The organism is Nonomuraea sp. NPDC049758, from assembly GCF_040674635.1.
In the GTDB taxonomy this organism is placed as follows: domain Bacteria; phylum Actinomycetota; class Actinomycetes; order Streptosporangiales; family Streptosporangiaceae; genus Nonomuraea.
In genome coordinates, this window is the sequence record NZ_JBFAMZ010000027.1 from 1 (window position 1) to 57,671 (window position 57,671).

43 protein-coding genes and 1 pseudogene (1 of these 44 running past the window's edge) are annotated in these 57,671 nt (G+C 72.8%); 15 read left to right on the plus strand and 29 right to left on the minus strand.

The features are described 5' to 3' along the window. A partial coding sequence (locus AB0J46_RS44640) for a M28 family peptidase (RefSeq protein WP_364341451.1) occupies positions 1–2,064 on the plus strand: 2,064 nt, incomplete at its 5' end. Here AB0J46_RS44640 and AB0J46_RS44645 read toward each other — a convergent pair. Together AB0J46_RS44645 and AB0J46_RS44650 are read right to left on the minus strand one after the other, a co-directional pair. Continuing rightward, positions 2,061–4,964, minus strand: a complete 2,904-nt coding sequence (locus AB0J46_RS44645; protein WP_364341453.1) for an AAA family ATPase — start codon at positions 4,962–4,964, stop codon at positions 2,061–2,063. The genes AB0J46_RS44640 and AB0J46_RS44645 overlap by 4 nt on opposite strands. A gap of 162 nt (positions 4,965–5,126) precedes the next feature. Then, a complete protein-coding gene (locus tag AB0J46_RS44650) occupies positions 5,127–6,656 on the minus strand; it encodes an MDR family MFS transporter (protein ID WP_364341625.1) in 1,530 nt (509 codons plus the stop codon). 143 nt (positions 6,657–6,799) lie between these two features. Here AB0J46_RS44650 and AB0J46_RS44655 point away from each other — a divergent pair, with 143 nt between their 5' ends. After that, positions 6,800–7,378: a helix-turn-helix domain-containing protein gene (locus tag AB0J46_RS44655; protein ID WP_364341455.1), complete on the plus strand. Its 579-nt coding sequence runs from the start codon at positions 6,800–6,802 to the stop codon at positions 7,376–7,378. 44 nt (positions 7,379–7,422) lie between these two features. On the opposite strand, the gene AB0J46_RS44660 is transcribed toward AB0J46_RS44655, so the two are convergent. Then, positions 7,423–8,982: a cellulase family glycosylhydrolase gene (locus AB0J46_RS44660; RefSeq protein WP_364341457.1), complete on the minus strand. Its 1,560-nt coding sequence runs from the start codon at positions 8,980–8,982 to the stop codon at positions 7,423–7,425. A 198-nt stretch (positions 8,983–9,180) separates the two neighbouring features. Between AB0J46_RS44660 and AB0J46_RS44665 the strand changes: the two genes are divergently transcribed. From AB0J46_RS44665 to AB0J46_RS44675, 3 genes are all read left to right on the plus strand, one after another. Continuing rightward, entirely contained in the window at positions 9,181–9,900 is a 720-nt protein-coding gene (locus tag AB0J46_RS44665) for a hypothetical protein (RefSeq protein ID WP_364341459.1), read from the plus strand. Between the two features lie 64 nt (positions 9,901–9,964). Next, complete coding sequence (locus tag AB0J46_RS44670; protein ID WP_364341461.1) at positions 9,965–10,561, plus strand: PadR family transcriptional regulator; 597 nt, start codon at positions 9,965–9,967, stop codon at positions 10,559–10,561. Then, positions 10,558–11,754, plus strand: a complete 1,197-nt coding sequence (locus AB0J46_RS44675; protein ID WP_364341463.1) for an FAD-dependent monooxygenase — start codon at positions 10,558–10,560, stop codon at positions 11,752–11,754. Before AB0J46_RS44670 ends, AB0J46_RS44675 begins: the two co-directional genes overlap by 4 nt. Here the strand turns inward: AB0J46_RS44675 and AB0J46_RS44680 are convergent. The 3 genes from AB0J46_RS44680 to AB0J46_RS44690 form a co-directional block, all read right to left on the minus strand. Next, positions 11,751–12,500 carry a sulfite exporter TauE/SafE family protein gene (locus AB0J46_RS44680; RefSeq protein ID WP_364341464.1) on the minus strand — a complete coding sequence of 250 codons (750 nt, stop codon included), beginning with the start codon at positions 12,498–12,500 and terminating at the stop codon, positions 11,751–11,753. The two genes, AB0J46_RS44675 and AB0J46_RS44680, sit on opposite strands and share 4 nt — an antisense overlap. A gap of 51 nt (positions 12,501–12,551) precedes the next feature. Continuing rightward, a complete protein-coding gene (locus AB0J46_RS44685; RefSeq protein WP_364341466.1) occupies positions 12,552–13,505 on the minus strand; it encodes an NAD-dependent epimerase/dehydratase family protein in 954 nt (317 codons plus the stop codon). A 91-nt stretch (positions 13,506–13,596) separates the two neighbouring features. Continuing rightward, positions 13,597–15,114, minus strand: a complete 1,518-nt coding sequence (locus AB0J46_RS44690; protein ID WP_364341468.1) for an FAD-dependent monooxygenase — start codon at positions 15,112–15,114, stop codon at positions 13,597–13,599. Positions 15,115–15,255: 141 nt separating this feature from the next. On the opposite strand from AB0J46_RS44690, the gene AB0J46_RS44695 reads away from it, so the two are divergent. Together AB0J46_RS44695 and AB0J46_RS44700 are read left to right on the plus strand one after the other, a co-directional pair. Next, positions 15,256–16,452 carry a cytochrome P450 gene (locus AB0J46_RS44695; protein ID WP_364341470.1) on the plus strand — a complete coding sequence of 399 codons (1,197 nt, stop codon included), beginning with the start codon at positions 15,256–15,258 and terminating at the stop codon, positions 16,450–16,452. A gap of 49 nt (positions 16,453–16,501) precedes the next feature. Further along, positions 16,502–19,672 carry an AAA family ATPase gene (locus AB0J46_RS44700; RefSeq protein WP_364341472.1) on the plus strand — a complete coding sequence of 1,057 codons (3,171 nt, stop codon included), beginning with the start codon at positions 16,502–16,504 and terminating at the stop codon, positions 19,670–19,672. Positions 19,673–19,869: 197 nt separating this feature from the next. Here the strand turns inward: AB0J46_RS44700 and AB0J46_RS44705 are convergent, their stop codons facing one another. From AB0J46_RS44705 to AB0J46_RS44720, 4 genes are all read right to left on the minus strand, one after another. Beyond that, on the minus strand, positions 19,870–20,712 hold the full coding sequence (locus AB0J46_RS44705; protein WP_364341474.1) for an ABC transporter permease: 843 nt from the start codon (positions 20,710–20,712) through the stop codon (positions 19,870–19,872). Then, positions 20,709–21,722: an ATP-binding cassette domain-containing protein gene (locus AB0J46_RS44710; protein ID WP_358296344.1), complete on the minus strand. Its 1,014-nt coding sequence runs from the start codon at positions 21,720–21,722 to the stop codon at positions 20,709–20,711. Before AB0J46_RS44710 ends, AB0J46_RS44705 begins: the two co-directional genes overlap by 4 nt. Before the next feature lie 11 nt (positions 21,723–21,733). Further along, positions 21,734–22,333: an NAD(P)H-dependent oxidoreductase gene (locus tag AB0J46_RS44715; protein WP_364341476.1), complete on the minus strand. Its 600-nt coding sequence runs from the start codon at positions 22,331–22,333 to the stop codon at positions 21,734–21,736. A gap of 88 nt (positions 22,334–22,421) precedes the next feature. Next, on the minus strand, positions 22,422–23,105 hold the full coding sequence (locus AB0J46_RS44720; RefSeq protein WP_364341478.1) for a response regulator transcription factor: 684 nt from the start codon (positions 23,103–23,105) through the stop codon (positions 22,422–22,424). A gap of 267 nt (positions 23,106–23,372) precedes the next feature. Here AB0J46_RS44720 and AB0J46_RS44725 point away from each other — a divergent pair, with 267 nt between their 5' ends. Then, positions 23,373–24,212 carry an NmrA family NAD(P)-binding protein gene (locus AB0J46_RS44725; RefSeq protein WP_364341480.1) on the plus strand — a complete coding sequence of 280 codons (840 nt, stop codon included), beginning with the start codon at positions 23,373–23,375 and terminating at the stop codon, positions 24,210–24,212. A 96-nt stretch (positions 24,213–24,308) separates the two neighbouring features. Here AB0J46_RS44725 and AB0J46_RS44730 read toward each other — a convergent pair whose 3' ends face one another. Further along, complete coding sequence (locus AB0J46_RS44730) at positions 24,309–24,875, minus strand: hypothetical protein (RefSeq protein ID WP_364341482.1); 567 nt, start codon at positions 24,873–24,875, stop codon at positions 24,309–24,311. Positions 24,876–24,946: 71 nt separating this feature from the next. On the opposite strand from AB0J46_RS44730, the gene AB0J46_RS44735 reads away from it, so the two are divergent. Further along, the gene (locus tag AB0J46_RS44735) at positions 24,947–25,819 is read left to right on the plus strand and encodes a patatin-like phospholipase family protein (protein ID WP_364341484.1); all 873 of its coding nucleotides are present in this window, start codon (positions 24,947–24,949) and stop codon (positions 25,817–25,819) included. On the opposite strand, the gene AB0J46_RS44740 is transcribed toward AB0J46_RS44735, so the two are convergent. After that, positions 25,816–26,874, minus strand: a complete 1,059-nt coding sequence (locus tag AB0J46_RS44740) for an aldo/keto reductase (protein ID WP_364341486.1) — start codon at positions 26,872–26,874, stop codon at positions 25,816–25,818. The genes AB0J46_RS44735 and AB0J46_RS44740 overlap by 4 nt on opposite strands. Positions 26,875–26,961: 87 nt before the next feature. On the opposite strand from AB0J46_RS44740, the gene AB0J46_RS44745 reads away from it, so the two are divergent. Beyond that, positions 26,962–27,816 carry an FRG domain-containing protein gene (locus AB0J46_RS44745; protein ID WP_364341488.1) on the plus strand — a complete coding sequence of 285 codons (855 nt, stop codon included), beginning with the start codon at positions 26,962–26,964 and terminating at the stop codon, positions 27,814–27,816. A gap of 4 nt (positions 27,817–27,820) precedes the next feature. Here the strand turns inward: AB0J46_RS44745 and AB0J46_RS44750 are convergent, their stop codons facing one another. Continuing rightward, positions 27,821–28,180, minus strand: coding sequence for an arsenate reductase family protein (locus AB0J46_RS44750; protein ID WP_364341490.1), 360 nt, complete (start codon positions 28,178–28,180; stop codon positions 27,821–27,823). Positions 28,181–28,217: 37 nt separating this feature from the next. Next, positions 28,218–28,955: a TetR/AcrR family transcriptional regulator gene (locus AB0J46_RS44755; protein WP_364341492.1), complete on the minus strand. Its 738-nt coding sequence runs from the start codon at positions 28,953–28,955 to the stop codon at positions 28,218–28,220. 119 nt (positions 28,956–29,074) lie between these two features. Here AB0J46_RS44755 and AB0J46_RS44760 point away from each other — a divergent pair, with 119 nt between their 5' ends. The 4 genes and pseudogenes from AB0J46_RS44760 (at position 29,075) to AB0J46_RS44775 (ending at position 33,833) form a co-directional block, all read left to right on the plus strand. After that, the gene (locus AB0J46_RS44760; protein ID WP_364341494.1) at positions 29,075–30,532 is read left to right on the plus strand and encodes an MFS transporter; all 1,458 of its coding nucleotides are present in this window, start codon (positions 29,075–29,077) and stop codon (positions 30,530–30,532) included. A 13-nt stretch (positions 30,533–30,545) separates the two neighbouring features. Further along, positions 30,546–31,727, plus strand: coding sequence for a cytochrome P450 (locus AB0J46_RS44765; RefSeq protein WP_364341496.1), 1,182 nt, complete (start codon positions 30,546–30,548; stop codon positions 31,725–31,727). Positions 31,728–31,769: 42 nt separating this feature from the next. After that, positions 31,770–32,987 (plus strand): annotated as a pseudogene (locus AB0J46_RS44770) (4-hydroxybenzoate 3-monooxygenase); the annotation flags it as partial. Positions 32,988–33,029: 42 nt separating this feature from the next. Beyond that, on the plus strand, positions 33,030–33,833 hold the full coding sequence (locus AB0J46_RS44775) for an MBL fold metallo-hydrolase (RefSeq protein ID WP_364341498.1): 804 nt from the start codon (positions 33,030–33,032) through the stop codon (positions 33,831–33,833). On the opposite strand, the gene AB0J46_RS44780 is transcribed toward AB0J46_RS44775, so the two are convergent. The 15 genes from AB0J46_RS44780 to AB0J46_RS44850 form a co-directional block, all read right to left on the minus strand. Beyond that, positions 33,834–34,688, minus strand: a complete 855-nt coding sequence (locus AB0J46_RS44780) for a geranyl diphosphate 2-C-methyltransferase (RefSeq protein ID WP_364341500.1) — start codon at positions 34,686–34,688, stop codon at positions 33,834–33,836. Between the two features lie 38 nt (positions 34,689–34,726). Continuing rightward, positions 34,727–35,842 carry a family 2 encapsulin nanocompartment cargo protein terpene cyclase gene (locus AB0J46_RS44785; protein WP_364341502.1) on the minus strand — a complete coding sequence of 372 codons (1,116 nt, stop codon included), beginning with the start codon at positions 35,840–35,842 and terminating at the stop codon, positions 34,727–34,729. Between the two features lie 118 nt (positions 35,843–35,960). Beyond that, on the minus strand, positions 35,961–36,512 hold the full coding sequence (locus tag AB0J46_RS44790; RefSeq protein ID WP_364341504.1) for a hypothetical protein: 552 nt from the start codon (positions 36,510–36,512) through the stop codon (positions 35,961–35,963). After that, on the minus strand, positions 36,505–37,029 hold the full coding sequence (locus AB0J46_RS44795; RefSeq protein ID WP_364341506.1) for a hypothetical protein: 525 nt from the start codon (positions 37,027–37,029) through the stop codon (positions 36,505–36,507). The genes AB0J46_RS44790 and AB0J46_RS44795 overlap by 8 nt, the downstream gene beginning before the upstream one ends. Positions 37,030–37,075: 46 nt before the next feature. Beyond that, positions 37,076–47,326, minus strand: coding sequence for a hypothetical protein (locus tag AB0J46_RS44800; RefSeq protein ID WP_364341508.1), 10,251 nt, complete (start codon positions 47,324–47,326; stop codon positions 37,076–37,078). Between the two features lie 57 nt (positions 47,327–47,383). Continuing rightward, positions 47,384–47,719, minus strand: coding sequence for a hypothetical protein (locus AB0J46_RS44805; protein ID WP_364341510.1), 336 nt, complete (start codon positions 47,717–47,719; stop codon positions 47,384–47,386). Further along, a complete protein-coding gene (locus AB0J46_RS44810; RefSeq protein ID WP_352360836.1) occupies positions 47,716–48,111 on the minus strand; it encodes a YbaB/EbfC family nucleoid-associated protein in 396 nt (131 codons plus the stop codon). The genes AB0J46_RS44805 and AB0J46_RS44810 overlap by 4 nt, the downstream gene beginning before the upstream one ends. Positions 48,112–48,205: 94 nt before the next feature. After that, the gene (locus AB0J46_RS44815) at positions 48,206–48,610 is read right to left on the minus strand and encodes a hypothetical protein (RefSeq protein ID WP_364341512.1); all 405 of its coding nucleotides are present in this window, start codon (positions 48,608–48,610) and stop codon (positions 48,206–48,208) included. Next, entirely contained in the window at positions 48,607–49,500 is an 894-nt protein-coding gene (locus AB0J46_RS44820; RefSeq protein WP_364341514.1) for an SseB family protein, read from the minus strand. The genes AB0J46_RS44815 and AB0J46_RS44820 overlap by 4 nt, the downstream gene beginning before the upstream one ends. A gap of 16 nt (positions 49,501–49,516) precedes the next feature. Further along, entirely contained in the window at positions 49,517–51,331 is a 1,815-nt protein-coding gene (gene asnB, locus AB0J46_RS44825) for an asparagine synthase (glutamine-hydrolyzing) (RefSeq protein WP_364341516.1), read from the minus strand. 180 nt (positions 51,332–51,511) lie between these two features. Continuing rightward, positions 51,512–51,718, minus strand: coding sequence for a cold-shock protein (locus AB0J46_RS44830; RefSeq protein WP_055509312.1), 207 nt, complete (start codon positions 51,716–51,718; stop codon positions 51,512–51,514). Between the two features lie 213 nt (positions 51,719–51,931). Then, positions 51,932–52,321, minus strand: coding sequence for a VOC family protein (locus tag AB0J46_RS44835; protein WP_364341517.1), 390 nt, complete (start codon positions 52,319–52,321; stop codon positions 51,932–51,934). Positions 52,322–52,454: 133 nt separating this feature from the next. Next, positions 52,455–54,266, minus strand: a complete 1,812-nt coding sequence (locus AB0J46_RS44840; protein WP_364341519.1) for a serine protease — start codon at positions 54,264–54,266, stop codon at positions 52,455–52,457. Positions 54,267–54,401: 135 nt separating this feature from the next. After that, positions 54,402–55,868, minus strand: a complete 1,467-nt coding sequence (locus AB0J46_RS44845; protein WP_364341521.1) for a M81 family metallopeptidase — start codon at positions 55,866–55,868, stop codon at positions 54,402–54,404. A gap of 17 nt (positions 55,869–55,885) precedes the next feature. Next, entirely contained in the window at positions 55,886–57,034 is a 1,149-nt protein-coding gene (locus tag AB0J46_RS44850; protein ID WP_364341523.1) for an ROK family transcriptional regulator, read from the minus strand. Between the two features lie 219 nt (positions 57,035–57,253). Between AB0J46_RS44850 and AB0J46_RS44855 the strand changes: the two genes are divergently transcribed. Then, positions 57,254–57,671, plus strand: the 5' portion of a protein-coding gene (locus AB0J46_RS44855; RefSeq protein WP_364341525.1) for a peptide ABC transporter substrate-binding protein. Its footprint extends 1,394 nt past the window's final position; the window shows 418 of its 1,812 coding nt (coding positions 1–418); the start codon lies at positions 57,254–57,256; the stop codon falls past the right edge of the window.

Genomic DNA, 57,671 nt, shown 5'->3' on the forward strand with positions numbered 1-57,671 from the left:
TGCTCCGGCGGCCCGTCCTCGGTGACCGGCGTCAGCATCCAGAAGGCCGGCAAGATCTACATGGGGGCCCTGAACCGCAAGACCTCCTCCTGGCGTTACGCCAACATCCGCTCGGCCTCGGTGGCCGCGGCCATCGAGCTGTACGGCGCCAACAGCGCCGAGTGCAACAGCACCAAGGCCGCCTGGAGCGCCGTCAGCGTCGCCGCCGCCTCCGGCGAGCCCGCCTGCGGCACCGCCGGCCCCGACTTCTCCCTCACGCTCAACCCGTCCTCGGGCAGCGCCCAGCCCGGCGGCACCGCCACGGCCACGGTCAACACCCAGACGACCTCGGGCAGCGCCCAGACCGTCAACCTGACCGCCTCCGGGCTGCCCAGCGGCACCACCGCCAGCTTCAACCCGGCCTCGGTGACCTCGGGCAACTCCTCCACGCTGACCCTGTCGGTCGGCGCCTCCACCGCCCAGGGCACCTACCAGGTGACCGTGACCGGCACCGGCTCGACCACGCACACCGCGACGTACACCCTGACGGTGGGCGGCGGCGGCCCCGGCGGCCAGGACCCGCCTGACGTCAGCGTCGCCAACGTCAAGACGCACCTGGCGCAGCTCCAGAGCATCGCCACCGCGAACGGCGGCAACCGCAGGTCCACCGGCCAGGGCTACCTGCAGTCGGTCTCCTACGTCGAGCAGAAGCTCCAGGCGGCCGGGTACACCGTGACCCGCCAGACCTGCAGCGTCTCCTACTGCACCAGCGGCGCCGGCCCCAACCTGATCGCCGACTGGCCCGGCGGCGACGCCAACCAGGTCATCATGTCCGGCGCCCACCTGGACAGCGTGTCCGCGGGACCGGGCATCAACGACAACGGCTCCGGCTCGGCCACCCTCCTGGAGGTCGCGCTGACCCTGGCCCAGAAGAACCCCACGCTCACCAAGCACGTGCGGTTCGGCTGGTGGACCGACGAGGAGCAGGGCCTGAACGGCTCCGAGGCCTACGTCGCCTCGCTCAGCTCGACCGACCGGTCGAAGATCAAGGTCTACTACAACTACGACATGGTCGGCTCGCCCAACGGTGGCTACTTCATCAACAACATCACCACCACCGGCGCGTCCTACCTGAAGGAGTTCTACGACAAGCTGAACCTGCAGCCTGAGGAGAACACCGAGGGCGCCAACCGGTCCGACGACGCCTCCTTCCGCAACGCCGGCATCGCCAGCTCGGGCGTGGCGGCGGGCGCGAGCGCCACCAAGACGTCGGCGCAGGCGACCAAGTGGGGCGGCACGGCCAACCGGGCCTACGACTCCTGCTACCACTCCTCCTGCGACACCACCTCCAACATCAACGACACCGTCCTCGACCGGGCGGCGGACGCCGCGGCGTACGCCATCTGGAAGCAGGCGGTCGGCGGCACCACCCAGCCGCGTGACTTCTCGCTCTCCGCCAACCCCGGCTCGGGCACGGTGCAGGCCGGCTCCACCGCCACCACGACGATCGGCTCGACCACCACGAACGGGACCGCCCAGACGGTGAACCTGTCCGCGAGCGGCCTGCCGACCGGCGCCACGGCCTCGTTCAACCCGGCCAGCATCACGTCGGGCGGCTCGTCCAGCCTGTCGATCGCGACCTCGCCCACCACCCCGGCGGGCAGCTACACGATCACCGTGACCGGCACCGGCGAGACGGCGACGCACACCACGTCGTACGCGCTGACCGTCCAGGGCACCTCGGGTGGCCGGACGTTCACCAACGACACCGACTACCAGATCAGGGACTACTCCAACACCCAGAGCTCGATCACGTCCACCGCGACGGGCACCGCGGCCTCCCCGGTCAAGGTGTCCATCACGATCAGCCACACCTGCGCCGAGGACCTCGACATCTGGCTCCGCGGCCCGAACGGCACCTGGTACGTGGTCGACGCCTACGGCGGCACCACCTGCACGCAGTACGGCACCAGGACCTTCTCGATCCCGGTCAGCCAGCAGGCCGCCGGCACCTGGACGCTCGACATCGAGGACGTCTACCTCGGTGACACCGGCTTCCTGGACAGCTGGAGCATCACGGTCTAACCGTCGGAATCAGGGGTAGCGAGCCCCGGCCGGTCATCCGGCCGGGGCTCCTTCACGTCGTTGCGGGTGCGCACGCCGAGCTTCTGCAGCACCCGCGCGACGTGCGTGTCCACCGTCCGCCGGGACAGGAACAGCACCTCGGCGATCTCCCGGTTCGTCCGGCCCAGCGCGACCAGCCTGGCCACCTCGGCCTCCCGCGGCGACAACACCCCGCTGCGGCCCTTCCTGCCCCTGCGCGGCGCGCTGCCCGGCCCGATCTCGCGCAGCAGGTGGCGGCAGCGGGCGGCGTCGTGGGTCGCGCCCAGGCCGGCGTACCGCTCGCAGGCGTCCGCGATCAGATCGGCGGCCCGTGCCCGGTCGCCCGTCGCCAGCCGGGCCGCCGCCTCGGACTCGGCCGTCCTGGCCACGGTGTAGGGCCTCGGCATCGCCTCGTACGCGGCCCGCGCCCTGGCGAAGCACCTGGCCGCCTCCTCGTACGCGCCCCGGTCCAGGGCCAGCGCGCCGGCCGCCGCGTCGAGGCCGGCGTGCGCGGAGGGCGCGTCGCGGCCCTCGATGCCCGCCGCGAACTCGGCCACCAGGTCCTCGGCCTGCTCCGCCCGTCCGGCCCTCAGCAGCGCCGTCACGGCCGGGGGCACGAGCTGGTCGCCCCACACCCACATGCCCTTGCGCCGCAGTCTGGCCACCGCCCGCTCGGCCTCGGCCAGCGCCTCGTGCGGGCAGTCGCGGGTCAGGTGCAGCTCGATCAGACCGCCCGAGGCCACGGCGGCGACCGGCAGGAACCCCGACTCCACGTCGTTGACGCCCGCCGCCACCAGGTGTTCGGCGGCCTCCTCCCACTCGCCCCTGGCCAGGGCCAGCATGCCCAGCGCGAGCCGGGCGTCCACGGCCAGCAGCGGTGCCTCGGCCGTCATCTCGACCGCCGCGACGGCCCGTTCGCGCAGGCCCTCCCAGCGGCCGGTGAGCAGGGCGAGCCGGATCGAGGACATCTCCACCAGGAACACCGGGTACTGCGCGCCGGTCTCCTCGGCGATGCGCCTGCTCTGGTCGGCGAAGCGCTCGGCCGCCGCGTAGTGGCCGAGCGCGATGGCCGAGTCGAACAGGTTGGCGTAGCCGCGCGCCACCTGCCTGCGCACCGCCGCCGAGGGGTCGTTCGCGGGCAGCGTCGCGGCCAGGTCGAAGGCGTCCGGCGAGCCCAGCATCATGGCCAGGCTGATCTTGTTGGCGTGCACGGCGGCGGTCAGCTCCGGATCCTGGTCCTCGACCGTGGCCAGCAGCTTCTCCGCCCGGTTCATCCACTCCTCGTGGACGGCCAGCGGCTCGCCGCCCCAGGCGGGCATCGCCAGCAGCGCCAGCCCGCGCGCGGCCAGGCTCGGCCGGTCGTGCAGGTCGGGCAGGGCGAGCAGGATCTCCTGGCGGCCGGCGGCGACCACGCCCGCCTGGTTGGACAGCAGCACGCCCAGGTTGAGCCGGGCCTCGCCGCGTACGTGCCGGGACAGGAAGTCCTCGGCCAGCAGGTGGCGCAGCGAGCGCACCACGCGCCGGTAGGACAGCCCGATCGCGGCCACCCGGCTGAGCCGCAGCGCGAGCGGGCCGCGCGCGTCGTGCGGCAGTTTCGGGTCGGCCAGCATGCCGGCCAGCACCTCGACGGCGAGCGGGATGTCGCCGATGGCGGCGGCGTGGTCGGCCGCCGCCGGGCCGTGCCGCTGCCAGGACTCGAAGTCGCCCGCCCGCCTGGCGTGGTAGGCGAGCTGGACGAGCGGCGGCGGTTCGAGGGCGGACAGCGCGGTCACCGCCCGCTGGTGGGTGAGCCGCCGGTCGGGGCCCGGGATCGCGTCGTAGACGGCCTGCTGGGCGAGGGCGTGGCGGAAGCTGTACTGGCCGTCGTGCTGTTCGAGCAGCACGCCCGCCTTGAGCGCCTGGCTGAGCCCGTCGCCGAGGGGATGGCCGGAGACGGCGGCGATGAGCTGCTCGTCGGCGGGCAGCCCGAGCACGGCGGCGGCGTGCACGGCGTGCAGCGCGGCCGGCGAGAGCCCGGTGAGCTGCTCGGTCATCGCCTCGCGCAGCAGCAGCGGCACCGCCATGCGCTCCAGGACCTCCGGCTCCTCCTCGCCGCCGAGTAACTGGCCCTCGTCGTCGAGCAACGAGCGCACCACCTCCTCGATCACGAACGGCACCCCCGCCGTGCGGTCGCGCAGTTTCGTGACGAAGTCGCAGGTCAGCGTCGAACGGCCGAGCAGCGCCCCGGTCAGGCGGCGCACCCCCTCGACGTCGAGCGGCGTCAGCGAGATCACCTCGCTGCGCACCCCCGGCGGACGCCGGTACGCGCGCCCGAACGGCAGCCCCGGCACCGGCAGCCCCTCCCGGCGGAACGTCACCACCAGCGCGAGCCCCGCCGGCGGCTGGTCGGTGAGGAAACGCAGCAGGTCACGGGTGCCGTCGTCGGCCCAGTGGAGGTCCTCGATCACCAGCACCGCCGGGGCCGCGGCGGCCAGCAGCGCGTGCACCGCGCGGAACAGGCGGTGGCGCTCGGCGCGCGGGTCGTCCAGCGGGGGCGGCGACGGCACCGGCGGCAGGTGCCCGGCCAGCTCCGGCAGGTAGCCGCGCAGGGCGCCGGTGACCGGGTTGAGCGTGCCCGTCTCCGGCAGCGCGCACCCGACGTGCCGCAGCGCGTCGAACACCGGGCCGTACGGGAACGGCTCGCGGATCTGGTGGCAATGGCCGATCAGGACGGTGCGTTCGCCATCGGGCAACAGGTCGAGCGCGGCCCTGACCAGCCGGGTCTTCCCGATGCCCGCCTCGCCCTGCACGAGGATGACGGCCGGAGGGCCGGTGATGGCGTCGACGAGTGAGCGTAACTGGGCGTCACGCCCGATCAACCCAGGAGAAGCCAGGCTTGTCATCGGGGTCTCCGTAACAGTGCAGGTTTACTCCCCCTGTCGGAATACTGTTATCCATCACGGGTCAGCGCGGGTCAACCCTCTGTTTTCCGGTCAAATGCCGTGCCCTTGGTGGCGCCGGTGATCCCGGCGCCCTCGGCCGCCCCGTCGCGCGCGGGCGGCGCCTCAGGAGGCGACGGGGGTCCTGCCGTCCCCTGCCGGGGCGGGTTCGGCCAGGTCCACGCTGTCGCGGAGCTTGGCCGGCTTGAGGAACAGGGTGGCGATCACGCCGATCACGGCGATGCCCGCCGAGATCAGGAAGATGTGCCCGGTGGCGTCGCCGTACGCGGCCCTGACGATGCCCTTGAACGGCTCCGGCAGCGCCGCGATGTTGAGCGTGCTCCTGCCGCCCGCGGCCGCCTTGGCCGGGTCGATGCCCGCCTTGGCCAGCCCTTCGGCGATGCCGGTCGCGACCTGGTTGGCCAGCACCGCGCCGAGCACCGACACGCCCACCGTGCCGCCCAGCGAGCGGAAGAACGTCACGGCCCCGCTGGCCGCGCCCAGCTCGCGCAGCGGCACGGTGTTCTGGATCGCCAGGACGAGGTTCTGCATCGACATGCCGACGCCCGCGCCGACCAGCACCATCGCGCCGGCGATGAGCACGAGCGAGGTCTGGTGGTCCATCGTGGACAGCACCAGGAACCCGGCGGTCAGCACGACCGCCCCGGTGACGATGTACGGCTTGACGTTCCCGCTCCTCGACACCATGCGCCCGGAGATCGCCGAGGACAGCAGCACGCCGAGCATCATCGGGATCGTCAGCAGCCCCGCCTCGGTCGGGCTGTAGCCGCGGCCGATCTGGAAGTACTGGCCGAGGAAGACCGAGCCGCCGAACATCGCCATGCCCACCGCGAGGCTCGCCAGGATGGCCAGCGCCGGGGTACGGCGGCGGATGACGTGCAGCGGCACCACCGGCTCCTTGACCACGGTCTCCACCCAGGTCGCCACCGCCAGGACGGCGACGCCGCCGAGCACCATCGCGGCGGTCTGCCAGGACAGCCAGTCGAAGGAGTTGCCGACGAAGGTCACCCAGATGAGCAGCACGCTCACGCCGACCGCGATCAGCGTGGCGCCGACGTAGTCGACCTTGACGCCCTCGCGGCGCACGTGGGTCACCCGCAGGGTCTTCTGCAGCAGGAAGAAGGCGACCACGGTGAACGGCGCCGCCACGAAGAAGCACCAGCGCCAGCCGAGCCAGGAGGTGTCCGCGATCAGGCCGCCGAGCAGCGGCCCGGCCACGGTCGCGACGGCCATGACGCCGCCGAGGTAGCCGTTGTACTTGCCCCGGTCCTTGGGGCTGATCATCGCCGCGATGATCACCTGGACCAGGACCTGCAGCGCGCCCATGCCGAGGCCCTGGAGGGCGCGGAAGGCGATGAGCTGGGCGGTGTCCTGGGCGAAGCCGCAGGCCACCGAGCTGACCATGAAGATCACGATAGAGATCTGCAACAGCAGCTTCTTGCTGAACAGGTCGGCCAGCTTGCCCCAGATCGGGGTGGAGGCCGTGGACGCCAGCAGCGAAGCGGTGATCACCCAGGTGTACTGCGACTGCGTGCCGTTCAGCGCGCCGATGATCTGCGGCAGCGCGACCGACACGATCGTGCCGCTGATCATCGCCACGAACAGGACCAGCAGCAGCCCGCTCAGGGCCTCCATGATCTGCCGATGGCTCATCTGGCCCGGCGGCGCGGCCGGGACGGTCGGTGCGCTCATGCGCGGCCTCCTCCTACGTAAAACAATGCCCAATGGGAAAGTTTGCCCGCTGAGCATATATTCCCGGACGGTAGGCTTGGCGCATCATGGACAGCACCGGCGGGCTGCGCGAACGCAAGAAGGCCGAGACGCGGCAGGCCGTGCACGAGGCGGCCATGCGGCTGGTCGGGGAGCACGGCCTCGACGCCGTCACGGTCGAGACCATCGCCGACGCCGCGAACATCTCGCGCCGCACGTTCTCCAACTACTTCGCCGGCAAGGAGGACGCCGTCCTCTACGGCGAGGAGCAGCGCATCCGCGACCTGGTCGAGAAGGTGCGCGCCCAGCCGGCCGGCCGGACCGCCTGGCAGGCGCTCTGCGGGGCGATCGACGACGTGTTCGAGGAGGTGGGCGAGCCGGCGCGGGAGTGGGCCGTGCGCGCCCGCCTGGCCAAGCGGCACCCGTCGCTGCTGGCCCGGCAGCTCGCCAACCACGCGGCGCTGGAGCGCGACCTGGCCCAGGCGATCTCCGAGCGGGAGAGCCCGGTGCGTCCGCAGGTGATGGCGGCCGGCTTCCTCACGGCGTTGCGGCTCGGGTCGCACCTGTGGGTCGAGGAGCGCCAGGCGCGCTCGTTGCGGGAGGTCATGGCCGAGATGCTCGACGAGATGTCCCGCCCCTTCAGCTGACCGCCTGCGTCCCGATGGGGGAACGCGGGCGGGAGTGGGGCGCGTCAGGAGCAGGTGGTGTTCGCGGGGGTGGCGGCCGTGCCGTTGGCGGTGAAGCCGATCACCACCGACGCCCCCGGCGCCAGGTTCCGCGCCCAGTCGGGCCCCTTGGCGGTCCACGTGGTGCCCGAGACCGTCACCACCGCGTTCCAGGCGTTGTTCAGGGTGACGCCCGCGGGCAGCGTCCAGCTCGCGGTCCAGGCGTTGATCGGGGACGTCCCGGTGTTCTTCACCGTCACCTCGCCCTGGAAGCCGCCCTGCCAGGCGTTGGTCTGCTTGTAGCCGACCGTGCACTGCCCCGGCGGGTTCGCCGTGGGCGACGTCGTGGGATTGCCCCCGCCCCCGGCCGGTGGGATCAGGTACGGCTGCAGGATGTCCTGCTTGGCCTGGTTGATCGTGGTCCAGTCGTCATTGGCGATGCCGCCGGTGTCGCCCGAGTTCGGGTTCCACGACCAGTACGTGAACGACATGCCGTTCACCCCGGTGCCGGTGTACTTCATGAGCTCCTGGAGCCAGATCTTGTCGACGTTCGAGGCCAGCGTGGTGCCGAACTCGCCCATCATGATCGGCGCGATGTTCTGCTTCCACAGGTAGCCCCAGTACTTGTCCCAGATGGCGGGCATGTTGGCGGGGTAGTCGGGGGCGTCGAACCAGGTCTGGTGGTAGACCGAGGTGGCGTACTCGTGCGGTGAGTAGACCAGGCGGTTCGCGACGTTGAGCCGTACCGGGTACTGGCCGGCCTTCGACAGGTTGCCGCCCCACCAGCCGCAGTCCTCGTCATTGCCGGGATCGTTGTCCCAGACGTTCGACAGTCCGCCGCTCGGGCAGCTCACACCCTCGACGAAGATCAACCAGTTGGGGTTCACGCCCAGGACCGCGTTGCCCGCCCGTTCGGCCGCCAGGCGCCAGTCGCGGGCCTGGTCGCCGCAGCCCCAGCAGGCGCCGGTCGCGTTGGGGTTGGTGCCCTCGGCGTGCGGCTCGTTGTGCAGGTCGGCGCCGATGACCGTCGGGTTGTTCGCGTAGTGCTGGGCCAGGGTCTTCCAGTCGTTGATCCAGGTGCTCTCGGGGGTGGCGCTGACGTACCAGAGCGGGGACTGGCCGGCCGCGGTCGGGCGGTGGCGGTCGAGGATGATCCGCATGCCCTTGACGCCCGCGTAGTCCACGACCTTGTCGAGGATCTGCATGGGGGACAGGCCGACCAGGTCGGGGTTGACGTAGTCGTTGATCCCGGTGGCGGTGGCCCCCGGCTTGAGCGCGTCGTTGGAGTACGGCACCCGCAGCGTGTTGTAGCCCAGCGAGGCCATCTTGTCGATCTGGCTCTTCCAGGGGTTGCTCGACCACAGGCCGTGGAAGGTCTTGTTATCAGTTTCCATCCCGAACCAGTTGATCCCGGTCAGCCGGACGGTCGCCCCGGTGCTGTCGAGGATCTTGTTGCCACTGGTGTGCAGGTAGCCGGTCCCTGTTCCGGTCGCCGCGCCCGCCGGGGTGGTGGTCAGCGCGACGGCGACAGCCGCTCCGGCCACCACCGTGGCCAGGGCGGTCAGTGCCGCCTTCGAGGTCTGCATGGGGGTCCCTTTCCGCGAGGGGGAACGCGGCGTCATGCTCGGCCGCCGCGTTCGGGCACGTCAATGCGAGGACGCCCGTCAACCCCTCTGAACTGCGGGAACGCCTGAAACTTTCATGCCGTGGTAGTGCCAGGTGGAGTGCGGATCCTCGCGGCCGCGCCAATGTGCCCGGACGCGTCCGTCACTTGGATGGCGGGCATGACGATCACGCGCATGACCATCCCCGGGCGCTGGGTGGAGGGCGCCGGGCTGGTGCTCGGACCGGTGCTGCTGCTCGCCGGAGTCCTCGTCCGCCTCGGCGCCGACGACTTCTTCCCCGGCCAGCTCGCCGCCTACGCCGCCGACCCGGGCCGCATGGCCCTGTCCTACAGCCTGTACGCCGCGGGCGCCGTGCTGCTGTGGCCGGCGGTGACCGCGCTCGGCCGGGTGATCGCCGTCACCCATCCGGCCCTGGCCGGGTGGGGTGTGACGCTGGCGGTGCTGGGGCTGTTCGGCAGGGTGTTCCACGCCGGGGTGAGCCATCTGGCGTTCCAGCTGGTGGACGCGCTCGGCCCGGCGGCGGCCGAGCGGGTGGTCGCCGGCACGTACGGGGCCTTCCACGTGTTCAAGGCGGTCAACGTCTGCATCATGGGCGGCTGGGTCGTGCTGGCCGTGGGCGCCTTCCGTGCCGGGGCCCTCGGGGCCGGGCCGGCCGGCGTGGTCAGGTGCGTCGCGCTGGCGCTGGCGGCCGGGCTGCCGCTCGGCGTGCTCAAGGGCAGCAGCGACCCGGTCGCGCTGGCCGGGCTGGCCGGGCTCGTCGTCGCGCTGGTGCCCATGGGCGTCGCAGTGCTCCGCACGGGCCCCGCGCCCCGCTGGTGGGCGCTCGTGCTCACGTTCGCGCTGGTCCCGGCGGCGTTCCTCGTGGGGATGGCGGGCTGACTCCTCTATAGTTGACATCAACTAGCCGACAATGGATAGTTGACATCAACTAAAGGGGACTGCGATGGAGAAGCGCCGCAAGGTGGCCAACCCGCTCGCGCTGGCGGTGCTGGCGTTCCTGCTGGTCGAGCCCATGCACCCGTACGAGCTGGGCCGCCGTCTGCAGGAGACCGACAAGGACAAGAGCTTCAAGTACAACCGCGGCTCGCTCTACATGGTCGTCAAGCAGCTCGCCAAGGCGGGGTTCATCGTCGAGCGGGAGACCGTCCGCGACACCGAGCGGCCCGAGCGCACGCTCTACGAGCTCACCGGCGAGGGCCGCGCGGAGCTCTACGACTGGCTGCGCGAGCTGGTCTCGACGCCGCAGGAGGACTATCCGCACTTCGGCGTCGCGTTGTCGCTGATCAGCGTGCTCGACCCGGCCGAGGCCGTCGGGCTGCTGGAGCGGCGCGCGGCGGCGATGACCGCCCAGCGGGCCGAGCTGGCCCGGACCGCCGACGCCGCCCGCGCGGGCGGCGTGGCCTGGGTGTTCCTCGTGGAGGACGATTACCGCCTCGCGGTGCTCGACGCCGAGCTGGCCTTCGTCGCCCGCCTCATCGAGTCCCTCGGCGCACCTGACTACGCCAGGACCTGGCACGAGATGTTCGGGAGTCGGCAATGACAGCAGTGAGCACGGCATTGGTGATCGGCGGGGGCATCGCCGGCCCCGTCACCGCGATGGCGCTGCGCCGCGCGGGGATCGAGGCGACCCTGTACGAGGCGTACGACCGGGGAGCGGAGGGCGTCGGCGGCACGCTCACGATCGCCCCGAACGGGCTCGCGGCGCTGCGGGCCGTCGGCGCCGAGGAGGCCGTCCGGGCGGTCGGCCAGCCGGTGGCGCACACGGTCGTCCGCGACGGCGCGGGCAGGCGCATGGGCGAGCTGGCCGGCCTGCCCGACCTGCCGCCCAGCCAGGCGATGTGGCGCTCGCAGCTCTACGGCGCGATCCGCGACCGGGCCCTGGCCGCCGGCATCCGCACGGAGTACGGCCGCCGCCTGGTCGGCGTCGAGGAGCACCCCGGCGGCGTCACCGCGCGCTTCGCCGACGGCGGCAGCGCGAGCGCCGACATCCTGGTCGGGGCCGACGGCATCCGTTCCGTGGTCCGGTCCTTGATCGACCCGGCCGCGCCGGGGCCGCGCCACGTGCCCCTGCTGAACTTCGGCGGCCTGGCCGACGTCGCCGTGCCGGCCGGGAAGCAGGCGTCCTGCTTCGTGTTCGGGCGGCGGGCGTTCCTCGGCTACTGGGTGCAGCCCGACGGGCGCACGGCCTGGTTCTGCAACGTGCCGCACGCCGAGCCGACGACGTCCGCGCAGGCGCGCCGGGTGCCGGCCGGGGACTGGCTGCGCCGCCTGGGCGAGCTCTTCGCGGGCGAGGAGCCGGGGCAGGAGCTGGTGCGGCACACGTCCCCCGAGAACCTGGTGGCGCTCGGCACGGTGGAGATCATGCCGAGCGTCCCGCACTGGCACCGCGGCAGGATGGTGCTGGTGGGCGACTCGGTGCACGCACCCTCGCCCAGCTCGGGGCAGGGCGCCTCGCTGGCCGCCGAGAGCGCCGTCCAGCTCGCCCGCTGCCTGCGCGACCTGCCCGCCGCGCCCGCCGCGTTCGACGCCTACGTACGGCTGCGCCGCGACCGCGTCGAGCGGGTCGCCGCCCGCGCCTCCCGGACGAACAGCAGCAAGACCCTCGGGCCCTTCGCCGTCACGATGATGCGGCTGATGATGCCGCTGGCCACCCGGACGTTCCTGGCCCCCGAACGCGCCCTCGGCCCCGAGCAGCGCCACCACCTCGACTGGGACGAGCCGGTGACCGCCTAAGCGGTCAGCAGCTTGACGATCGCCACCACCCCGATGCAGACGACCGCACCGCGCAACACCGGCGCGGGCAGCCTGCGTCCCACCCGCGCCCCCAGGAACCCGCCGACCGTCGAGCCCAGCGCCACCAGCAGCACGGCCCACCAGTCGACGTCGGCCACCAGCGTGTACAGGACGGCGGCCGTGGCGTTGACCACGAGCGACAACACGTTCTTGGCGGCGTTGACGCGCTGCAGCTCCTCGTCGAGGAAGATGCCGAGCAGCCCGATGAGCAGCACGCCCTGCGCCGCGCCGAAGTAGCCGCCGTACGCCCCGGCGGCCAGCACGCCCAGCCACAACCAGGGTCCGCCGTGCGCCTGCCGCGGACGGCTGGCCAGCAGCCGGCTGATCCTGGGCTGGGCCAGGACCAGCACGCAGGACAACCCGATCAGCACCGTCACGACCGCCGTGAACGTGCGCTCCGGCAGGTTGAGCAGCAGCAGCCCGCCGATCAGCGAGCCCAGCGCGGAGGCCGAGGCCAGCCGGAGCAGGCGGCCGCGCTGACCCTTGAGCTCGGCGCGGTAGCCGAGGACGCCGGTCACGCCGCCGGGCACCAGGCCGATGTTGTTCGAGACGTTGGCGGTGATCGGCGGCAGGCCGACGGCCAGCAGCGTCGGGAACGTGATCAGCGACCCGGAGCCGACGACGGCGTTGATGCCCCCCGCTCCGACGCCCGCCGCGAAGACCGCGGCCATCTCCCAAGGTGTCATGGCGGGTGACTCTAGTGCGTGGCCCTGGTGCGCTCGCTGGTCAGGTGGGGGTCAGCGGGTGAGGGTGCCCGCCCGGACCAGCCAGTCGACCGCCTCCGCGACCGCCTCCAGCGAGGTGTGCCGGGGGCGGTGGCCGAGCAGCCGCCCGGCCTTCTCCATGCTGCAGTGGGGGCTGTGCGCGATGTGGTCGTAGGTGACGCGGGCGTGGTGCTCCGGCACGGTCTCCCGCCACTGCTCCCACGGCAGGTACGACAGCCGCGCCTCCCGGCCGGACCAGCCCGCCACCGCCTCGGCGTAGCCGCGCAGCGTCAGCGCGGTCACGGCCACCGAGTGGAAGCTCTCGCCCCTGGCGGCGGCCGGGTTGTTCATCGCGTCCACGAACAGCCGGGCGACGTCGTCGGCGTGGACGTGCTGCACGGTCTCCATGCCCAGGTTGGGCAGCCGCACCTCCGCACCGTCGGCCAGCGCCTGGAACACGGCCGGGTCGAGGTTGCCGGCCGGGTTGACCGGGATCCAGCCCGGGCCGGTGATGTGCCCGGGATGGACGATCGTGGCCGGGAACCCCTCCCGAGCGGCCAGGTCGAGCAGGTACGCCTCGATCGCGGCCTTCTGCCGGCCGTACTCGCCGATGGGGCGCTTCGGGCGGTCTTCGGTGGTCGGGACGCGGGTGCTCGGGCCGTGCACCCAGATCGTGCCGCAGTGCAGGAACTGCCGGACCCGGCCGGCCAGCGCCCCGGCCAGGTGGCGGGCGCTCGCCTCGGTGAAGCAGATGAGGTCGACGACGACGTCGGCCTCCAGCTCCGCGATCCGCCGCCCGAACGTGCCCGCGGCCTCCTCGGCCTCCCGGTCGGCGACCACGCCGGCGACCCGCTCCCACGCGCCGTGCGGCGTGTACGGCTCCCGCTTGCCCCGGCTCACCGCGACCACGTCGTGGCCCGCGTCCACCAGGCGCGGGACCAGATAGGTGCCGATGTGCCCACTCGCCCCGATCACCACTACGCGCATGCCCCCACCCTAGACCGGCCCGAACCGGCCCCCCGATCGCCGGGCCCGGAGGCGATCGGGCGGGACGCCGATCGCCAGGTCCAGGGGGCGATCAGGCAGAGCGTCCGATCGCCAGGTCCAGCGCGTGGGCCGCGTCCTGGCCCGGCGACGGGCGCCAGGCCACGTGCTGGTCGGGGCGGACCAGGGCCAGTGCGCCGGCCGCGTCCGGCAGGTCCACCTCCCGCAGCGGCACGCCCAGCTCGGCCGCCCGCTCCACCAGCACCTTGGCCTCCGCCGACGACAGGTCGCCCACCAGGCTGAACCCGGGCCCGAGCCGGTCGTAGAGCGACTCCCCCGGAGCGAGCCACCGGTGCGGCAGCCGCTCGCCGCACCCGCGGGCCACCACCGGCGACCCCGCGTACGTGTACCCCAGCACCAGGTCCAGGCTGTGGAACTCGCTGTCCTTGGTCCGCCGCACCGCCTCCGCGACGGCCGGGCGCACCCGCTCGAACTCGGCGTCCGAACCCATCAGCGCGGGATCGGCCAGTTCGGGCGCGAGCGTGGCCATGTTGGCGGCGGCGGCCTCGATCGTGGCCGCCGCGACCGGCCGGCGTTCGGCCTCGTAGCTGGTCAGCAGGGTCGTGGGGGCCCATCCGTTCAGGACGGCGGCCAGCTTCCAGCCGAGGTTGACCGCGTCCCCGAGGCCGGTGTTGAAGCCGTGGCCGCCGTAGGGCGGGTTCTGGTGCGCGGCGTCGCCCGCCAGGAACACCCGCTCGCCGGCGTACCGGTCGGCCAGCAGCATGCGCGCGGTCCACGGGTCGGTGGCCAGGATCTCGACCTCGACGTCGGCCCCGACCAGGTTGCGGACCAGGCGCACCGGGTCGGTCCCCTCCGCCGGGACGCCCTGGGCGATGCACCACCACAGGTCCTCCAGGTCGAGCCGGCCGAGCATGCCGGGCTGGGCCGGGTTCAGCACCCAGTAGTGCACGGCGGGGCCGTGGGGCACCCGTTCGGCCAGGCCGGGCGCGCGGAAGACGACGTTGAAGTTGGGCCTGGCGTCCTGGCGGCCCTCGTAGCGGGCGCCGATGGCCGGGCGCGTCACGCTGCGGGCGCCGTCGCAGCCGACGACGTACGCGGCGCGCACCTGGCGGGTGCCGCCGTCCGCGGCGGCCAGGTCGGCGGTGACGCCGTCGGCGTCCTCGCGCAGGCCGGTCACCCGCCAGCCGGTGAGCAGCGCGTCACCGGCGGCCTCGCGCAGCACCTCCTCGACGATCGGCTGCGGCACCTGCTGGCCCGGCTCGGCGGCCAGGTCGGAGCCGGTCAGGTCGAGGCCGAAGCAGCCGCCGATCCTGGTGATCTCGCGGCCGAGCAGGCCGGTCGTGAAGACCGCCTCGTCCGACCAGGACACCGCGAGCGGCGCGCGGGCGCGCACCGTCTCGGCCAGCCCCCACCTGCGCAGCAGCTCCATCGACCGCGCCGACGTGGTCTTGGCGCGCGGACGCAGCCACGACACGCTCTCGCGCGGCTCGACGACCATGCTGCGCACGCCGTGATGGGCCAGCTCCACGGCCGTCGCCAGCCCGACGGGCCCGCCTCCGGCGATCAGTACCGGTATGTCGGTCTGGCGCACGCTTTGCTCCCATTCGTCATGGTGATCATCGGCATACTCCAAGCGCCGCGCGTCCCACGTCAAGGTCGGGCCGAAACCCCGGCCGGATCACCGATCGGAAACGATCTAGAGGACGCCCGCCGGACTTGTTACGGTCGTTCCATGACTGAGTCCTCGGCGGTGCCGCTGCACATGCGGCGGGTGGAGTTCGATCCGGCCCCCGAGCTGGGCGAGGTGCGCGACCAGGAACGGATCAAGCGCATCGACACCCTCCTCGGCCTGGAGGCATGGGTGGTGACCCGGTACGCCGACGTCCGCGAGGTCCTGGGCGACGCCGACCGGTTCAGGCTCGCCAGGCAGGGCTCCGCCCGCATGCCCGGAGCGCCCGAGCTGACCGAGGAGCAGCTCGCCGAGCTGCGCGCGGGCAACCTGCTCGGCCAGGACCCGCCCGAGCACACCCGGCTGCGCAGGATGCTGACGCCCGAGTTCACGATCCGCCGGATGAAGCGGCTGGAGCCCCGCATCCGGGACATCGTGCACGAGCACCTCGACGCCATGGAGGCCGCGGGCTCCCCGGCCGACCTGGTGTCGTCGTTCGCGCTGCCGATCCCGTCGCTGGTGATCTGCGAGCTGCTGGGCGTGCCGTACGAGGACCGCGCCGACTTCCAGCGGCGGTCCGGCCGCATGCTGGACCTGTCGCTGCCGGTCGAGGAGCGGGTGGCGGCCAGCTTCGAGTCGCGGGCGTACATGCGCGAACTGGTCACCCGCATGCGCACCGACCCGGGCGAGGACCTGCTCGGCATGCTCATCCGCGAGCACGGCGACGACCTGACCACCAGCGAGCTCGTCGGCATCGGCAACCTGCTGCTGCTCGCCGGGCACGAGACCACCTCCAACATGCTCTCGCTCGGCACGCTCGCCCTGCTGCGCAACCCCGGGCAGCTCGAACTCCTGCGCAAGGAGCCCGAGCGCATCGACGCGACGGTCGAGGAGCTGTTGCGCTGGCTCAGCATCGTCCACTCCGGGACGATCAAGATCACGTCCAGGGAGGTCGAGCTGGCCGGGCGGACCATCGGCGCGGGGGAGATGATCCTGTGCTCGCTGCCCGCCGCCAACCGCGACCCCGGCTTCATCGCCGACCCCGACACCCTCGACATCACCCGCGGCGCCCCCGGCCACGTCGCCTTCGGCCACGGCGTCCACCACTGCCTGGGCGCGCCGCTCGCCCGCATGGAGATGAAGATCGCCTTCCCCGCGCTCTTCGAACGTTTCCCCGGCCTGCGCCCGACCGATTCCACGCCGGAGTTCCGCTCCTTCAACGTCGTCTACGGCCTGACCCAGCTGGAGGTCGCCTGGTAGCGGCGCGCACGCGGATTTTGTCGGCGGCGGCGGATAACGTGCGGGTGTCATGCCAACCGAAGCCAGGCCACACGAGCTGATCGGCAGGGACCACCCCGCCGCGCTGCTGCGCGCCGAGGTCGCGCGGGTGGTCGACAGCCACGGCGGCCTGGTCCTCGTCACCGGCGAGGCCGGCATCGGCAAGACCACGCTCGTCACCAGCACCGCCGCCGAGGCCAGGCGCAGGGGCGCGCTCGTGGTCGGCGGCGCCTGCTGGGATTCCGGCAGCGCCCCCGGCTACTGGCCCTGGGTCCAGGTCATCCGCGCCCTGCGCCGCTCGGCCGCCCCCCACGAGTGGGCCGAGGCCGAGCAGTCGGCCGGCGGCAGCCTGGCCGCCCTGCTCGGCGAGGCGGCGGCGCTCGCCCAGCCGCACCTGGAGGTCACCGCCGCCGACGCCGACCCCGCCTCGGCGTTCCAGATCTACGACGCGGTCACCACCGCCCTGGTGTCGCTCTCGCAGCACCACCCGCTCGTGATCGTCATCGACGACCTCCACGCGGCCGATCCGGCCTCGCTGCGGCTCCTTGAGTTCGCGGCCCGCCAGACCTGGTTCGAGCGCCTGCTCCTCGTCGGCACCTACCGCGACGCCGAGGTCGAGCCGGTCGACCACCCGCTGCGCGACCTGCTGTCGCCGCTCGTCGCCAAGGCCACCACCATCACGCTCACCGGCCTCGACCAGGCCGGGGTGGGCGCCCTCATGGCCCGCACCGCCGGGCTCGACCCGCCCGCCGACCTGGTGGCCGAGGTCCACGTGCGCACGGGCGGAAACCCGTTCTTCGTCGAGCAGACGGCCCGGCTGTGGCGCAGCGGCGGCTCGGCCACGGCCGTGGCGCCCGGCGTCCGCGATGCGCTGCTGCGCCGGCTGTCCCTGCTGCCGCGTCCGGTGTCGGAGCTGCTGCCCGCCGCGGCCGTGCTCGGGCGCGAGTTCCACCGCCAGGTGCTGGCCGCCACCGTGGCCGCCCCCGTCGCGCACGTCGACCGTCTCCTCGACACCGCCGTGATCGCCAGGCTGGTGGTGACCAAGGGCGGCGGCCGGTTCGCCTTCGCCCACGACCTCGTCCGCGAGACCCTCTACGACGCCGTCCCCGACGTGCGCGACCTGCACGCCGCCGTGGTGCGCGCCCTCGACGGCGCCCCCGACCTGGCCCGCCGCATGCTGCCGAGCGACCTGGCCCGGCACGCCTACCTCGCCGGCGACCGCGTCGACCCCGAGCGCGCGATCGACCTGCTCCAGGCCGCCGCCCGCGCCGCCCGCAGCCGGCTCGCCGGCGAGGAGGAGCTCGGCCACCTGCGCCGCGCCCACGAGCTGAGCGCCGCCGCCGCGCCCCGCCGGCGCGTGCTGATCTGCCTCGACCTCGGCCGCGAGCTGCACCACCGCGGTGAGCGCGACGCGGGCCGCCGGCTGTTCGAGGAGGCCGGCGCCGTCGCCGCCGATCTCGGCGACCCCGAGCTGATCGCCCGCGTCGCGCTGGTCTTCCGCTCCCACTACGGCCACGACGACTCCCTCGACCGGCTGCGCCGGGCCCACGCCGCGCTCGTCGGCGAGCCGGCCCCCGACGACCGCCTGGCCCTCGACCTGGTCTTCCACCTCACCGCCCAGGCCCGCCAGGGAGGCGACGACGACGTCCTGGCCTTCAGCCTGTGGGCCCACCACGACATCATCTGGGGCCCCGGCACGGCGGGCGAGCGGGTGGCCCTGACCGGCGAGCTGCTCGACATCGCCCGGCGCACCTCCGACCGCGAGCTCGAACACTTCGCCGGCGCCCTGCGCTGGGTGGCCATGATCGAGGAGGGCGACCCCCGCTACCTCGACCGCTTCCACGACTACGCGGCCAGGGGCCGCAGCACCGACGACGCCCACCTCAACCTCACCACGTCCGTCGACGACAGCATCGTCGCCGCGCTCGCCGGCCGCTTCGCCGAGGCCGAGTCGCTGATGACGGGGCTGTCCCTCGACGGCAAGGACCACGACTTCGACGTCATGCTCGACCACCACCGCTGGGCGATCCGCTGGCTCCAGGGCAGGGTGGAGGAGCAGGAAGACGTCCTGCGCAGGCTCAGGGCGGGCCGTCACCCCGACCGCGGCCTGCTGGAGGCGCTGACCGCCCTGCAGGCCGGCGACGTCGGCACCGCGCTGCGCCACCACGCGGCCGGCGCGCGGGTGGGGCGCATGGCCGAGCCGCTGTGGCTGCGTTTCCAGGCGGAGCTGGCCGCCGCCACCCACGACCGGGAGCTCGCCGCCGGGGCGCGGGCCGCGCTGCTGCCGCACCGGGGGCGGTGGGCGGTCTCCTACTACGGCTGGGACATCAGCGGCCCCTACGACCTGTGGATCGCCGTGCTCGACCTGGCCGAGGGGCGGTGGGCGGAGGCGGCCGAGGGGTTCGCGCGGGCGTACCGGTCGGCCGACCGGATGCGGGCCCGCCCGTGGTCGGTCCTGGCCCGTGCCCGCCTGGCCGAGGCGCTGCTGGCCGGCGGCGACACCGCCGGGGCCCGTCCCGTGCTGGCGGAGGTCCGGCGCGAGGCGGCCGAGCTCGGCATGCACCACGTCCTCGGCACCCTCCCGCCGCAGGGGAGCACCGCCGCCGAGCCCACGCCCCCGCAGGCCCCCGCACGTGAGGAGGGCCCCGAGCCGGCCACGGGCGACTTCCGCAAGGACGGCGAGGTCTGGGCCCTCAGGTTCGCCGGGCGGCTGGCCCACATGCCCGACGCCAAGGGCCTGCGCGACCTGCACCACCTGCTCGGCCACCCCGGCGCCGACGTCCCCGCCGTGGCCCTGCTCGCCCCAGAGGGCGGCGACGTCGTGCTGGCCGCCCGCGCGATGGGCGGCGACGCCGTGCTCGACGAGGAGGCCAAAGCCGACTACCGCCGCCGCCTGTCCGTCCTCGACGACGAGATCGACCGCGCCACCGGCCGCGGCGACGACGACCGGGCGGCCGAGTACGACCGCGAAAGGGCGGCCCTGCTGGAGGAGCTTCGCACGGCCGCCGGGCTGGGCGGCCGCTCCCGCCGTCTGGGCGACGAGGCCGAACGGGCCCGCAAGACGGTGACCGCCAGAATCCGCGACACCCTCCGCAAACTCACCCAGACCCACCCCGAACTCGCCACCCACCTCCGCGCCACCATCTCCACCGGCGCCACCTGCCGCTACCAGCCCACCACCCCCATCACCTGGCACCTCTGACCGGGACCCCGAATTGCTCTCCCCCTGCTCGCACGCAGAGAAGGACTGCCACGACGTCCTCGTCTCCGCCGCCGAGTTCACCGCCCGGCTCGCGTACTACTGCTGGCCCGGGAGAACTGCCCTTACCGGCGCAGCACGAATCGGGCGCGTAGGGCAGGGGATGCCTGCTCTGCGCGCCCGATTCGTGCGGTGGCGGGTTATTTGCGGTTGTAGAGGCGCATGGTGAGGGTGCCGAAGATCGCGATGAGGAGGACGGACGCGATCAGGACCCAGGTCAGTTCGCCCACGTCCGGGGTGCCCGCCATCAGCGAGCGGACAGCGGCCACCAGGCGGGTGATCGGGTTGACGTTGACGAAGATCTGCAGCCAGCCGGGCATCGTGGCCGGGTCGACGTACACGTTGCTGAGGAAGGTCAGCGGGAACAGGACGAGCATGCTCACGCCCATCACCGACTTCTCGCTCCGCATGAGCAGGCCGAACATCGTCCACACCCACGAGAAGGCGAAGGAGAAGCCGAGCAGCAGCACGATCCCGGCCAGCACGCCCGTGACGCCCCCCTGCGGACGGAACCCCAAGGCCAGGCCGACGGCGAGGATGACCGTCGAGGCCAGGGTGTAACGCAGGACGTCGCCGAGCAGGTAGCCCACCATGGTCGAGGGACGCCAGATCGGCAGGGTGCGGAAGCGGTCGAACACCCCCTTCTCGATGTCCTTGTTGACCTCCACCCCGGTGTACATGGTGATCATCACGACGCTGCTGACCATGATGCCGGGCAGCAGGAACTGCAGGTAGTCGGTCGGGGAGCCGGCCAGGGCGCCGCCGAACAGGTACGTGAACATCAGCGTCATCATGAGCGGGAACGCGGTCACGTCGAACAGCTGCTCGGGCACGTGCTTGATCTTCAGGATGGCCCGCCAGCCGAACGTGACCGACGCCGACCACGCGCTCGGCCGGGGCGGCTTCACCCCGGGGGCCAGGACGGTGCCGAGCACGTCGGCGGCGGGGGAGTAGGTCGTGGCGGTCTCGGTGGTGGCGGTCATGCTGCGGCCTCCTGCGCGGTCGCGGACTCGGCGGTCCCGGTGGCGGTCCCGGTGGCGGGGTGGTCGGTCAGGGCGAGGAAGACCTCGTCCAGGCTGGGCTGGCCGAGGGAGAAGTCGTCGACGACGATCCCCGCCTCGGCCAGGCGGCCGAGCGCGCGCGAGGCCTGCTCAGCGGCGGCGGCCTCGCGGCCGTGGCCGGTGATGCGGGCGGTGAGCGACACGGGGTCGGCGTCCAGGTAGACGGGCGCGTCGAGGATCTGGGACAGCAGCCGTTCGGCTTCGGGACGGGTGCCGGGATCGCGCAGCCGCACGTGGACCGAGCCGGCGCCCACGGACGACTTGAGCTCGCCCGGCGTGCCCTCGGCGATGACCCTGCCGTGGTCGATGACCGCGATGCGGCCGGCCAGGCGGTCGGCCTCCTCCAGGTACTGGGTGGTGAGCAGCACGGTGGTGCCGTGGGCGACGACGATGCGGACGATGTCCCAGACCTGGTTGCGGCTGCGCGGGTCGAGGCCGGTCGTCGGCTCGTCGAGGAAGAGCAGGTCAGGCGTGTTGAGGATGCTGGCGGCGATGTCGATGCGCCGCCGCATGCCGCCCGAGTACGTCTTGACCTGCCGTCCCGCGGCCTCCGTCAGGCCGAACGCCTCCAGCAGCTGCGCCGCCCGCTCCCGGGCGGCCGGCTTGCGGTGGCCGAGCAGGCGGCCGAGCAGGACCAGGTTCTCGGCGCCGGTCATGTCCTCGTCGACGGAGGCGTACTGGCCGGTCAGGCTGACGCGGCCGCGTACGGCGTCGGCCTCGCGCACCACGTCGTGCCCGAACACGGTGGCCTCGCCGCCGTCCGGCCGCAGCAGCGTGGCCAGCATGCGGACGGCGGTGGTCTTGCCCGCGCCGTTGGGCCCGAGCACGCCGTAGACGGTGCCGGCCGGCACCTCCAGGTCGAGGCCGTCCACGGCGCGGTTGTCGCCGAAGACCTTGACCAGGCCGGAGGTCTGTATCGCCAGGTCTCGCATGGGTGTTCCTCTCATGAGCAGTACGGCTGGGCGCGCCGGGCGTCGCGCAACGCCCGGCCCCACCAGGTGAGCTGGTCGAGCATGGCCGCGACCGCACGCGCGCGGTCGTCGGTGTCGTACGGTTCGCCGCTTCCGGCCACGTCGTCCCCCAGCAGGTCGAGGCCGACCCAGTCGCGCATCGTCACGACGTGCAGGGCGGAGAAGACGGTACGGAGCTGCTCGACGGCGTACAGACCGGAAGATCCCGAGCCGTAGGCGACGAAACCGGCCGGCTTGGCCTGCCATTCGTCGTAGGCGTAGTCGATGGCCTGCTTGAGCGAGGCCGGGAAGCTGCGGTTGTACTCGGGGGTGACGACGGCGAAGGCGTCGGCCTCGCCGACGGCCGCGGTGAAGCGGCGCATCGAGGGGGTGCTGCGCTCCGGGTAGCGGTCGGGGAAGGCGTAGTCGGCCAGGTCGAGGAGGCTGACCGCTAGGTCGGGACGGTCGCGGGCGCGGCCGGCGAACCACTTCGCGACCGTCTCGCCCATCCGCCCGACGCGGGTGCTCGCGATGATCACCGCGAGGCGGAGCGGTGCGGCGCTCCCGCCGGCGGTGTCGTCCCTGCCCGTCATCGTCCACCTCCCTCGGCCCGTTCCGGGCTCTCACCAAGGAGGCGCGAGACGGCCGCCAGACGTCCGCCAGACGGGATCTAGCGGGACGTCAGGCGGCCGGTCTGAGCACGTAGCCGACGCCGCGCAGGGTGTGGATCATCGGACGGCGGTCCGCGTCGATCTTGCGGCGCAGGTAGGAGATGTACAGCTCGACGATGTTGCCCTGGCCGGCGAAGTCGTAGGCCCACACCCGGTCGAGGATGTGCGCCTTGCTGAGCGCGCGTCCCGGATGGCGCATGAGCAGCCGCAGCAGCTCGAACTCGGTCGGGGTGAGCCTGACCTCCTGGCCGGCCCGCCGTACCTCGCGGGTCTCCTGGTCCAGGGTGAGGTCGCCGACGGACAGGGCGTCGGCCGAGCGGCGCAGCAGGCCGTGCAGCCTGATCACGACCTCGTCCACGCCGAACGGCCGCATCACGTAGTCGTCGGCGCCCGCGCGCAGCCCGAGCGACGGGTCGGGCAGGGCGTCCGGCGCGGTCAGGAAGAGGACCGGCACGCCGGGCAGCGCGGCCCGCAGCCGGGGCAGGAGGCGGCCGCCGCCCCTGACGTCCAGGACGATCGCCCCCGGACGGAAGCCGCGCACGGCCCTGACCGCCTCGTCGCCGCCCAGGCTGCGCACGTCCCAGCGGCGCATCGCGCGGGAGAGGGACGCGCCGAGCGGGCGCTCGTCCACGACGAGGACGGCGTACGAGTCGCGCGCGGATCCGGGCGTGACGGTCGAACCGGTCGGGTGCATGCCGGAAACGATGCCGGTCGTGCATGAGGTTTGTCTGAGGACCGCTTGTGACACGCATGAGGACGCGCTTGCGGCGCGCTTGTGACGCGCTTCTGACGCGCAGGAGGGCCTGGGAACAGCGGAAGGGCCCGGCCGCAGCCGGGCCCTTCCCATCCCTTGAAGCGCGATCACCGTTCCTGCCGCTACCCGGAATGTGCGGCTTGTCACTCAGCCGAGTCGGTTCTTTGACTAGACCTCAACTATGGTTGAGGTTCTAGGCTGCCTTTCATGAGCGGAATTCTGGTGACCGGCGCGACCGGCAACGTGGGCAGGCATGTCGTCTCCTCCCTGGCGGAGGCGGGACACGAGGTGCGGGCGCTGGTCCGCGACCCGGTCCGGGTGGTGCTCCCGGACGGCGTCGAGCCCGTACGCGGCGACCTGGCCGACCCCGGCAGCCTTGAGCCCGCCCTGCGCGGCGTCGATCGGGTGTACCTGATGTGGCCCGGCATCCCCGTGGATCCCCGGGTGGTGACCACGGTGGCCGGACGGGCCGAGCAGGTCGTGTACCTGTCGGCGGACGTGCCCGACCTGGCGGACGGCGAGCCCGCCACGATCTACCACCAGGAGATCGAACGGCTGATCAGGGCGTCCGGGACGCGGTGGACGTTCGTCCGGGCCATCGACTTCGCCACGAACACGCTGGCCTGGGCCGCCCAGATCCGGCAAGGAGTGGTCCGGCTCCCGTACGGAAAGGCGGCCAGATCGCTGATCCACGAGCGGGACATCGCGGACGTCGTCGCCCACGTGCTCACCACCCCCGGCCACGACGGCGCCAAGTACGTGATCACCGGCCCCGAGTCGATCACCCAGGAGGAGCTGGCGCGGACCGTCGGCGAGGAGATCGGCCGCGAGGTGCGGTGGGAGGACCTGCCGCCGGAGATCGCCCGCGAGCAGCTGACGGCCGCCTGGGGGGATCCGGCGTTCGTCGAGGCCCGGCTCAGGGCGTGGGAGTCGTTCACGCACACCCCGGAACGCGTGACCGGCACGGTGCCGCAGCTGCTGGGCCGGCCCGCGCGCACGTTCCGCTCCTGGGCCCGCGACCACGCCCCCGACTTCCTCGCGGCCTGAAGCCCACGCCAACCGCGGCGCTCGGGGGCGCGCCGAGAGGGGGCACGCCAAGAGGGGGCGCGCCAGGAGGGGGCGCGCCAAGGGGCCGCGGCGCGCCTACGCGGTCAGGCTCACCGCCGCGACCGTCTCGCCCATGTCGTCGAGCAGGTCGGCGACCACCGGGCCGGCCTGCAGCCGCCAGGCGAGCGCCTGCAGGCCGTGTCCCGGCACCGGCACCTCCCGTCCGCCCAGCCTGACCGTCTCCACCTCGGCCGACAGCCGCAGCAGCCCGTAGGCCACCCACCGCTTCGGCCGGGGGAACCAGCGACCCGCGTTGGTGTCGAACCGCCCGTTCTCGTCGGTCAGCCCATGCTCCTTGAGCACCGAGACGCCCTGGCGGTGGGCCAGCAGGTCGTCGCTGCGCGCCGCGGACATGCTGTCGCCGGCGCGCAGTGCCCAGCGTCCGCGGCGGAACGACAGCAGCCAGACGTCCACCCAGGACAGGCCGAAGCCGTCCAGGCGGGCGAAGGCGGTCGCCGCGATCCGGTCGCCGACGTACAGGGAGGCAGGGGTGAAGCGGAAGCGTCCGCTCAGGTTGCCGGGAAGAGACCTCGGCAGCCCGTGATCGATGAGTCGCAGGCTCTCGACGGCGGGGTTGTACCCAAAATCATGAGTACGTTCCACAGGCTCACCATACACACGGACGGCCCGAATGAGACGCGCGCTTTGTTCCTGATTGGTGAATGATGATGCTCATGGACCGAATTGAAGCTTCTGACCGTCGCCGGGCCCTCGTGCTCGGGGGCGGCGGCGTGGCCGGCATCGCCTGGGCGACCGGCGTGCTGGCCGGGCTGGCCGACGAGGGCGTGGACGTACGGGACGCCGACCTGATCGTGGGCACCTCGGCCGGCTCGGCGGTCGGCGCCCAGGCCCGCAGCCGGCTGACCGTCGAGGAGCTGTTCCAGCGGCAGGTCGATCCCGCGCTGCAGGCCAGGGAGATCCCCGCGGTGTTCGACGCGGCCTCCTTCGCCGTCGCCCTCCAGGGCATCCTGACCGGCGCCCATGACCGGGACGAGCTGCACCGGCGCATCGGCGCCTGGGCGCTGGAGGCCCCCACGGTCGGCGAGCCGGAACGGCGTGCGGCGGTGGCCTCGCGGCTGCCCGAGACCGACTGGCCGGAGCGCCCGCTCGTGCTGGTCGCGCTCGACGCGGCGACCGGCGAGACCCGCCTGTTCGACCGGGCGTCCGGGGTGGGCCTGGTGGACGCGGTGACGGCCAGTTGCGCCGTGCCCGGGGTCTGGCCGCCGGTCACCATCGAGGGCCGCCGCTACGTCGACGGCGGCGTGCGGTCCAGCGACAACGCCGACCTGGCGGCGGGCTTCGAACGGGTGCTGGTGGTCTCGCCCCAGCCGCCCGGCGCCCCCGCCTCCCCCTGGACGTCGCTCGAACAGGAGGTGGCGCTGCTGCGCAAGGAGGGCTCCGCGGTCGAGGTCGTCAGCCCGGACGAGGGGGCCGTCGCGGCCATGGGCGCCAACCCGCTCGACCCCGCCGTACGGTCACCGGCGGCCCACGCCGGCCGCGAGCAGGGCCGGCGGGTGGCCGCCGTCGTCCACAGCCTGTGGATCTAGCCGGCCGCGGCGCGCTCGGCGAGCGGGCGGCGGCGCAGCGCCGGGTCGGTGAGTGACGCCGGACGCCACGCGCCGTCCGGCTGGTACATGTCCCGCCCCGGCGGGACGATCTCGTCGATCCGGTCGAGCGCGGCGTCGTCGAGGGTGAGCGCGGCGCCCTTCAACAGGTCGTCGAGCTGCGCCATCGTGCGCGGCCCGATGATCACCGAGGTGACCGCCGGGTGCGCGGCGGCGAAGGCCACGGCGAGCTGGGGGAGCGTGCAGCCGAGGTCGTCCGCCAGCTCGACCAGCTGCTCGACGGCGTCGAGCTTGGCGGCGTTCTCCGGGATCGACGGGTCGAAGCGGTGGGGGGTCAGCGCGGCCCGGCCGGTGGTCAGGTCGATGTCGCCGTTCTTGCGGTAGCGGCCGCTGAGGAAGCCGGACGCGAGCGGGCTCCAGGTCAGGACGCCCATGCCGTACCGGCGGCAGACGGGCAGCAGGTCCTTCTCGATGCCGCGGGCGAACAGCGAGTACGGCGGCTGCTCGGTCCTGAACCGGTGCAGCGCCCGCCGCTCCGAGACCTGGTGGGCCTCGACGATCTCCGCCGCCGGGAACGTCGAGCAGCCGAACGCGCGGATCTTGCCCTGCCGCACGAGGTCGGTCAGCGCCGACAACGTCTCCTCGATGTCGGTCGTGTGGTCGGGCCGGTGGATCTGGTAGAGGTCGATCCAGTCGGTGCCGAGCCGCCGGAGGCTCTGCTCGACCTCCTTCATGATCCACAAGCGCGAGTTCCCGGACCGGTTCGGGCCCTCGCCCATCCGGAAGTGCACCTTGGTGGCCAGCACGACGTCGTCGCGGCGGCCCTTCAGCGCCTTGCCGACGATCTCCTCGGACTCGCCCGCGGAGTACATGTCCGCCGTGTCCACGAAGTTGACGCCCTGGTCGAGCGCGGCGTGGATGATGCGGGCGCAGTCGTCGTGGTCGGGGTTGCCGACGGCGCCGAACATCATCGCCCCAAGGCAGTGGACGCTCACCTCGATGCCGGTGCCGCCGAGTACGCGGTAGCGCATTGTCATAGTCCGCGACTCTAGGGCCTGGAGTCCACTCCACCTCAAGGGCTCGGCGGCAGGTGTGACAGGGACGTCCAGGGGCACCGGAGGCGGATGGGGATGGTGACGGTGTCGTCCTGGCGCGAGCTGGACGACGCGATCAGCGCGGCCGGCCACACCGCAGGCCCGGCCCAGGCGCACTCGACGCTGGTCTTCCGCGGCCTGGCGAAGAGCACGTACTCGCACGTGCACAGCCTGGCGCGGCTGGCGGGCGACTACGCCACCCTAGAAACCCACTTGATACGAAATTTCAGGAAATACGCGCACAGAGCCGCCCCCGGCCCTTCCGTCTGGGACTGGCTGGCTCTCGGCCAGCACCACGGCCTGCCCACCCGCCTCCTGGACTGGACGTTCTCCCCGCTGGTCGCGCTGCACTTCGCCACGGCGTCCTGGCCCGGGGACGACGCCGTGCTGCTGGCCGTCGACTGCGCGGGCGCGCACCGCCTGCTGCCCGAGCCGCTGCGCGAGGTGCTCGACGGCGAGGGCGCGCTGCTGTTCAGCACCGAGATGCTCGCCGAACGCGCCGCCGGTCTGGCCGGCTTCGACGCGCTCGGCCGCGACCGCCCTTTCGTCGCCTTCTTCGAGCCGCCGTCGCTGGACCAGCGCATGGTCAACCAGTCGTCGGTGTTGTCGGCGATGTCGGGGGCGAGGTACCAACTCGACGACTGGCTGGCCGAGCATCCCGGGCTGTGGCGGGGCTGGTCGATCCCGGCCGGGGTCAAGGTCGAGATCCGGCGGCGGCTGGACCAGGCCGGGATCACCGAGCGGGTGCTGCTGCCGGGCCTCGACGGGCTGGCCGAGTGGCTGCGCCGCTACTACTCCCCGGGCAGCGTCGACGTGCCGGCCGGCGGCTCCAGCATGTCCGGGCCCGAGCGCTTCGGCCAGCAGGAGGGCCGCATGGACGACTGACCGCTCACCCGGGCAGCGTGCCGCGCACGGCGTCCTCGGTGCGGCCGATCACGGCGCGCCCGTCGTCGGCGGTGATGATCGGCCGCTGGATCAGGATCGGGTGCGCGGACAGCGCGGCGATCCAGCGCTCGCGGGCGTCCGGGTCGCGCGGCCAGGCGTCGAGGCCCAGCTCGGCCGCGACCGGCTCGCCCGTACGGGTGATGTCCCACGGCTCCAGCCCGAGCCGGGCCAGGACGGCGCGCAGCTCGTCCGGCGACGGCGGGTCCTCCAGATAGCGGCGGACCTTGTAGTCGGCCGATTCGGCGTCGAGGATCGACAGGGCCGAACGGCACTTGGAGCAGCCGGGGTTGATCCAGATTTCCATGACGCCGAGGTTCTCACGCCGGGGCGCCGGGCGCGGGTCAGCCGGCCGATGAGTCGAGCCGGGCCTGCAGGCCGTCGAGCACCCGGTCGAGGCCGTAGCCGAAGTCCTCGTCCCGGACGCGCTCCGGGTCGCCGGACCCCTTGGCCGCGTACTCCGCCCGCATCCACGGGTGGTCCTCGAACGCCTGCTCGGCGGTCGGCCGCACGGCGTCGATCCACTCCTGCTCGGTACGGCCGCTGCGGGCCAGCGTCGACAGGTACGCCGCCTCGCTGATGGCCACGCCGATCACGTACGCGAGCACGGTGTTGACCGCCCGGTCGGCCTCGCCGGGGACGAACCCGGCCGAGTGCACCAGCGCCAGCAGCTCCTCCGAGCGCCGCATCACGTTGGGCCCCAGGCTGGTGAGCCCGACCTGGCCGAGCACGGACGCCATCCACGGGTGGCGCAGGATCACCGCCCGCAGGCTGTGGGCGGATACGGCGAGCCCGTCACGCCAGCCGCCCGCCTCCTCCACGGACGGCACGCGCAGCTCGCCGTAGACCTCGTCGACGACCAGCTCGATCAGCTCGTCCTTGTTGGCGACGTGGCGGTAGAGGGAGGTCGCGCCCGCGTCGAGCCGGGTGCCGAGGCTGCGCATGCTCAGTGCCTCCAGCCCCTCTTCGTCGAGCAGCTGGACGGCCTCGGACACGATCCGGTCGAGGCTGAGCGCCGGCCGCTCCCGCTGCCGGCGCTGACGGACCCAGACCGAGGGGACAGGCGGCTGCGATGCTGGCATGACCCGAGCCTAGCGCACAGTGTACGCATCCGCGAACACCCGGTTGCGTACATCTCTTTCGTATGCGTACAGTGTGCGCATTCCGAGAGCGACGTACGCAAGTCGAGGGGGAGAGACCCATGAACCGCCGCTGGTGGATCCTGGTGGTGTTGTGCCTCAGCACATTGGTGCTGGTCGTGGACAACATGGTGCTGACGGTGGCGGTCCCGCCCCTGGCGGCCGACCTGGGCGCCGACGCCCAGGACCTGCAATGGATCCTCGACTCCTACATCCTGGTCTTCGCCGGCCTGCTGCTGACCGCCGGCAGCCTGTCCGACCGCTACGGCCGGCGCCGGGTGATGATCATCGGCCTGGCCCTCTTCGGCGCCGCGTCCCTGCTGGCCGCCTACGCGGCCGATCCGGCGCAGCTCGTGGCGGCCCGCGCCGCGATGGGCGTCGGCGGCGCGCTGATCATGCCGAGCACGCTGTCGATCCTGATCACCGTGTTCGACGAGGCCGAGCGCCGCAAGGCGATGGCCGTCTGGAGCGCGGTGGCCATGATCGGCATGATCGGCGGCCCGGTCCTGGGCGGCGCGCTGATCGCCTGGTTCTGGTGGGGCGCGGTGTTCCTGATCAACGTGCCGGTCGCGCTGCTCGCCATCGTCGCCTCCCTGCTGCTCATGCCCGAGTCGAAGGGCCCCTGGACCAAGCCCGACCCGCTGGGCGTGATCCTGTCGGCGACCGGCATGTCCGCCCTGGTGTGGACGATCATCGAGCTGCCGCACGGCGTGTCCTGGCCGGCCCTGGCCCTCACCGTGCTCTCCCTGGCCGGCTTCGTGATCTGGGAGCTGCGCACGCCGCACCCGATGGTCCCGCTCGCCCTGTTCCGCGACCGCACGTTCAGCGGCGGCAGCTTCTCCCTGACCCTCGTCCAGATCGGCAACGGCGGGCTGCTGCTCGTGCTCACCCAGTACCTGCAGTACGTGCTCGGCTACACGCCCACCGCGGCCGGGCTGGCGTTCCTGCCGATGGCGGTCGCCTCGCTGCTCTTCAACGGCCTGGGCGCGAGCCTCGGCGCCCGGCTCGGCAACCGTCCGATGATCGTCACCGGGCTGGCCGTCTGCGCCGCCGGGTTCGGCCTGCTCGCCATGGTCTCCTCCGGCAGCGGCATCCTCCTCACCGGCACGGCCCTGTTCGTGATGGGCGCGGGCGGCGGCCTGGCGATGCCCGCGGCCATCGCCGCGCTGATGGGCACCATCCCGCCCGAGCACGCCGGCGTCGGCTCGGCGCTCAACGACACCATCCAGCAGGCGGGCGCGGCGCTCGGCGTGGCCGTCCTCGGCAGCGTCCTGGCCGGGGCCTACACGCGGGGGATGCCGGCGGGCGCGCCCGAGGCGGCCCGGCGCTCGATCGGCGACGCGCTCGCCCTCGGCGACGCCGGTCTGGCCCAGGTGGCCCGCGAGGCGTTCACCTCGGCCATGTCGGCCGCCTTCGCGATCAGCGCGGCCGGGGTGGTCGCCGCCGCCGTCCTGGCGCTGGTCGTGATGCGCGGCGAACGCAAGCCGGCGCAGGAACCGTCCCTCACCGCGACCCACTGAAAGGAAGATCCTCATGAACGACGCCCCCGTCACGCTTCCGGTCACCCGCCCCGCGGGCTGCCCCTTCGACCCGCCCGCGGGCCTGGCGGAGCTGCGCGAGCAGGCGCCCGTCACCCCGCTGGCCTTCCCCGACGGGCACCGCGGCTGGCTGGTGACCGGCCATGCCGAGGTCAGGGCGGTGCTGGCGGACCGGCGCTTCAGCTCGCGCTACGAGTTCCTGCACCACCCGACGGCCGCGATCGGCCCGCTGCCGGCCGCCCCGCCCGGCGACCTCACCGGCCTGGACGCGCCCGAGCACACCCGCTACCGCAGGCTGCTCACCGGCAGGTTCACCGTTCGCAGGATGAACCTGCTGACCGAACGCGTGCGGCAGATCACCGCCGACCACCTGGACGCCATGGAACGCCTCGGCCCGCCCGCCGACCTGGTACGCGTCTTCGCCCAGCCCATCCCCGCGCTGATGATCTGCGAGCTGCTGGGCGTCCCGTACGCCGACCGCGACAACTTCCAGCACCACGCCGCCGCGCTGACCGGGGTGGACACCGACGAGCAGGAGCAGTTCGCCGCCTACGGCGAGCTCCAGCGGTACATGGACGGCCTGGTCCAGGCCAAGCGCGACCGGCCCGCCGACGACCTGCTCGGCGACCTGACCGCCACCGACCTCACCGACGAGGAGCTGGCCGGCGTCGGCACCTTCCTGCTGGCCGCCGGGCTCGACACCACCGCCAACATGCTCGCGCTCGGCACGTACGCGCTGCTCAGCGACCCCGTCCAGCTCGACCTGCTGCGGGCGGAGCCGGAGCGGGCGGCCCAGGCCGTGGAGGAGCTGCTGCGCCACCTCACCATCGCCCACACCGGCGTACGGGCCGCGCTGGAGGACGTCGAGCTGGCCGGCCGGCTGATCAGGGCGGGCGAGTCGGTCGTCGTGTCCCTCTCGGCCGCCAACCGCGACCCCCGCAGGTACGCCGACCCGGACCGCCTCGACCTGCGCCGCGACGCGACCGGCCACCTGTCCTTCGGCCACGGCATCCACCAGTGTCTCGGCCAGCAGCTCGCGCGGGTGGAGCTGCGCACGGCCCTTCCCGCACTCGTCACCCGCTTCCCCGGCCTGCGCCTGGCCGTCGCGCCCGAGGAGGTCCCGGTGCGCGGCGGCACCGACATCCACGGGGTGCTCAGTCTCCCCGTGCGGTGGTGACGGCACGGACTATCATCGTGATCATCCTGGCCGGGTACCACTGCGCGTCACCGAGGCGAAAGGACCGCCATGTCCGGGGAGACCAGCAGGCGAGAGCACACCGAGGTCGTCGTCATCGGAGCCGGTCCGGCGGGGCTGACCCTGGCGAGCCTGCTCCGCCAGGCCGGCGTCGAGTGCGTGGTGCTCGAACGGCAGAGCCGCCCGTACGTCGAGCAGCGCCAGCGCGCGGGCATCCTCGACCACCACGGCGCCCGCGTCTTCGAGGAGTGGGGCCTGGCCGACACCGTCCTGGCGGGCATGCCGCAGGAGACCAGGTTCGAGTTCCGCGTCGACGGCGAGCGGCGCTTCCTCGACGTCCCCGCGATCACCGAGGGCCGGACGGGCCGGCTCGTGCCGCAGCAGGTGCTCGTCGGCAGGCTGCTGGCGCGCCTCCTCGAATTCGGCGGCGACCTGCGGTTCGAGGCAGCCGAGGTGACCCCGCGCGGCGTCGGGGAGGCCGCGCCGACGGTCACCTACCGCGACGCCGGCGGCGTCACGCACGAGATCGCCTGCTCCTACGTCGCCGGCTGCGACGGCCACCACGGCGTCAGCCGGGCCGGCGTGCCCGCGCACGCCCTCACCACCTACTCCCACGACTACGGCATCGGCTGGCTGACGGTGCTCGCCGACGTCCCGCCGCCGAGCTACCCGCTCATGGCGATCACGGCCCACGGCTTCGCCGCCCACTTCCCGCGTGGCCCGCGGGCCAGCCGCTTCTACCTCCAGTGCACCCCCGACGCCACCGCCGCCGACTGGCCCGACGAGCGGATCTGGGCCCAGTTGCGGCTGCGCCTGGCCGACGACGGCCTGCCGGACGGCCCGATCGGGGAGAAGGCGTTCGTCGAGATGCGTAGCCACGTCGTCGACCCGATGCGCTACGGCCGGCTCTTCCTGGTCGGCGACGCGGCCCACATCATCACGCCCATGGGCGGCAAGGGCATGAACCTGGCGGTCGCCGACGCCGACGTGCTGGCCCGCGCGCTGCGCGCCGCCCTGCGCGAGGGCGACGAGGAGCCGCTGGCCGCCTACTCCGCCACCTGCCTGGAACGGGTGTGGCACCACCAGGAGTTCTCCCGCTGGATGACGGAGATGACCCACGAGGCCGGCGACGAGACGCTGGCCGGGCCGTTCCGCCGCCGGCTGGCCAGGGCGCGGCTCGACCGGCTGTTCACCTCGGGCCCGGCGGCCCGCGCCTTCGGCGACATGATGGCGGGCGGCTGACGAGTTGACTTGAACCGCGGTTCAAGTACGACGATCGTCCCCATGAGGATTCATCACCTGAACTGCGGATCCGTACGGACGATCGAAGCCACCTACGACGGCCCGCCCGCCACCCCCGCCGTGAACCACTGCCTGCTGGTGGAGACCCCGGCCGACGGGCTCGTGCTGGTCGAGACCGGCCTCGGGCTCGGCAACGTGCGCGACCCGGCCGGCACGCTGGGCGCCGACTGGGTGGCCATGGCCGAGCCCGCGCTGGAGGAGGAGGAGACCGCCGTCCGCCAGGTCGCCCGGCTCGGCTACCGCCCGGACGACGTGCGCCACGTCATCGTCACCCACCTCGACGTCGACCACTGCGGCGGGCTGCCGGACTTCCCCGGCGCGCGGGTGCACCTGCTGGCCGCCGAGCTGGAGGCGGCGCTGGCCGAGTCCCCGAGTTTCCGCTACCGCCCGGCCCACTGGGCGCACGGCCCCGACTGGGTCACCTACACCCCGGAGGCGAACGACGACTGGTTCGGCTTCGCCTCGATCAAGCCTGACGGGCTGCCCGAGGACATCAGGCTGGTCCCCCTCGGCGGGCACACCGCCGGGCACACCGGCGTCGCCGTCCGCGAGGGGGATCGCTGGCTGCTGCACTGCGGCGACGCCTACTACTACCACCGCGAGCTGCAGCCGGACCCGCATCCGCACCCGCTGATGGACGTCGTGCAGACCCGCTCGGAGGTCCATCACGACCTGCGGCTCGGCACCCAGGCCCGGCTGCGGGAGCTGGTACGGGACCACGGCGACCAGGTGAGCGTCTTCTCGGCCCACGACCCGTGGGAGCTGGCCGCCGCGGTGGCCGGTTGATCAGACGCGGTCGGCCGCGATGAGCAGGTACTGGAAGCTGCCGTTCTTGTAGGCGTCGAGGAAGGACTGCTCGATGCCCGTGGCCAGGTGGGTACGGGCGCGCAGCTCCCAGTACGGGATCGTGGCCGCCGTCAGGTCGACGACGCTGACCGGGACCAGCCGGTTGGCCGCCATCTGCTCGAAGTACGTGCTGCGGGGGTGGATGTCGCAGATGTAGTGGGCGTTGATCTGGCTGACCGCCCGGGACGGCAGGCCGTAGGCGTCGTTGTAGCAGCCGGTGACGCAGACGTACCGGCCGCCCCGGCGCAGCAGCCGGGCGTGCTCGGCGAACAGCAGGGACAGCTCGACGTACATGGTGCTCTCGTTGTTCCAGCTGGCCTGGAACGATCCAGTCTCGAAGCCGGTCTCCAGCATGTTGCGGAAGTGGAAACGCACCTTGTCGTCGACGCCGCGCTTCTTGGCCTGGTCGTTGGCGAAGGCGACCTGCGACTCGGAGATGGACACGCCGTCGACCTCGCAGCCGTACCGCATGTTGACCAGGAGGCTGCTGCCGCCGCGGCCGGAGCCGGCGTCGAGCACCCGGTGGTGGGGTTCGAGCGGGCCGAGATGGCTGAGCAGCAGGTCGGCCTGGGCGGTCTCCAGGCGGTGGAGCTCCTTGACGATGCGGTCCTCGCGGGTGTCCTCGGGGCCGTCGAGTACCGTCCAGTTCACCTCGCCGATGCCGTAGTGGTGGTGGTACAGGCCGTCGACGTCGCCCAGGCGCAGGTTGACCGGGTTCTTCTCGGCGTTCCAGTAGCTGGCGACGGAGTGCTGGTAATGGCTCGTGAGGACGGGGGACTGGGTGTTGACGGTCACCTGGGAAGAGCTCCTTTCCGGCCGGGGGCGGCCGGTCGTCATGAGTGGTAGCGGCTGCTGCTGCCGTGCCATTCGAGGCAACCGGCCATCCAGCCCTGGGCGCCGCGCAGGAATCGCTGCAGTTCCACGGAAGGAACGGCGGCGAGCTCGCGCTGGCTGGTCTCGAAGCCTTTGACGAAGTCGTTGTGCAGCGCGACGGCGCGTTCGGTGGCCTCGCGCGTGGAGCACTTCTCCTCGCCCGCGATGAGCAGGACGACGTTGGAGTCGGGCAGCTCGTCGGCCGCCTCCCGCGCGACGGAGTGGAGGTCGTTGACGATGACGCTGGCCGTGCCGGCCTGCATGAGCGCGGTGTGGAAGCGCCGGTCGTAGAACAGGTTGGCGGGCAGCTCGTAGGCGGCGACGACGTCGATGAGGGTCATGGAGGTGTAGAAGCTGTCGTGCTGCCGGGCCGCGAGGTAGCGCCAGACGGGCGGCGGGGTCTCCAGGTAGCGCCAGGCGGCGTAGGCGGTCCAGCTCACGTACATCTGGAAGGTGGTGTTGCAGGCCCGCATGACCTGCGACGGGGTGCCGTGGCGGGACAGGTGGCCGGTGGCCGAGCGCAGGGCGACCAGCACGGGGTCGGCCTCGATCGCCTCTTCGAGCTGCTCGGTGTACACGCCCGCGGGCGGGGGCGGGTCCATGGCCGACATGACGAGCGCGAGACGCGGCGGCAGCTCGGTGGGGCTCGCGCCGAGCTCGGTCTCGTCGGCGTAGTAGTCGTCGGCCGCCCACCAGGCGGTGTTCATCTGCGCCGCGATCAGCAGCAGGTCGGGGTCGTCGCTGTCGGGGTGGGCGAGCATCGCCAGCCGGCCGAACCCGGTGGCGGCGAACTCGTCCATCCGCCCGGCGTGCAGGCCCACCTTCTCGGCCCACGCCACGAGCCGCCGGTCGACCTCCGCGCCGAGCGCCGGGTCGTCGCGGACCGTCTCGGGGCAGTAGAGCGGCGGGTAGGAGCCGTCGCCCCACTCCCGCTCGACGTAGGGAACGGGCGCCGGGAGCTGCCGCGGCGCGGGGATGGGCGCGGGGGGTGGAGCTGGGGTCGGAAGGTGGAGCGCGGAGGTTCCGAGGCCGGTGGGGCCGGTCGGGAGCCGCGGGACCGCGGCGTACTGGGGCATGGCGCGCCTCTTCCCTGAGGAGGAGCAGGACATTACCGAAAGTAGTTATTCGGCTACTAAAAGTAGAGTAGCCAATCGGTAATGAGAGCCTTACCCTCCGGCGGGCGCACTCTGCCGGTCAGGGCCTTGTGTGCAGGCTTTCGAAGTCGTCGAGGCTCTTGCGGTAGAAGGCCAGGTCGTCCTCCAGCTTCGCCCGGGTCAGGCGCTGCGGCTCGGTCTCGCGCACGGCTCGGCCCAGGTCGCTCCAGAAGGCGTCGGGCGGCAGCTCGGCGGCCTCCGGCGGGAAGAACTTCAGCGCCTCGGCCAGGGCGTCGGCGGCGAAGCGCCAGCCGGTCGCCACGGCGTCGTACCGCTCGGGGGAGGCCGGGCCGGCGGCGTAGAACAGGCCCTCCTCCAGGGCGCGGCTCGCGTACGTGGTGGCGATCAGCACCCACTGGCCGGGGTCGAGCAGCTCCGACAGGCCGGTGCCGAACGTCGCGCCGGTCTCCCTGGCCGCGCGCTCGGCCTCGACGGGGACCTCGACCTCCACGTCGCCGAGCCGCACCCGCAGGCTCTCGGCGTCCTGGTCGACGGTGGCGCCGCGCGAGGCGCCCGGCGTGCCGGAGTGGGCCACCAGGTCGATGTAGACGTACGCCTCGACGAGCGAGCGGCCCAGACCCTGCTCAGGCATACTCACCCGCCAGCGCCTGGTAGGTGTCGCGGACGACCAGCAGCCGGTCGAGCTGGAACCTGCCGGGCTCGGCCGCGCGCACCCCCTGCCCGCGGTCGGACCAGAACCCGTCGTCGGGCACCGCGTCCGCGCCCGCCGGCACGAACTTGACGACCTCCTCCACCGCCGCGGCGGCGATCCTCAGCGTGCGCAGGGCCTCGGCCCGGTCGGCCACCGGCACGTCGCTCGCCGTCAGGTCGGCCACCCACAACCACTCGCCCGCGTCGAGCAGCTCCGACGGCTCGGGGCCGCCGAACGTCGGGAACCCGGCGGGCAGCACCGGCCGCTCCGGCAGCCCGAACACGAACTCGCGCGGCGTGCCGCACTCCTCGCACGGGCCGAAGTAGCGGTTGACCAGCTCGCCCTCGACGTCGACCAGCCCGTTGCGCCAGGTCGTGTCGGTGGACCCGCAGGCGCAGGGGTTGAGGTCGAGGTAGAGATGCGCCTCGTCCCTCGTCCGCGCCACCGCGAAAGTCATAGCCGTCCTCTCCTCGGGGTACCCATGATGCCCGACGTCCCGCCTGTCACACCGCCACCGCCTCGGGGTCCGGCGTCACCAGCGGGGTGTCGTTCAGCCGGAGACCGCACACGCACGGGCCGTCGTCCGGGCACACGCACTCGGCCGCGGGCGGGTTCCAGCCGGTCGTGTTCGCCAGCACGCGGATCCGGTCCAGGACGGCGGGCCAGTCGCGGGGGCGGCGGCCGTCCGCCAGGGTGGCCAGCTGGGTGGCCACCTGCGGGGGGAGCAGCCGCAGGATCTCCGGGCGGGCCCCGGTGACCAGGTCGAACAGCACGCCCAGGCGGCCCGGGCGCTGCCTGGTGTTGGCCACGCGGGCCTGGCGCACGGCCTCGTGCAGCTCGGCCAGCTCCTGGCTGTCGGCGGGCGGCAGGCCCAGCGCGCGGGCGACGGCGGCGGCGGCGGTCCCGGCGGCGGCCCGCTCGTTCGCGCCGACCGTGCGGGCCGGGTCCACGTCGTAGGTCAGCACGCCGGGGTCGGGCTCGCCGGACCCGGGCCGCCGGACGTCGACGGTGATGGGCGCCCGGCCGGGCAGCACGATGTCGAGCAGGCCGGGGCCGTGGATCACGACGCGCCCGCCCATGAGGGCGGCGGCCCGTACGACGGCTCCGGCGGCAGCCGTCTCGGGGAGCGTCGCGTGGCCGCGGATCGCCGTGACGTCGGCGGGCGTGAGGTCGCCCGAGCGGGACAGCTCCGCCAGCCTGGACGGCGCGCCCTGCTGGTCGCCGGTCAGCCCCAGCCGCCGGGCCTCCTCCTGGAGCGCCGCCCGTTCGGCGCGCGAGCGGATCGGGCCCGCCTCGGCGACCGCCCGCGCCAGCCCGCGCAGCCGGGCCAGCGCCGCCGCCTCGGCCGGACCGGGCCGCCCGCCCTCGGCGGGACGGGCCTGCGCCGGACGGCCGGTGGCGGGGTCGCCCGCGAGCGTGGCGGCGTGGGCCGCGACGTGCTCGGCGACGGCCGCCGTGGCCCGGGAGCCGGCGTCGGCGGGCACCCGCAGCGTCAGGTGGCCGGGAGCGCTCGACTCGACGGTCACCCCGGTCGCGCCGGGCGCGGCCTCGGCCAGCGTCAGCGTGAACTCACCGCCTGGGGTGGTCACCGTGAACGCGTCCGCCGGCCCCACGTGCGGGGCGGCGCCGTTGACGGGAGCGGCTCCCGGGGCGATGGCGGGCACGCCGGCGATCTCGGCCAGCTTGCCGAGGCCCGGCGGCGAGGTGTCCAGGCCGGTGGCCGAGCCGCCGTTGAGCAGGCGGGCGATCCGGCTCTGCGGCTCGGGGACGGCCGGCGCGCGGGGCCCGGTGCCCCACGGCGGAGCCGGTGGGGTGTGGCCGCGCCGGCGGATGTCCTCGGCGAGGGCGTCGATCGCCGCCGCCAGGCGCTCGCGCCGGGCCGGGTCGGTGGTGGCGTGCCACTTGTCGGACAGGTGGGCGTGCTCGTCCATGCGGGGGAGCAGGCACAGGTCGGTGCCCTCGGTCTGCTCGCCCTGCGGCGACGTCCTGAGCACGCCCTGCGGCATGCCGGCGGCCGCCGCGGTCGCCGTCTGGACGACGTGCGAGAGGTCGTGGACCAGGACCGACGACACCAGGTCAGGATGCACGCGCCCCCAGATCCGCAGCAGGTGTGGATCCTCGGCCGTGCCCGCGCGCGGCACGGTGAGCGCGTTCAGGCCCTCGCCCGGCTCGCCGACCTCCACGCGGACGTGCTGGTCGGGCGCGCCCGGCACCTGGACGGTCAGGACGTCGTCCCCGGTCCAGCTCACGTGGGCGGCGGCGCCGCCGAGGTCGACGGCGGACAGGGGCTGGCCGCGCAGCTCGTCCAGGCTCAGGTCGGGCACCCCTTCGGGGCGGGCCGACCTGCTGAACAGCGTGTTCTCGATCGCGGGGGACGGCATCCCGGCGGCCGGCGTCACGCCCTGCGCCACGCTGCCGCCCACCGGGTTCGTGTGCTCGGCGGTGGCGGGAGCGGGGGCGGGCCAGGCGGGCGGCGGGGCGGGCGCGGGGAGGGCGTCGACGGCTGCGAGCGCGGCCTTGACCTGCTCGGTGAACGTGCCGTCCGTGCTCGGGTTCATGTAGACGTCGCGCAGGTCGAGCCCGGCGCCGACGGCCGCGTCCAGCAGGTCGGGGGCCAGGCCCGCGAACGCGTCGGCGAAGCCGCCGTCGGGCGTCTCGCTGTACAACGAGCCGTCCGGCAGGACGCGGTAGCGGTGCAGGCCGTCGGCCTCCCAGACCGCCACCCTGGCCACCTCGCCGCGGTCGCGGGCGGCCATGCGGGCCTCCTGGAGGGTCTGGATCGGGTTCTGGTTGTCGGAGGCGGGCACGAAGGTGAACGTCGCGGGCGGCGGGCCGCCGGGGCGCGGCGGCCCGAGCCGTACGCCCGCCGCCATGCGCTCGCGCAGCTCCTCGATCTCCTCCCCGAACATGACCACGTCCACCTCGCCGGTCGATGCGCCCGGCAGGTGCACGGGGTCGCCGACCGGGTGCTCGTTGCCGTCGCGCAGCCGCGCCATGTACTGGAAGTCGAGGTCGTAGTCCACCCGCAGACGTACGGTGTAGAGCTTGCCCTTCTCGAACATGCTGCGCTCGCGGCGCGCCCCGTGGTGGTCGCTGACGTTCTCGGACGTCTGCTCCCCGCCCTTGACGCCGCCGTTCACCCCGGTCGACTTGTCCGACCCGTTGACGCCCCAGCCCACCGGGGTCGTGTGCCCGCGGGAGACGGTCACATTCTGGGCGTCGGCCTGCCGGTCGACCTGCCCCTTCTCCCCGTCGTACGGCCCGGCCACGATCGTCAGGTCGGACGTGCGGGCGTGGACGGTGACCGTCACGCCCTGGTCCTTGAACTTCTGCCTGGTCACCGGGACAAGCGGCTCGCCGGCGGGGTCCGTCATCCGTTCGAACGCGGTCAGCAGCGCCGACGGCGCCAGCCGCCTGATCAGCTCGGGGCGGCGTTCCTGGACCGCCGCCGCGCCCAGCATCTTGGTGAGCTGGGCGGTGACGACCTCGTACAGGCTGGGCTTGGCCGGGCTCTCCCGCAACGCCTGCGTGAAGAAGCCGGGATGCAGCTCCGCCTGCCGGGGGTCGGTGTTCATGACGACCGGCCCCGGGTCCTCCGCGACGGGCCTGGTCATGCCGGTCGGGATACGCCGCACCAGCGTGGCGTTGTAGACGACCGGCGGCGTGGCGCGCGGCTTGCGCTGGAGCCTGTCGGCGGTCTTCTTGGCGCCGGCCGGGATCCTGCCTCCCCGTACGGGACGGCGCTCCACCTCGATGACGACCCGCATCTGCTGCTCCACCTGGGTCAGCCCGTTGAACAGGCCGATCCGCTGCAGCCGCGTGTTCTGGTGGTTGGTGGAGCCCGAGTACCCGCGTCCGCGGTCGGTGGACAGGCCGCCGCCCTGGCCGCCGGTCGGATCGCCGGTGGTCGAGTCGAGGCCGGCCGAATAGGACCCGTTGTACGACTCCGAATGCGTCTGGTCGGTGTACCGGTAGTGCTGGACGATCAGACCGGCCTGCGACGTCTGACTGAGCATCCTGGCCGTGCGCGGGTCGCCGACGGGTTCGAGGCGTACCCTGACCGTCACCTCCTCGGCCTGCGTCACCTGTGCGCCCTGCTGGACGTGGTAGCTGCGTTCGAAGCCCCGCGTTGACCACATGTCGGCGACGTGGATCACCGCGGCGTCCTCGGAGAAGTCGACGTTCAGCTCTTCGCCGAGGGTGGTGCTCTCGTCCAGCGCCCCGGGCACGGCGTCCTGCACGGCGCTCCGGACCGCGTCGATCACGTCGACCGGGTTGCCGTTCTCGTCCGTCAGGGTCAGCGACTCGGTCGCGCTCGCGCCCACCGACTGGTCGTACGGCGGTGCGAGCACCACGTCTCTGGAGCGTTCGAGCTGCTCGGCGGCGTCGTCGAGGGCCTGGTCGAGCTTCTCCTGCGGGCTTCCCGGGGCGGGGGAGCCGAGCCCGGCGACCTCCTTGAGCTTGGTCAGCAGGGCCTGCGGGGTGTGGCGCTCGGTGTACTCGTTGGTGACCCCCGACTGCGCCATGTCCATGACGTAGCGCTGCACCAGCGGGACCGCGATGCTCCGGTCGAGGGTCAGGCTGCCGTTGAGGAACCGTTCGACCGCGTCGCCGACCAGGTGGAGCGGCAGGTCGAGGTCGCCTTCCGCGTACATCAGCAGCGCGTCGTCCTCGGCGACCGCGAACAGCGCGGTGCCGGAGACGGTCTCCGTCCTGGACCCGCTGACGGTGATGCGGTCGCCGGTCGGCACCCCGTACTCGACGCTTTCGGAGCCGGTGAGGGTGAGATCGACGGTGCTGCGCAGCATGTAGTGGCGGCCGAAGTCGATCAGCAGTTCCTCGCTGCCCCAGATGTCCGTGAGCGCGGTGGACTCGGACGTGCCGCCGGACCGGGAGGGCAGCGAGAGCGAGCCGCCGTCGCTGGTCGTGCCGCCGTCGTCGAGGTCGGAGGCGCTCGTCGACATCCCCGTGGACAGACCGGACGAGCCGCCCCACGAGATCCCCGCGCTGCCGAGCCCGAACTTGATCTTGCCGGTGACGTGGTCGACGACGCCCACCACCTCGGTCTCGCCGATCTCGCCGGACACCGACAGCGACGAGCGCGTGGGGCCGCCGTTCGGCCGGATCGCGCCGTCCGTGGTGAGCGGCCGGTTCAGCAGCTTCGGATGGCCGACCAGGTTGCGCACGTTCAGGAACGTCATGAGGTGCTGGAGGGCCACGGAGTCGGCGGTCGTGCCGCGTGGCAGCACCTGGCGGGCCGCGTCCAGGGGACGGCCCACGTCCACGTGCAGCAACTGTGCGATGGACCTGAGCTTCGGGGACATCCGCCCGATCGGCGCGGGCGGCGTCTCCTTCGTCGACGGGAGCAGGTCGGCGGCGAAGACGAGCTGGGCCGAGCCCTCGGTGGTCGCGATCGTCGTCGTCGTGCCGTTGTGCAGCAGGTCGGCGGTCATGTGGTGGCCCAGCTTCAGGATCGCGACCGGGCCGTTGCTCTCCTCCAGGGTCACGATGTTGGTCGTGCCGCCGGCGCTGGAGCCCGCCGTACGGGTGCGGTTGCCGCCGCCGTTGACGCCGACCTCGTGCGTGAGGCCGTCCTGACCCTTGTTCGGGCCGTCGCTCTCGCTGACCGACGCGCCGCCGCTGTACGTCCTGGACCTGTTGATGGCGCGGGCCGAGGTGTCGGAGCCGATGTCGAGGTTGACCACCGTCTGGGTGTCGGTGTGACCGACGTAGGTCACGTCGTCGAAGTCCTGCTGCAGCGACAGGTGCAGCGTGTAGTGCTCGGGGGCGGCGTTGAGACCGTGCAGCGTCAGGTCGAGGACGATGCCGTCCTGAGCCAGGGAGTCGTAGGCGGCGCGGATCCGCTGCTCCGACAGTTGCTCCATGAGCTCCTGCTCGTTGAGGATCTGGCTGGCGCGGGCGAGCCTGTTGGTGGAGTACTCCGGCACGCCGTTCACGACCTTCGGGATGACCCCCCGATCGGCCAGCTCCTTCATGACCTTCTTCCGGAACTCCTCCAGCCCCTCGATCTCCTCCACCAGCGCCGGGCCCGCGCCGCGCATCTTCCCCGGCCCCTCGCCGAGCCATACGGGCAGCTCCGGCTTGCGGCCGGGCGGCGGGGCGGGGTTGGGGTCGCCGCGCAGGACCTGGTCGCCGTTGGCGTCGGTGACCGGCTGTCCGCCCTTGCGGACCAGCGCGGCGCTGTCCACGGGCAGGCCGAAACGGTAGGCGGCCTTCTCGCGCATGTCGGCCAGCGCCGTGCTGCGCACCGGCGTCAACGTGACGGGGGGCTCACCGAACCGCTCCACGGTGAACGTGGTGACCACCACGAGCCGGTAGCTCTGCTTGGGGTGGGTCATGCGGCGCACGCTGGGGTGGATCGCCTGCTTGTTGGCCGTGGCCGAGTACGACCGCGACGCCCCTCTCGCTCCGTTGGCCTTGGGGCCGATCTTGGGCTGGTACCCGCCGAGATCCACGGCCGCCAGCCCCGGGGCGTTGAACCCGGCCGAGGCGCTGCCTTCGAGCGAGGCGCCCGAGGACGCGCTCGCGGGTGTCGCGACGAAGTCGACCAGCACCTCCTCCTCCCACTCCTCGGAGGTCGAGCCGCCGACCGGCTGGGAGAGCTCCACCACGACCCGGCTCTCGGCGCGTACCCGCACCTGCGGTTCGCCGTTCTTGGTGAAGACGCGCTCCAGCCCCTCGTTGACCGCGGTCCGCAGGCTGTGGGGCAGGTTATGGGTGACGAACCCGCGCAGCGCGTCGCGGGCCGGGGTGCCGACCTCGGCGTAGTCGCCGCCGAGCACGTCCGCGAGCATGTCGACGGCGCCTTCCAGGTCGCTCATGCTCTGGACGACGACGTTGGGCATCTTCTCGCGGCGCTTGGCCCTGTCGATCCACTCCAGCCTGCGCGGCGGCTGGTCGGTGGCGGAGTGCGAGAACCACACCCGCTGGCTCGACGAGTCGCCGGGAGCGCCGGAGTCGACCGTGACGGTGCCACGCCAGTTCTCGTCCTGGCCGGTGCGGATCTCGGCCGTCCAGGTGGCGGCGGCGTCGAACAGCAGCGACTCGCTCCGGTTGTCGGTGACCGAACCCCTCTGGGCGAACATGCCGGCTCCGCCGCCGTTCGACCAGTTGCGCCCGATCGAGGCGCCGATGCCGACGCCCAACAGCTCGGTCATCATCCGCGTCGCGGTGTCCTCGGGCAGGAACTGGGCCAGGACGCTGGTGTCGAAGCCCATCGACAGCCCGCCGCTGCCCGCCTGGCTGACCGAGGCCGTACGGCCGGCCTGGTGGAACAGGCCCACCATCATCTCCGACCCCTTGATGGCCGGATCGAGCACCTCGACCAGGTCGGCGAGTGTCAGCTTGATGCGCACCTCGGCGGCCTTGCCGTGGTGCCCCACCTGCACGACGAGGCCGTCGGCGGAGACGGCCTTGTGGAAGTCCGCCCGGATCGCCCCCTCCAGCTCGTGCGTCGTGAACCTGTGGCCGATGCCGTTGTCGGCCAGCAGGTCGTTGACGGCGGTGGTGAGGGCGGACACGTGGGCCAGCCGGCCCGTCGGCTGGGCCGCGGCCAGGTTGATCTCCTGGGGCAACGCGGCGGCCAGCGCGTCCAGGTACGCGGCGTGCTGCCGCAGGACCTGGTTGGCCAGCCGCTCGGCGACGGGCCGCATACCGACCGGCCCGGCGGGCGCGCTCGGGTTCTCGATCTCGTTCAACGCCGTGAGCAGCTGCTGGTACGTCTGCCGGGTCCGGGTCGCCTCGCGCAGCGCGACCTCGTACGCGTCGGCGATCCTGGTGTGCCGTTCCCGGGTGGCGCGATGGGTGCGGCTCTCCGCCCGCGCCTTGCGCGCTCGCTCCGCGTGGCCCTGGTCGTGCTGCCTGTCGGCCTTCCGTGCCTCCTGCCGCGACTTGCGGATCGCCTCCTTGGCCTCCTCGGCGCTCTTCCGCTTGGCGTCGATCTGCTCCTGCATCGCCGCCTCGGCCCGCTTGAGCGCGTCGATGACGGCCGGCAGCTCCTCGCGCGCCGGGCGGCCCTGCGGCAGCGGCGGCGCGTGCGTGGGCCGGGACCCCGGCTTGGGGGCCCACGGCGGCAGCGGCGGGGTGTGGCCGCGCTCGGTGAGCTGGCGGGACACGCCGTCGATGTCGAGGGCGAGCAGCCGCTGCTCCTGCGGCGTCGGCGCGGCGTGCCACTGCTCGGCCAGGAACGCCAGCTCGTTGAGCTGGGCCTGGGCGCACATGTCCTGCGTGGGCTCGCTGGTCGCCCGCTTGCGGCGCAGGAAGCCCCGCCGCTTGGGGGCGGTGTCCTCCTGGAGCTTCTGCAGGGTGTCGGTGATCTCGTGCAGCCAGACCCGGGAGACCTGGCTCGGGTTCATGCCGGGGGCGAAGTGCACGACGTGGGCGTGCTGGGCGTCCTCGCCGGTCGAGAGCTCGGTCTCGCCCATGAGCCCCTCGGTCATCTCGCCGATGACCGGGCGGAAGTGGTGGGTGCCGTTGTTCCTGGTCCGGACGACGAGCGTGCCGTCGGCCGACCAGGTGATGTCCTGCACGTCCTGGTTGAGGAAGTGGGACGTCCGCAGGGCGTCGGCGCCCGCCTCGACCTCGTCGGGCTGCAGCGAGGTGCCCGGCCGGGCGTCGGGGACGTGCCGGGTGCCCGGGACCGGCCTCGACGTGACCGTGCCCGGCCTGCTCGTGGCGGGCTGCCGGGTCTCGCCCGCCTCCTGGGCCAGCAGCACCAGCGCGGTGGCCTCGGCCTGCAGCTCGTCGGCGTCGGTGACCTCGTCGGCGCGGGTGTCCAGGGCGGCGCGCACGCGTCGCATGGTGGCGGCGCGGATCACCCGTACGCTGCCGTCGGGGGAGGGGATGAGGAGGTCGCCGTTCGGGCCGATGACCGCGCCGGGGAAGTCCACGGTGAGCGAGTTCATCAGCGCGTTGCGGGCCCGGACGGTCGCCAGGACGGGTGTGGGCGGCGGCGCGTCGTCGGGGGCGGCGGCCGACGTGGTGGCGGGGGTGTCGTCGTTCTGCGGGGCGGCCTCTCCCTGCTGGTCGCCCTGCTGCGCGATCGGCCCCTGCTGGTTGTCCTGCTGCGGGTTCTGCTGGTTGTCCTGTTGTGCGTTCGGCTGGTTGTCCTGCTGGGCGTTCTGCTGGGTGTCCGGCTGAGCGTCCGACTGGGCTGCCGGGGCAGGCTGGGCGTCCTGCTGGGGGGCCGGTTGCTGCTGGTCGTCCTGTTGGGCGTCCTGTGAGTCGTCCTGGGCCTGGGAGTCGTCCTGGGCCTGGGAGTCGTCCTGGGTCTGGGGGGCGGCGGTGGTCTGCGGAGCCGGTGCGGAGCCGGTCTTCGCCTTCGGGTCCGGGGTCTGCGGTGTCGTGTCGGAGTCCGCCGCAGAGTCGTCGGTGGTGTCGTCGGTGGAGTTCTCGTTGGTCTCGGCCCGGGGTTCGCGGTCGGTGTTCTGCCGGTCGTCCCGCGAGGTGGAGCCGCGGCGCGGGCCGGCGTCGGAGTCGGGGGCGGTGGGCGTGCCGCGCCTGACGTCGTCGTTCTGGCTGGAGGAGGGCGCGCCGGCGTGCGCCGCCCCGGCGGGGACGACGGGCCCGCCGCCCACGGGGGCCGGGCTGCCGGCCGGCGGGTTCCCGCCTCCGGCGTTGGGGTCGCCGCCACCCGCGCGGGCCGCGTCGGTACGGGCGGCGGTGTCGTAGGCCGAGGCCAGGGCACTGACCGGGTTGGCCAGCGTCGTGTACACCTCGGGGTTGAACGGGCTGATCGACCCGGTACGCCCCGCGCCGCCCATGAAGCCGCCCATGATGGAGTCGGCCGAGAACGGGTTGTCCCACTGGCCGTACACCATGCCGTTGGCGAAGAAGCTGCCGACCGGGGAGGCGATCGTGTTGGTCAGGCCGGTGGTCATCGCGCGGCCGGGGAAGCCCGGCATGTGCCGGGTGAGGCGGGAGACGGGCCCGGACAGCGCGGTGCCGGCGAGCGCGCCGCCGCCGGCGCCGATGATCGCCGCCTGGGACTTCTTCCAGTCCCATTCCTTCCTGGTGCCCATCTGGATCTGCTGGTACTGGGCGGCGGCGTCGATGAAGAACTCTTCGCCGATCTCCTCGATCAGCTCCTTGCCGATCGCGGAGCCGAGCAGCCGGGTGATGAGGCCGCGCCCGGTGGCGCCGCTGAGCGCGGTGACCCGGGCCAGCTTGCCGGCGCCCACCTCCCTGGCGCCGATCATGGCGAGCCGGACCAGGATCCGGCTGATCGCCGCGCGGCCCGCGGCCGCGTACGGCCCGATGATCGCCGTCGCGGAGCCGGCGGTGAAGAAGGCGACGAAGAGCGCGATGGCGATGGCGACGACCGTGACCCAGAACGCCACGTTGACGGACAGCTTGGAGTACTGGGTCTCGACCGCGAAGTTCTCCGACTGGCTCAGGTAGTTCTGCGACTTGCCGGCCGCGCCCGCCATGCCGGCGCCGTGGCCGTACAGGTACTTGGCGCGGGAGACGAAGTCGGCGCTGGCCGGCGAGGACCAGCCGGTCGCCACGGTGCGCACGGCCGAGCCGGCGCGCGGCGCGGTGCCGATCGCGCCGGCGGCGAGCGCGTGGTAGGCGTGGGCGAGCTTGGACATCCCGCTCTCGCTCGCCTCCGGCCACTTCTGACCGGCCGACAACATCGGGATCAACCAGTTGACCACCCAGTCGGGCAGCACCTCGGTCTCCCAGACCGGCTCCACGTCCCGGTCGATGCGGACCGGGGGCTGGATGGTGGGCACACCCGGCGAAGCGTGGGAAGTCGGCCCCTGGGGGCCGGTCGCGCTGTGCGTCACGCGTCAGACCTCTCGCGCCTTGAGGTCTTGCTCGATGGCGGCGTCCACGCCGAGGGTGTTGTCGATGCTCGCGCGCAGCCTGCCGCACGCGTCCATCATCTGCTTGGACAGCTCGACGCACTGGTTGAGCATGCGATTGGGGCCGTCGTCGCGGAAATGGGAGTTCATGAACGCCCGGCCCTCGGCGCCGTTGCCCCAGGGCGCGGCGGCCAGCGCCTCGACGACCGCGGCGACCAGCCGCTCGGACTCCTTCTCCCAGTCCTCGGCCATGGTGGTCCACTGGGAGATGCCCGAGTCCACGACGGGCTTGATGATCTGGGTGCCGTCCCAGGGCCTCATCGGCTGCCTCCCATGCGGTCGGCGAGCCGGGCCATGACGGTTTCGAGGTCGCCGCTCAGATGGGCCTGGAAGTCCTCGCGCGGGATCACCGGCTCGAAGATCTCGGTGACGCGCTCCTGGGCGCGCTCGGCGGCCAGCCGGGTGGTCTCGGCGATGGTGTCGGCGAGCTGACGGGCGTCGGGGCGGCGGTAGATGCGCGGGTCGAGGTCGAGCCGGATCAGCTCGCCGCGCGAGCCGACGGTGACCGACACCAGGCCGTCCTTCGAGGTCTCGGTCACCTGGACGGCCTTGGCCTGCTGGTGCAGCTCCATGCCCACGTCCTGGATCTGGCGGAACATGTCGCGCAGCTCGTCGCCGTATGCCCGCATCCCCGCCACGTCAGGAGAATCCATGACACCCCCGCCCCCATGCCGCGTGTTTCTTACGTCACATGCACCTTTCAGGTCAGTTTCTGTCACATGAACAACAGGAGACAAGAGCCAATCCTCAAAAAGGCCCATCCTGTGGACTTATCGCCACAAGTTCCTCGCGCAGCTCGGTGATCTCCGTCCGCGGGGCCCACGCCCGGTACACCCCCCGCTCGATCCGCTCCAGCCCCAGCGCGAGCGCCGCGGGCGCGGAGCCGCCCAGGTATTCGAGCAGGAGCAGGCCGTCCCGCTCGTCGTGCACCTGGAACCGCTCGCCCCGCCAGGTGCACTCCGTGGTGACGAACTGCAGGGACGCGCACTCGGTGAACGGCACCGTGCGGACGTGGCAGCCGGGCTCGACCTCCTCGAAGCCGTCGGCCGGGCCGGTGGTGCGCAGGCGTACCCACAGCTCCAGGGGGTGCGGCTCGGGGCTGGCCACGTAGTCGGCGCCCTGCCAGTGGGCGCGGTAGAAGTGCCAGGTCATGCCGCCGCCTTCCGGCCGATCAGCAGCCATCGCCGCAGGTCACCGTGGTAGAGAGCGCGCCGGTGCTCGGTGCCCTCGTGGGTGAGCTCCCAGATCTCCGCGCCGTGCGGCAGGCCGACGCCGTACACCTTGTACTCGCGGATGACCTGGTCGACGTTGGGCACCAGGCCCATGCCCACGAACGGCGGCTCCTCGACCACCCAGCCGGCCACCGCGTCCCGGCCCTGTTCGTCGAGCCCGCCGTACGGGGTGCGGTAGAGGTCGAGGCCGACGGGATGCCAGCGCAGGATGTTCAGCGAGCCGCCCTCGGTCAGCATGTCGGGCTGCCCCAGCGCGTCGGCCAGCACCCTGGGCGTGGCGATGTGCGAGACGTCGAGGGCGTGGTGGCAGTAGCCGGAGACACGCGGCTCGGCCGTCGCCAGCAGGTCGCCGATGTCGGCCGGGGACAGCAGCTTCTGCACCACCGGCACCCCCGACCCGGGCGCCAGCCGCAGGTCCTGGACGAGCGTGGGCACTGCCAGCCTGGCCAGCGTCCCCGGCTCCAGCAGGAACGAGGCCCCGAGGCCCGGGTTGACCGCCAGGCCCCATCGCGGGTCCGGCCAGCCCGCCGCCAGCTCGGCGGGCGAGACGATCCGGCAGTGCGTGGCCAGGCCGCCGGTCGCGGTCACCATCGCCTCGACCGAGGTGAAGGCGAGCACCCACGTACGGCCGGAGTCCGTGGCCGTCGCCCACGCGGGCGGCTCGGTCCCGGCCGCCGCGGCGGCGGTGATCGGCAACGCCAGGTCGGCGTCGCGGAGCAGGCCCAGGCACAGGGCGGTCTGCCCGTCCTGGTGGGCCGCCCACAACTGTTCCTCGAACGGCGTGGCCGGCAGATGATCAGTGGACGTCATCCGCCCAGTGTGCCCGCTACACCTCCAGGCGCACGCCGTAGGAGGTCAGCCAGACGTTCAGATCCAGCGCCAGCTCCAGGCCGTACCTGCTCATCGTGGTCGTCACCTTCTCGGCCGGCGCGAAGGCGGCCTCGCGGACGGCGTCGGCGTCGAGCAGCTGCAGCACCGGGGCGTCCTTGTCGGCGGCCAGCTCGCGCAGCGCGTCCCGGAGCGCCTGCTCGTAGCCCACGTCCTGGGTCACCGGGTACGGGGCCTTGACCCGCCGCACGATGGGCTCGGGCAGCAGGTCGGCCCCGGCCGCCCGCAGCAGGCTCTTCTCCCTGCCGTCGAACGTCTTCATCGACCAGGGCGTGTTGAACACGTAGTCGACCAGCCGGTGGTCGCAGAACGGCACGCGCACCTCCAGCCCGACGGCCATGCTCATCCGGTCCTTGCGGTCGAGCAGGAAGGGCAGGAAGCGGGTGAGGTGCAGGTAGCAGATCTCGCGCATGCGCCGCTCGCGGGCGTCCTGCCCGGCCACGTGGGGCACCTCGGCCAGCGCCGTACGGTAGCCGTCGGCGGTGTAGGCGTCCAGGTCGAGCTGCCGGATCAGCGACTTGTCGAGCATGTCGGTCGGCTGCTGCTCGCGCATCACCATCGCCAGCCACGGGAAGGTGTCGGCCTCGACCGTCTGCGGCAGGTGGAACCAGGCGTACCCGCCGAAGATCTCGTCGGCGGACTCGCCGGACAGCGCCACGGTCGAATGCTCCCGGATGGCGCGGAACAGCATGTAGAGGGAGGAGTTCATGTCGCCCAGGAAGCTCGGCGCGTCCCAGGCCCGGACGACCGAGGCCCGCAGCCCGGGGTCGGCCAGCTCCGCCGGCCCGAGGACGATGTCGGTGTGCTCGGAGCCGACGTGCTCGGCCAGCATCCGCACGAACGGCCGGTCGGGGTCGCCGCGGTACTCGTCGGCCCGGAAGTGCTCGGCGTAACCGGCGTAGTCCACGGCGAAGGAGCGGATCGGGCCGTGCGTCCTGGCCAGCGCGGTGACGACGCTGGAGTCGAGGCCGCCGGAGAGCAGCGTGCAGAGCGGCACGTCGGAGATCAGCTGCCGGCCGACGATGTCGTCGAGCAGCTCGCGCACCGTGCGTACGGTCGTGTCGAGGTCGTCGGTGTGCTCGCGGCCCTCCAGCGACCAGTAGCGGCGCAGCCGCGCGCCCTGCCGGCCCACGCGCAGCAGGTGGCCGGGCGGCAGCTCGCACAGGCCCTTGTAGACCGACCGCTGCCGGACGGTGGCCATGCTGAGGAGCTGGCGCAGGCCGTCGAGGTCGACCACGGGCGGGGCCAGCGGGTTGGCCAGGATCGCCTTGGGCTCGGAGCCGAACAGCACGCCGTTGGGCAGGGGGTAGTAGAACAGGGGCTTGATGCCCATGCGGTCGCGGATCAGCACGAGCTCCTGCGCGCGCTCGTCCCAGACGGCGAAGGCGTACATGCCGTTGATCCGGTCGGCGACGCCCTCTCCCCATTCCAGGTAGCCGCGCAGCACGACCTCGGTGTCGCTCCTGGTGCGGAAGCGGTGGCCCTTGGCGGCCAGCTCCTCGCGCAGCTCGCGGAAGTTGTAGACCTCGCCGCTGTAGGTGATGACGGCCAGGCCCTCGGCCTCGATCGGCATGTGGCCGCCCTCGACGTCGATGACGGCGAGCCTGCGGTTGCCGAGCGCGGCGTGCGGTTCGAGGTGCAGGCCCTGGTCGTCGGGGCCCCGGCAGCTCATGGTCGCGGTCATGGCGAGGGCGGTGGCCCGTTCGCCGGTCAGGTCGCGGTCGAAGTCCACCCATCCGGCGATGCCGCACATGCGAGGGTCCTCTCAGACGCAGTCCTGGTGGTGCTCCTCGGCGTCGTCTGACAACGTGCCTGACGCTCTCGCAACATAACCGCGCGGAGCTGATAGGTCCATACCCGACCAATTGCCCCTGAAAGCGGTCTGGGCCCGCACCCCGGAGAGGGTGCGGGCCCAGACGCGGGCTGCGTGAGGTCAGGCGGGAACGATGTTCTCGGCCTGCGGGCCCTTCTGGCCCTGCACGACATCGAAGGCCACCTTCTGGCCCTCGGTCAGCTCACGGTAGCCACCGTTGGAGACGATGTTGGAGTAGTGGGCGAAGACGTCGGCGCCGCCGCCGTCCTGCGCGATGAAGCCGAAGCCCTTTTCCGAGTTGAACCACTTCACGGTACCGGTAGCCATAACGATCTCCTTCAGATGACGTGCAGAGACGGGATCCGCACCGCGCGGATCCCCGTGTCGCCGCGATGAGCCCATCCCGGAGATGACCGGAAAACAAAAACGCACCTGAAAGTCCAGCTAGGTCAGGTGCGCACAAAGTCTTTTATGGGTACCACAACTGCAACGGGATTAAAGCTAGCACACGATCTGCTCCGGAGGCAAACGCGGGACGGTTCACCGCGGGTCGCGGCGCAGCGGATGGCCGGGCGGCACCTCCACCAGGACGATGCGATGGCCGTCGGGGTCGGCGATCCACATCTCGACCAGGCCCCACGGCTCCAGCCGCGGCTCGCGCAGCACCGTGACGCCCGCCTGCCGCAGGCGCTCCTCCTCGCGCCCGACGTCGCGCACCTGCAACCAGATCGACAGCGTGCCGCCGGTCGCGGGGCCGTCGGAACGCCCGGCGACCTCAAGGAAACCCTGGCCGAGGAAGAAGACCACGCCGGGATCGTCGTCGGGGCCGAACTCGCGGTAGACCGCCAGGCCGAGGGCGTCGGCGTAGAAGCGGCGGGTCCGGGCGGGGTCGGTCGGCCGCAGGAGCACGCGGCTGCTCAGCACGTCCACGAGGTCATCGTAGGCCGCGGCGGGCGCTGCGGCCCGGATCCGGCGGGCACACGTCGTGGCCCCGGAACCCGTCATGGGGTTCCGGGGCCACGCATCCTGACGTGTCTGGCGGGACTCGGCTCACGCGGGCCCGTCAGGCGTTCGGGGGCTGGTCGCCGAGCCGGCGCTGGAGGTCGGCGATCTGCCGTTCCAGGTCCGCGACCTGCCCGGACCTGGGGTCCGCGGGCGGGCTGAACTGGCCGTAGCGCACGGACCTGGTCTGGTCGCCGCCGGGCTGTTCGTAGGAGGGCTGTTCGTAGGAGGGCTGCTGGTGAGGGGGCTGGTGGAAGTGGGCGTCCGGGGCCGAGCCGTACGGGCTCGCGGCGTGGCCGTTCGCGCCGTACCCGCCGGGGCCGTAGCCGTCGCCGCCGTGGCCGTACGGGCTCTGGGCCTGGTGCATCGGCTGCACCGGCGGCGAGAGCTGGGCCTGGGCCGCGGGCAGCTGCTGCCACGGGGGCGGCGGCACCGCGCCGTACCCGGGCTGGGGCGAGACGATGGCCGGCTGGGGCCGCCGGCGTCCGCGCAGGACCTTGACCACGACCGCGGCGAGCACCAGGAGCAGCAGCACACCGCCGGCGATCAGCACCCACATGAGGATCGGCTTGGGCGTCTCGTCCTTGCCCGCGGAGATCGCCTGCTGGGAGTCGCTGATGTACTTGGCCACGTACGGGTGGTTCGGGAACAGCGCCTGGACCTCGCGGAACTTCGGCAGCGCGTCGGAGTAGTAGTGCCGGAAGAAGTCGTTGAGCGCCTCGTTGTACCGGGTCGTCGTGACGGCCTGGGCGGGCTTGACGTTCTTCTCGCCGAGCTTCTCCTTGATGATGCCGACCGGCAGGACGAAGCTCTCGCTCTCCGACGCCTCGCCGCCCTCGCTCACCGTGCCCGCGATCAGCATGCCGACGACCTTGCCGTCCTTGCTGAAGACCGGCCCGCCGGAGTTGCCGTGGTAGGACGGCGCCTGCGTCTGGATGTACGGCACGCCGGTCTGCGTGGTGCGCTTGGCGTTGTACGGGCCCTCGGTCAGGGCCGGCTCCAGCTTCGACTCCAGGCTGAAGAACGGCGTGTTGGTGACCAGGCCGGGGAAGCCGGAGATGTAGAGCGTGTCACCGGTGCGCACGTCGGCGTCGTCGCCGAGCGGCACGGTCGGCAGGTTCTGCTGGCCGTTCACCTTGAGCAGCGCGAAGTCCTTGCCCGGGTAGCTCTCGCCCACCGACACCAGCTCGGCCGGGACCGCCTTGGCCGTCTTGTCCACGCCGCCGCCGGGCAGGCTCTGCATGACCGACAGGCTCTGCTTGAGGTTGCTGAGCTGCATGTGGGTCGAGTTGAAGGTGACGTAGATCTGCTGGGCGAGCTTGAGGATCTCCTCGTCGTTCTTGAGGTCGCCCAGGCCGCTGATGATCTCCTTGGCGTCCTGCTTGTTGAACTTGGCCAGCGCCTGTTGGGCGAAGAGCTGGCTGAGCTCGGTCTCGCCGACCTGGACGCAGTGCGCGCCGGTGACCATGTAGCCGTCGGGGGTGACCCACCAGCCGGTGCACATGCCGCCGACCTCGGCCTCGACCGTACGCATCGGCGTGGTCGAGGACACGTAGGTGTCCACGTTGGCGGCGATCTGCTGGAAGACCCACTTGCCGATGCTGCGCTCGTCCGAGGAGATCTTGCCGGACTGGACGGCGGCGACGGCCTCCTGGACGATCTGGTTGTAGGCCGCCTCGTTGATCGTGTTGGACGGGACGGACACCGTCGCCGTGTAGGTGAAGCTGGTCAGCTGCACCGCGGGCTGCGTACGCGCCGCCAGCCAGGTGCCGACCGGGATGTCGGGCCGCTCGTCGGGGGTGCCGTCGGCGGCCGCCGGCAGCGCGGGCAGCATGACCGCCGCGACGACCGCCGCACCCGCGGCGACCCTCATCAGCCTGTTCCTGAAATATCCGCTCACAGGCGGAAATGATGAGTTAGCCCTCTTGTTCCTGGCTTGGAGCCGACTGGGAGCCCCCTCCAAGCCCTGCCGGGTCCGGTGCCGGAGGGGGCCGGCGCGTCAGGGCGTCTATGCGCCGGTGATCACGGTGAGGTCGGCGTCGAAGTCGCGGTCGAGGGGGAAGACCGGGCGGGCCAGGCGCTCGTACGGCAGGCGCTGCAGGTCCTGGTCGACCCCGCCCGGCGTGAGCGCGAGCAGCCAGTCGCCGGCCGCGTCGAACAACTCGGGCTCCAGATAGCCGATCTTGACCGTCACCAGGTCGACGTCGTCCACCTGGACGCCCAGCCGGGCGTAGGAGGCCAGCTCGCGGTACTGCATGCGCCGGGAGGTGACGAACACGCTCAGACCGCCCACCCGCACGCTGACGCACAACCCGCCGTCGGGGTCGTCGGCGACCGCCTCCAGCACGCCCTCGATCGGCAGCGGCCCCGGCTCGCGGGCGTCGATCCGGCCGCCCACTCGCAGACTGACCGGCGAGCCCGGCGTGAGGCCGGCGACCTGGGCCACGGCCTCGGGATCGACCAGCGAGGCGTACACCGCGCGGACCGAGCCGCCGGCGATCTCGGGACGGGCCAGCATGCGTTCGAGGGCGAAGGTGACGTCGTCGGCGCCGCCCGCGCCGGGGTTGTCGCCCGAGTCGCTGATGAAGAACGGGCGCCGGGCCGGGTCCTTGACCGCGGTCAGCGCCTGGTCGAGGCATTCGTCCATGGAACCGGTGGGCGCGACGAAGGTGAAGGCGTCGCGCGCCGCCCAGAACTGCTCGCCCAGCTCGCGGGCGGCCGCGGCGGTGGCGGCGGGGTCGGTGCCGGTGGCGACCACCGCGCCGCGGCAGCGGGGCTCGTCGGCCCAGGCGAAGCCGATCCAGATGGCCGCGTCGATGACGCCGTCCCTGGCCTCGATCTCGGGGACGCGGGCGTAGAGGCCCTTGGCCGGCTCGACGCGCGTGCTGGTCATCTCGCCGGGCAGCAGGATCGGCACGTGCACCAGGGCCTTGTGCGGACGCTGCCCGCGGCGCAGGGCCGCCACCAGGTTGCGCGCGGCGCGCTCGCGGGTCTCCCAGACGTCGACGTGCGGGGCGGTGCGGTAGCAGGTGAGCAGGTCGCAGCCGGCGAAGAACCGGTGGGAGACGTTGCCGTGCAGGTCCATGGCCGCCGAGACGAACGGCTGACCGCCGGTCACCGAGCGGACCACCGTGACCAGGTCGCCCTCGGCGTCCTCCAGCCCGACCACGCTCATCGCGCCGTGGATGTCGAGCAGGACGCCGTCCACCGGGCCGGCGGAGGCCAGCCCGGCGGCGATCTCGGCCGCCCAGGCGTCGTAGGTCTCCCTGGCCACGGCCCCGCCGGGCAGGGCGCGGGCGTGCACGAGCGGGATCCACTCGACGTCGGCCGCCCACGGCTCGGCGAGCCAGCCGTACCGCGCCAGCAGGGCGTCACCGCGGGTGACCTCGAAGTCGGCGGCGGTGCTCAGGTGCGGGGAGAAGGTGCTGGACTCGATGTGCACGCCGCCGACGGCGACGCGGAGGGGACGGGACACGGGCGGGGACTCCTTGCCTAGGAGGGACGGACGTCGGCCGAGGCGCGCACGAGGTGCCCGAGGCCGATCAGGGCGGCGTCCGGGCCGGCGGCGCTGGCCTCGATGGACAGTGACTGGGTCATGGACGGCAGGCAGCGCTTGTAGAGCATGCTCCGGGCGGCGGCCACGTAGACGTCGAGGCTGGACAGCGCGCCGCCGATGACGACGGCGTCGGGGTTGAGGAAGTTGACCAGGCCGGACAGGGCGACCCCGAGCAGCTCGCCGGCGTGGCGGACCAGGGTCACGACGGACGGCTCGGCGTCGACGGTGGCGGCGACGACGTCGCGCGGCGTGCTGACCCGCAGGCCGCGGTCCTTGAGCTGGCGGACCAGGGCCGCGCCGCTGGCCACCGTCTCCAGGCAGCCGCGGCTGCCGCAGGAGCACTCGCGCTCGCCGCTGTCGGCCACCCGCACGTGGGTGACGTCGCCGCTGAGGCCGCGGCCGCCGCGGTAGATCTGGCCGCCGCTGACCAGGCAGCCGCCGATGCCGGTGCCGGCCTTGACGTAGATCATGTCGCCGGGGTCGCGGCCCCGGCTGACGTACTCGCCGATGGCGGCGGCCTTGGCGTCGTTGTCGACGACCGCGGGCACGCCGAAGCGCTCCCTCAGGTGGGTCTGGGCGTCGAAGCCGCTCCAGCCGGGCATCCGGGCCGGGCCGATCAGCCGGCCGTGCGGGTGCTCGACCGGGCCGGGCAGCGCGACGCCGATGCCGAGCAGCGCCTGGCCGGGGGCCTTGGCCGTGCTGAGCTGCTCGTACGCCCGCCAGATGGCGTCGAAGACCTGGCCGGGCCCGTCCGCTATGTCGGTGGCGATCTCCCGTACGGCCAGCAGCCGGCCGTCGGGCGCGCACAGCCCCACGCGCGCGTGCTGGGCGCCCAGCTCGGACACCGCGAAGGCGCCCGGGACGTCGCGCAGCCGCAGGATCCGCGGCCGCCGCCCGCCGGTGGAGCGGCCGACGCCCTCCTCCAGGATGGCGCCCTCCTCCAGCAGCCGCCGGACCACGCTGGAGACCGTGGACGGAGCCACCTGGAGAGTCTCCACCAGATCGGCGCGCGACGTCGCCGCACCGCTGGCCAAGAGGCTGAGCGCCTGCTCACGCAGGTTGGCGGGACTCGATGGCTCCGGCATGCCGCTCCTCTTTCAGGCCGGTTCCCCGGCAGGCCCGTCGTCGCAACAGAGCCCCATCATGAGGCACCGGCGACTTCGACTCTAAACCGAAAGAAGTCAGCGAACAAAGCGAATTAGTTCCGTTGACTTCATGCGGGACCATCTATACATTCTCCGCATCGAACGCACCAGGCCCCCGGTAAGCGCAGGGCGCCGTGCGACGTCAACCGAGGAGATCCCATGGGGAGCAGATTCCACCGGCGCGGGCTCCGCGGCACCGGCGCCCTGGCGGGCGTGCTGGCCCTCGGGCTGGCGCTGACCGCGTGCAGCGGGTCCGCCGGCGGCGCGCAGAAGGGCGCCCAGAGCGGGGGCCAGAGCAAGGACGGCGTGACCGTCGCCCTCAGGACCCCGAACTGGATCCTGCCGATCTCGGCACCCGGCTTCACCCAGGGCGAGAACGTCATCTTCGGCTCCGCCCAGTACCGTCACCTGTACGAGTACCTGCTGGACGGCTCGGCGAAGTACAACATCGACCCCGGGCGCTCGATGGCCGAACCGCCCGAGGTGAGCGACGGCGGCAAGACGCTGACGATCACGCTGAAGGACAACACGTGGTCCGACGGCAAGCCCGTCACCACCCGTGACATCCAGTTCTGGT

What these genes read in the sequence shown, in the direction of transcription:
- AB0J46_RS44645 (WP_364341453.1), bottom strand. Translation starts at nt 4,964, where the DNA reads ATGACAAGCCTGGCTTCTCCTGGGTTGATCGGGCGTGACGCCCAGTTA.
- AB0J46_RS44650 (WP_364341625.1), bottom strand. Translation starts at nt 6,656, where the DNA reads ATGGAGGCCCTGAGCGGGCTGCTGCTGGTCCTGTTCGTGGCGATGATC.
- AB0J46_RS44655 (WP_364341455.1), top strand. Translation starts at nt 6,800, where the DNA reads ATGGACAGCACCGGCGGGCTGCGCGAACGCAAGAAGGCCGAGACGCGG.
- AB0J46_RS44660 (WP_364341457.1), bottom strand. Translation starts at nt 8,982, where the DNA reads ATGCAGACCTCGAAGGCGGCACTGACCGCCCTGGCCACGGTGGTGGCC.
- AB0J46_RS44665 (WP_364341459.1), top strand. Translation starts at nt 9,181, where the DNA reads ATGACGATCACGCGCATGACCATCCCCGGGCGCTGGGTGGAGGGCGCC.
- AB0J46_RS44670 (WP_364341461.1), top strand. Translation starts at nt 9,965, where the DNA reads ATGGAGAAGCGCCGCAAGGTGGCCAACCCGCTCGCGCTGGCGGTGCTG.
- AB0J46_RS44675 (WP_364341463.1), top strand. Translation starts at nt 10,558, where the DNA reads ATGACAGCAGTGAGCACGGCATTGGTGATCGGCGGGGGCATCGCCGGC.
- AB0J46_RS44680 (WP_364341464.1), bottom strand. Translation starts at nt 12,500, where the DNA reads ATGACACCTTGGGAGATGGCCGCGGTCTTCGCGGCGGGCGTCGGAGCG.
- AB0J46_RS44685 (WP_364341466.1), bottom strand. Translation starts at nt 13,505, where the DNA reads ATGCGCGTAGTGGTGATCGGGGCGAGTGGGCACATCGGCACCTATCTG.
- AB0J46_RS44695 (WP_364341470.1), top strand. Translation starts at nt 15,256, where the DNA reads ATGACTGAGTCCTCGGCGGTGCCGCTGCACATGCGGCGGGTGGAGTTC.
- AB0J46_RS44700 (WP_364341472.1), top strand. Translation starts at nt 16,502, where the DNA reads ATGCCAACCGAAGCCAGGCCACACGAGCTGATCGGCAGGGACCACCCC.
- AB0J46_RS44705 (WP_364341474.1), bottom strand. Translation starts at nt 20,712, where the DNA reads ATGACCGCCACCACCGAGACCGCCACGACCTACTCCCCCGCCGCCGAC.
- AB0J46_RS44710 (WP_358296344.1), bottom strand. Translation starts at nt 21,722, where the DNA reads ATGCGAGACCTGGCGATACAGACCTCCGGCCTGGTCAAGGTCTTCGGC.
- AB0J46_RS44715 (WP_364341476.1), bottom strand. Translation starts at nt 22,333, where the DNA reads ATGACGGGCAGGGACGACACCGCCGGCGGGAGCGCCGCACCGCTCCGC.
- AB0J46_RS44720 (WP_364341478.1), bottom strand. Translation starts at nt 23,105, where the DNA reads ATGCACCCGACCGGTTCGACCGTCACGCCCGGATCCGCGCGCGACTCG.
- AB0J46_RS44725 (WP_364341480.1), top strand. Translation starts at nt 23,373, where the DNA reads ATGAGCGGAATTCTGGTGACCGGCGCGACCGGCAACGTGGGCAGGCAT.
- AB0J46_RS44735 (WP_364341484.1), top strand. Translation starts at nt 24,947, where the DNA reads ATGGACCGAATTGAAGCTTCTGACCGTCGCCGGGCCCTCGTGCTCGGG.
- AB0J46_RS44740 (WP_364341486.1), bottom strand. Translation starts at nt 26,874, where the DNA reads ATGACAATGCGCTACCGCGTACTCGGCGGCACCGGCATCGAGGTGAGC.
- AB0J46_RS44745 (WP_364341488.1), top strand. Translation starts at nt 26,962, where the DNA reads ATGGGGATGGTGACGGTGTCGTCCTGGCGCGAGCTGGACGACGCGATC.
- AB0J46_RS44750 (WP_364341490.1), bottom strand. Translation starts at nt 28,180, where the DNA reads ATGGAAATCTGGATCAACCCCGGCTGCTCCAAGTGCCGTTCGGCCCTG.
- AB0J46_RS44755 (WP_364341492.1), bottom strand. Translation starts at nt 28,955, where the DNA reads ATGCCAGCATCGCAGCCGCCTGTCCCCTCGGTCTGGGTCCGTCAGCGC.
- AB0J46_RS44760 (WP_364341494.1), top strand. Translation starts at nt 29,075, where the DNA reads ATGAACCGCCGCTGGTGGATCCTGGTGGTGTTGTGCCTCAGCACATTG.
- AB0J46_RS44765 (WP_364341496.1), top strand. Translation starts at nt 30,546, where the DNA reads ATGAACGACGCCCCCGTCACGCTTCCGGTCACCCGCCCCGCGGGCTGC.
- AB0J46_RS44775 (WP_364341498.1), top strand. Translation starts at nt 33,030, where the DNA reads ATGAGGATTCATCACCTGAACTGCGGATCCGTACGGACGATCGAAGCC.
- AB0J46_RS44785 (WP_364341502.1), bottom strand. Translation starts at nt 35,842, where the DNA reads ATGCCCCAGTACGCCGCGGTCCCGCGGCTCCCGACCGGCCCCACCGGC.
- AB0J46_RS44790 (WP_364341504.1), bottom strand. Translation starts at nt 36,512, where the DNA reads ATGCCTGAGCAGGGTCTGGGCCGCTCGCTCGTCGAGGCGTACGTCTAC.
- AB0J46_RS44795 (WP_364341506.1), bottom strand. Translation starts at nt 37,029, where the DNA reads ATGACTTTCGCGGTGGCGCGGACGAGGGACGAGGCGCATCTCTACCTC.
- AB0J46_RS44805 (WP_364341510.1), bottom strand. Translation starts at nt 47,719, where the DNA reads ATGAGGCCCTGGGACGGCACCCAGATCATCAAGCCCGTCGTGGACTCG.
- AB0J46_RS44810 (WP_352360836.1), bottom strand. Translation starts at nt 48,111, where the DNA reads ATGGATTCTCCTGACGTGGCGGGGATGCGGGCATACGGCGACGAGCTG.
- AB0J46_RS44815 (WP_364341512.1), bottom strand. Translation starts at nt 48,610, where the DNA reads ATGACCTGGCACTTCTACCGCGCCCACTGGCAGGGCGCCGACTACGTG.
- AB0J46_RS44820 (WP_364341514.1), bottom strand. Translation starts at nt 49,500, where the DNA reads ATGACGTCCACTGATCATCTGCCGGCCACGCCGTTCGAGGAACAGTTG.
- asnB (WP_364341516.1), bottom strand. Translation starts at nt 51,331, where the DNA reads ATGTGCGGCATCGCCGGATGGGTGGACTTCGACCGCGACCTGACCGGC.
- AB0J46_RS44830 (WP_055509312.1), bottom strand. Translation starts at nt 51,718, where the DNA reads ATGGCTACCGGTACCGTGAAGTGGTTCAACTCGGAAAAGGGCTTCGGC.
- AB0J46_RS44840 (WP_364341519.1), bottom strand. Translation starts at nt 54,266, where the DNA reads ATGAGGGTCGCCGCGGGTGCGGCGGTCGTCGCGGCGGTCATGCTGCCC.
- AB0J46_RS44850 (WP_364341523.1), bottom strand. Translation starts at nt 57,034, where the DNA reads ATGCCGGAGCCATCGAGTCCCGCCAACCTGCGTGAGCAGGCGCTCAGC.